At 43.3% G+C, this 57,671-nt stretch carries 36 protein-coding genes, 2 tRNA genes and 1 riboswitch (2 of these 39 cut by a window edge); of the genes, 8 read left to right on the top strand and 30 right to left on the bottom strand.

The window, feature by feature from the left end:
* The 6 genes from ABDD94_RS11450 to ABDD94_RS11425 all read left to right on the top strand — a co-directional run.
* On the top strand, nucleotides 1-66 hold the 3' portion of the coding sequence (locus ABDD94_RS11450; protein WP_345952354.1) for a PASTA domain-containing protein. 747 nt of this gene lie to the left of the window's left edge; only the last 66 of its 813 coding nucleotides appear in the window; the start codon falls outside the window, past its left edge; its stop codon occupies nucleotides 64-66.
* Complete coding sequence (locus ABDD94_RS11445) at nucleotides 26-367, top strand: rhodanese-like domain-containing protein (RefSeq protein ID WP_345952353.1); 342 nt, start codon at nucleotides 26-28, stop codon at nucleotides 365-367. The genes ABDD94_RS11450 and ABDD94_RS11445 overlap by 41 nt, the downstream gene beginning before the upstream one ends.
* 26 nt (nucleotides 368-393) lie before the next feature.
* A complete protein-coding gene (gene mltG / locus ABDD94_RS11440; protein WP_345952352.1) occupies nucleotides 394-1,449 on the top strand; it encodes an endolytic transglycosylase MltG in 1,056 nt (351 codons plus the stop codon).
* An 8-nt stretch (nucleotides 1,450-1,457) separates the two neighbouring features.
* The gene (locus tag ABDD94_RS11435) at nucleotides 1,458-1,865 is read left to right on the top strand and encodes a thioesterase family protein (protein ID WP_345952351.1); all 408 of its coding nucleotides are present in this window, start codon (nucleotides 1,458-1,460) and stop codon (nucleotides 1,863-1,865) included.
* A gap of 9 nt (nucleotides 1,866-1,874) precedes the next feature.
* Nucleotides 1,875-2,852: a YihY/virulence factor BrkB family protein gene (locus ABDD94_RS11430; protein ID WP_345951954.1), complete on the top strand. Its 978-nt coding sequence runs from the start codon at nucleotides 1,875-1,877 to the stop codon at nucleotides 2,850-2,852.
* Nucleotides 2,853-2,956: 104 nt separating this feature from the next.
* Nucleotides 2,957-3,041: transfer RNA gene (locus tag ABDD94_RS11425), tRNA-Ser, on the top strand.
* 692 nt (nucleotides 3,042-3,733) lie between these two features.
* Here the strand turns inward: ABDD94_RS11425 and ABDD94_RS11420 are convergent.
* The 17 genes from ABDD94_RS11420 to ABDD94_RS11340 form a co-directional block, all read right to left on the bottom strand.
* Nucleotides 3,734-5,995 (bottom strand): trehalase family glycosidase, encoded by a 2,262-nt coding sequence (locus ABDD94_RS11420; protein WP_345952350.1) that lies wholly within the window; start codon nucleotides 5,993-5,995, stop codon nucleotides 3,734-3,736.
* A gap of 13 nt (nucleotides 5,996-6,008) precedes the next feature.
* Nucleotides 6,009-7,199, bottom strand: a complete 1,191-nt coding sequence (locus ABDD94_RS11415) for a glycoside hydrolase family 88 protein (RefSeq protein ID WP_345952349.1) — start codon at nucleotides 7,197-7,199, stop codon at nucleotides 6,009-6,011.
* 29 nt (nucleotides 7,200-7,228) lie between these two features.
* Nucleotides 7,229-8,092 (bottom strand): glycoside hydrolase family 16 protein, encoded by an 864-nt coding sequence (locus ABDD94_RS11410; RefSeq protein WP_345952348.1) that lies wholly within the window; start codon nucleotides 8,090-8,092, stop codon nucleotides 7,229-7,231.
* A gap of 57 nt (nucleotides 8,093-8,149) precedes the next feature.
* Nucleotides 8,150-9,268, bottom strand: a complete 1,119-nt coding sequence (locus tag ABDD94_RS11405) for an alginate lyase family protein (RefSeq protein WP_352432867.1) — start codon at nucleotides 9,266-9,268, stop codon at nucleotides 8,150-8,152.
* Between the two features lie 101 nt (nucleotides 9,269-9,369).
* The gene (locus tag ABDD94_RS11400) at nucleotides 9,370-11,184 is read right to left on the bottom strand and encodes a RagB/SusD family nutrient uptake outer membrane protein (RefSeq protein ID WP_345952346.1); all 1,815 of its coding nucleotides are present in this window, start codon (nucleotides 11,182-11,184) and stop codon (nucleotides 9,370-9,372) included.
* 43 nt (nucleotides 11,185-11,227) lie between these two features.
* The gene (locus tag ABDD94_RS11395) at nucleotides 11,228-14,599 is read right to left on the bottom strand and encodes a TonB-dependent receptor (protein ID WP_345952345.1); all 3,372 of its coding nucleotides are present in this window, start codon (nucleotides 14,597-14,599) and stop codon (nucleotides 11,228-11,230) included.
* 567 nt (nucleotides 14,600-15,166) lie between these two features.
* Nucleotides 15,167-15,958, bottom strand: coding sequence for a GDSL-type esterase/lipase family protein (locus tag ABDD94_RS11390; protein WP_345952344.1), 792 nt, complete (start codon nucleotides 15,956-15,958; stop codon nucleotides 15,167-15,169).
* A 26-nt stretch (nucleotides 15,959-15,984) separates the two neighbouring features.
* Nucleotides 15,985-18,147, bottom strand: coding sequence for an alpha-galactosidase (locus ABDD94_RS11385; protein ID WP_345952343.1), 2,163 nt, complete (start codon nucleotides 18,145-18,147; stop codon nucleotides 15,985-15,987).
* Between the two features lie 9 nt (nucleotides 18,148-18,156).
* Nucleotides 18,157-20,514, bottom strand: coding sequence for a glycoside hydrolase family 2 TIM barrel-domain containing protein (locus ABDD94_RS11380; RefSeq protein ID WP_345952342.1), 2,358 nt, complete (start codon nucleotides 20,512-20,514; stop codon nucleotides 18,157-18,159).
* The gene (locus ABDD94_RS11375) at nucleotides 20,511-21,698 is read right to left on the bottom strand and encodes a prolyl oligopeptidase family serine peptidase (RefSeq protein ID WP_345952341.1); all 1,188 of its coding nucleotides are present in this window, start codon (nucleotides 21,696-21,698) and stop codon (nucleotides 20,511-20,513) included. The genes ABDD94_RS11380 and ABDD94_RS11375 overlap by 4 nt, the downstream gene beginning before the upstream one ends.
* Nucleotides 21,699-21,701: 3 nt before the next feature.
* Nucleotides 21,702-23,924, bottom strand: a complete 2,223-nt coding sequence (locus ABDD94_RS11370; RefSeq protein ID WP_345955973.1) for a glycoside hydrolase family 3 N-terminal domain-containing protein — start codon at nucleotides 23,922-23,924, stop codon at nucleotides 21,702-21,704.
* A 6-nt stretch (nucleotides 23,925-23,930) separates the two neighbouring features.
* Complete coding sequence (locus ABDD94_RS11365; protein ID WP_345955972.1) at nucleotides 23,931-25,703, bottom strand: glycoside hydrolase family 2 TIM barrel-domain containing protein; 1,773 nt, start codon at nucleotides 25,701-25,703, stop codon at nucleotides 23,931-23,933.
* A gap of 12 nt (nucleotides 25,704-25,715) precedes the next feature.
* Nucleotides 25,716-28,031, bottom strand: a complete 2,316-nt coding sequence (locus tag ABDD94_RS11360; protein ID WP_345955971.1) for a glycoside hydrolase family 3 C-terminal domain-containing protein — start codon at nucleotides 28,029-28,031, stop codon at nucleotides 25,716-25,718.
* Between the two features lie 139 nt (nucleotides 28,032-28,170).
* Nucleotides 28,171-29,622, bottom strand: a complete 1,452-nt coding sequence (locus tag ABDD94_RS11355) for a RagB/SusD family nutrient uptake outer membrane protein (protein WP_345955970.1) — start codon at nucleotides 29,620-29,622, stop codon at nucleotides 28,171-28,173.
* 11 nt (nucleotides 29,623-29,633) lie between these two features.
* Nucleotides 29,634-33,038, bottom strand: a complete 3,405-nt coding sequence (locus ABDD94_RS11350; protein ID WP_345955969.1) for a TonB-dependent receptor — start codon at nucleotides 33,036-33,038, stop codon at nucleotides 29,634-29,636.
* 231 nt (nucleotides 33,039-33,269) lie between these two features.
* Complete coding sequence (locus tag ABDD94_RS11345; RefSeq protein WP_345955968.1) at nucleotides 33,270-34,334, bottom strand: FecR family protein; 1,065 nt, start codon at nucleotides 34,332-34,334, stop codon at nucleotides 33,270-33,272.
* Nucleotides 34,335-34,436: 102 nt separating this feature from the next.
* Nucleotides 34,437-35,024 (bottom strand): sigma-70 family RNA polymerase sigma factor, encoded by a 588-nt coding sequence (locus ABDD94_RS11340; protein ID WP_345951975.1) that lies wholly within the window; start codon nucleotides 35,022-35,024, stop codon nucleotides 34,437-34,439.
* A 582-nt stretch (nucleotides 35,025-35,606) separates the two neighbouring features.
* On the opposite strand from ABDD94_RS11340, the gene ABDD94_RS11335 reads away from it, so the two are divergent.
* The gene (locus ABDD94_RS11335) at nucleotides 35,607-36,629 is read left to right on the top strand and encodes an LLM class flavin-dependent oxidoreductase (protein ID WP_345955967.1); all 1,023 of its coding nucleotides are present in this window, start codon (nucleotides 35,607-35,609) and stop codon (nucleotides 36,627-36,629) included.
* Nucleotides 36,630-37,123: 494 nt separating this feature from the next.
* On the opposite strand, the gene ABDD94_RS11330 is transcribed toward ABDD94_RS11335, so the two are convergent.
* The 10 genes from ABDD94_RS11330 to ABDD94_RS11285 all read right to left on the bottom strand — a co-directional run bounded on the left by ABDD94_RS11330 (nucleotide 37,124) and on the right by ABDD94_RS11285 (nucleotide 53,194).
* Nucleotides 37,124-38,605 carry a RagB/SusD family nutrient uptake outer membrane protein gene (locus ABDD94_RS11330; RefSeq protein WP_345955966.1) on the bottom strand — a complete coding sequence of 494 codons (1,482 nt, stop codon included), beginning with the start codon at nucleotides 38,603-38,605 and terminating at the stop codon, nucleotides 37,124-37,126.
* Between the two features lie 10 nt (nucleotides 38,606-38,615).
* On the bottom strand, nucleotides 38,616-41,747 hold the full coding sequence (locus tag ABDD94_RS11325) for a TonB-dependent receptor (protein ID WP_345955965.1): 3,132 nt from the start codon (nucleotides 41,745-41,747) through the stop codon (nucleotides 38,616-38,618).
* Between the two features lie 14 nt (nucleotides 41,748-41,761).
* A complete protein-coding gene (locus ABDD94_RS11320) occupies nucleotides 41,762-43,990 on the bottom strand; it encodes a transferrin receptor-like dimerization domain-containing protein (protein WP_345955964.1) in 2,229 nt (742 codons plus the stop codon).
* 262 nt (nucleotides 43,991-44,252) lie between these two features.
* Nucleotides 44,253-44,324, bottom strand: a tRNA-Cys gene (locus ABDD94_RS11315).
* 7 nt (nucleotides 44,325-44,331) lie between these two features.
* The gene (locus ABDD94_RS11310; RefSeq protein ID WP_345955963.1) at nucleotides 44,332-44,946 is read right to left on the bottom strand and encodes a TlpA family protein disulfide reductase; all 615 of its coding nucleotides are present in this window, start codon (nucleotides 44,944-44,946) and stop codon (nucleotides 44,332-44,334) included.
* Nucleotides 44,947-45,027: 81 nt separating this feature from the next.
* Nucleotides 45,028-45,140: riboswitch (SAM riboswitch) on the bottom strand.
* A 335-nt stretch (nucleotides 45,141-45,475) separates the two neighbouring features.
* The gene (locus tag ABDD94_RS11305) at nucleotides 45,476-46,747 is read right to left on the bottom strand and encodes an Hsp70 family protein (protein ID WP_345955962.1); all 1,272 of its coding nucleotides are present in this window, start codon (nucleotides 46,745-46,747) and stop codon (nucleotides 45,476-45,478) included.
* 573 nt (nucleotides 46,748-47,320) lie between these two features.
* Nucleotides 47,321-47,572: a hypothetical protein gene (locus tag ABDD94_RS11300; protein ID WP_345955961.1), complete on the bottom strand. Its 252-nt coding sequence runs from the start codon at nucleotides 47,570-47,572 to the stop codon at nucleotides 47,321-47,323.
* A gap of 142 nt (nucleotides 47,573-47,714) precedes the next feature.
* The gene (locus ABDD94_RS11295; RefSeq protein ID WP_345955960.1) at nucleotides 47,715-49,454 is read right to left on the bottom strand and encodes an alkaline phosphatase D family protein; all 1,740 of its coding nucleotides are present in this window, start codon (nucleotides 49,452-49,454) and stop codon (nucleotides 47,715-47,717) included.
* Nucleotides 49,455-49,929: 475 nt separating this feature from the next.
* Entirely contained in the window at nucleotides 49,930-51,582 is a 1,653-nt protein-coding gene (gene glgP, locus ABDD94_RS11290; RefSeq protein ID WP_345955959.1) for an alpha-glucan family phosphorylase, read from the bottom strand.
* Nucleotides 51,583-51,661: 79 nt separating this feature from the next.
* The gene (locus ABDD94_RS11285) at nucleotides 51,662-53,194 is read right to left on the bottom strand and encodes a DEAD/DEAH box helicase (RefSeq protein WP_345955958.1); all 1,533 of its coding nucleotides are present in this window, start codon (nucleotides 53,192-53,194) and stop codon (nucleotides 51,662-51,664) included.
* 493 nt (nucleotides 53,195-53,687) lie between these two features.
* Here ABDD94_RS11285 and ABDD94_RS11280 point away from each other — a divergent pair, with 493 nt between their 5' ends.
* A complete protein-coding gene (locus tag ABDD94_RS11280; RefSeq protein WP_345955957.1) occupies nucleotides 53,688-53,912 on the top strand; it encodes a hypothetical protein in 225 nt (74 codons plus the stop codon).
* 141 nt (nucleotides 53,913-54,053) lie between these two features.
* Here the strand turns inward: ABDD94_RS11280 and ABDD94_RS11275 are convergent, their stop codons facing one another.
* The 3 genes from ABDD94_RS11275 to ABDD94_RS11265 all read right to left on the bottom strand — a co-directional run.
* Complete coding sequence (locus tag ABDD94_RS11275; protein ID WP_345955956.1) at nucleotides 54,054-55,448, bottom strand: glycoside hydrolase family 28 protein; 1,395 nt, start codon at nucleotides 55,446-55,448, stop codon at nucleotides 54,054-54,056.
* A 101-nt stretch (nucleotides 55,449-55,549) separates the two neighbouring features.
* Nucleotides 55,550-57,106, bottom strand: coding sequence for a protein adenylyltransferase SelO (locus ABDD94_RS11270; protein ID WP_345955955.1), 1,557 nt, complete (start codon nucleotides 57,104-57,106; stop codon nucleotides 55,550-55,552).
* A 186-nt stretch (nucleotides 57,107-57,292) separates the two neighbouring features.
* Nucleotides 57,293-57,671: the end of an FUSC family membrane protein gene (locus tag ABDD94_RS11265; protein WP_345955954.1), read on the bottom strand. Its footprint extends 1,751 nt past the window's final position; 379 of the gene's 2,130 nt are visible here — the last part of the coding sequence; its start codon lies off the right edge, out of view; its stop codon occupies nucleotides 57,293-57,295.

The following is a 57,671-nucleotide window of genomic DNA, read 5'->3' as shown; positions in this document are numbered from 1 at the left end:
ACTGTTACACAAGCTAAAACAACCAATGAGCCACAGCAGCAGCAGCAGCAACAACAACAGCCCTAACCCGGATATTAAAGCCGGTGAACTGCTGGAACGCTTGCAACGCGGCGAGGTTTTGCATTTGCTTGATGTAAGGGAACCTATTGAATACCATACGCACAACATTGGGGGTACCAATATTCCTTTAGGGCAACTGCATAGCCAGCTCGATGAACTGGAGTGGAACACGGACGATGAAATTATTGTGATTTGCAAGGCGGGCGTACGCAGCCGAACAGCGCAATCAATTTTGCAACAAAACGGTTATGAGCATATACGCAATCTAACCGGCGGATTGCTGGCCATACAACGACTTAAACATTAATACCTATAAAAAACCATACATCTGTTATGTCTACCGAAAAAACGTCATCAGGCGGCACAACTAAAAAATTCTTCATTGCCCTGTTGGCTATTATCATACTGGGGCTAGGCATAACCGGCGTAGTATATTATTTGCGCTGGTTTGGACCCAATGTAACTGATAAGCAGGAATACCTTTATATCCATACCGAAGCCACTTTTGATGATGTTTACCAAACTATACGAGAAGAAGGTATTGTAAAGGATACCGCCACGTTTTTGTGGTCGGCTCACAATATGCACTATGTTGGCCGGGTAAAGCCAGGTAAGTACCGCCTTAAACAAGGCATGAGCAACCGTAAGCTTATTAATATGCTGGCATCTGGTACCCAGGAGCCGGTTGATTTGAAGTTTCGTGGTTTGAGATTAAAGCCGCAGTTTGCGGGTTACGTATCTAAGCAAATAGAGCCCGACTCCATTGCCATTATCAGTTTGCTAGACTCGGCAAAGTTTGTGGAAAAGTATGGTTTTACCACCGAAAACGTTTACACCATGTTTTTGCCCAATACTTACCAGATGTATTGGAACACCACCGCCGAAAAGTTTTTTGAGCGGATGCACGCGGAGTACACTAAATTTTGGACGGCTGATCGCAAGCAAAAAGCAGCTGAACTAAATCTTACCCCCATTCAGGTGTCTATATTGGCATCAATTGTTGATGCGGAGGCTTTACATGACGACGAGATGCCCACAATAGCCGGTTTGTACCTTAACCGTTTAAAACGCGGTATTAAGCTTGAGGCCGATCCTACCGTTATTTACGCTACCGGAGATTTTACTATTAAGCGTGTGTTGAACAAATATTTAAACACGCCATCGCCATATAACACTTACCGCGTTAGCGGTTTGCCCCCAGGTCCCATCATGATGCCCTCGGTAAATGCAGTTAAGGCAGTGTTAAATCACAAAGAGCACAATTATATTTACATGTGTGCCAAAGAAGATTTTTCGGGCTACCACAACTTTGCCACCAATGTGGCAGAACATATGGCCAATGCACGCCGCTTTCAGCAGGCTTTAAATGAACGTGGCATTAAACGCTAAACTGTCTCATGTTTGTTCACACCACTAAACTACGCGTACGCTACGGCGAAACCGACCAAATGGGCTACATGTACTATGGCAACTACGCGGAATTTTTTGAAGTAGGCCGTGTGGAGATGCTGCGCAGCCTGGGCTTAACCTACCGTTGGATGGAAGAGACCGGCGTTATGATGCCTGTGCTTGAAATGAAGTGCCGGTATTTTAAACCCGCCTTGTATGACGAAGAGATTAGCATACAGGTAAGCATGGAAAAGATGCCAGGAATAAAGATTCATTTTAAGTATGAATTATATAACGAGAAACAGGAACTGATACATGTGGGCGAAACGCTGCTGGCATTCATCAATATGAAGACGAATCGGCCGAGTTTACCGCCGCAAGAATTTTTAGATAAAGTGAAGCCCTATTTTGCGTAAATTTGGTTGATGGATTGGCTGCACCGATTACTGCTTAAAACGAGTTTATACAGGGGATTTTTAGAGTGGACTAAATCGGTGATATTGCCGGGTTTTAGGCCGCTGCCTTTATATACCATCGGTGTTTTCTTTTTCGGCGAGCTTAAGAAAAGCTCACTCATTAACCGCGCATCATCGTTAGCTTATAACTTTATGCTGGCTTTTTTTCCGGCCACCATATTTTTGTTTACGCTTATCCCCTTTGTACCTATTGATAGATTTCAGGAGACGTTACTTAACCAGATAACGGTTATTCTACCTCATGATGCGTCGAAAGCGTTTGAAAGCACCATGAAGGATATCATCAAAAATCAAAATGGAAAATTACTTTCGGTAGGTTTTGCATCAGCCCTATATTTTGCATCAAACGGCGTTTATAACCTAATGCAGGCCTTCAACAAGTCATCTCTTATCCTGGAGTCGCGCAGTTGGATTAAACGTCGGCTGGTATCTATTACATTAACTATAGTAATTAGCTTTTCATTGTTGCTCGCTGTATCTATATTAATAGCCGGCCAGGCCCTGCTTAAATTTTTACAATCGCATATGTTTACCAGCTGGCACTTTTGGCTGTGGCTTATATCACTTACGCGGTGGGTCATTGTAGTAATGATCTTCTTTGTAGTGGTATCGTTGTTGTACCGTTACGGCCCTGCACATAAGAACCGTTGGAAATTTTCGAGCCCAGGTTCTATACTGGCTACTACCCTTGCGGTACTCACCTCGCTTGGGTTCTCTTACTACATCAATAACTTTTCATCGTACAATAAAATTTACGGGTCTATAGGAACGCTTATCGTAATGATGATATGGTTGTACCTCAATTCCCTGATTATTTTAATCGGATTTGAGCTAAATGCAAGCGTTGATTTGTCAAAACGGAGCATCAAAATCGTAAAACCCAAGGTAAATACGTTCCGTACTAACAAAATAAAGCAGGTGTATTAAATTTAATTTACTGATAATAAATACGTTAAATAGCCGTTTAAAAATATCTAAAAAAAATGCATTTCAAATTTGCCAATTCGCTCCGGATTTGTACTTTTGTCCCCGGAGAGTTGGCAGAGTGGTCGATTGCGGCAGTCTTGAAAACTGTTGACTGTAACAGGTCCTGGGGTTCGAATCCCTAACTCTCCGCAGATTATAATTAAACAGCAAAAAGGCCGTAAAATTTAATTTTGCGGCCTTTTTGCTATTTTAGGTCCTGGCTTTTTTCCGAAAGCATTGGGCCATTACCGCGAATGGCGCAAGGGCTGCGAAGACATTATTGTTTTTACTGCCTCAACGGTAAAGACCATTATGTGATTGGCGATAAAAGAAACCAACATCCACCAGCCAGTAGACCATTATACCGGCATCAGACCTAATTATGGTAACCGTTTGCACCTTGCCGTTCCTTTGAGCTGCGCTTACTAAAAATGCACCAGCTGCACGCAGGGTGCTGAATTCAGCGTCTTTAGTCCAGTTTTGAAATAAGTGAATAATGCCCGAATAACCCTACATTAGGCACTCATTAAGAACGGCAGGCACAGCAAAACTTTCTTTCCTAATATTAATATGTAACAGGTTCTGCGCTTCTGACGCATTACGCGTTTTATTCCGGGCGGGCTAAATAATATTAACTTGTGTAGATCTCTGCAATGGAAATCTGTTTCCAGCCTTAACAGTTCGGTTACATCAGCAGCTGTGTATGCTCTTTAATTCGCCCAATCGTCAATCATCAATAGTTATACTGAAAGACACATTGTGCTCCTTTCAGCATAGCTAAGAAAAAAATATCAATAACATATTAAATAGACAACAAGAAAGTATTTAGAATTATCCCTTCATTATAACGCCGGTAAAAGACGGACATAATCGATCATAGCCTGATTCACATCAATGTTCATGTTGGTATTGGTACTCTTTAGCTGTATAGACAACTGGTTTATTCCTTTTCGTAGCTTTACTCTTAAGGAATTGCTAAACCCCCAGTTAGACCATTGACCTTTGCCCCGATGCGGCAAGACTACCACCCCCGCAAATTGCCCATTCAGTACGATGGTACGGATGGCACATGTATTACCGGTATTAATCGGGCCGTTACCGTTGGCGTAACGTACATCCATCGTATACCAGCCCGCAAGGGCTACATCTACATTCATTTTAATATTCGTATTTTCCTTTGTATCAGTATTCACAAAACCTTTTCCTGAATAGCCAACGTGAGGGAGCGAAGATTTTTCGGTATAATCCTCTACCTGTAAAATGGTGGCAGGCCGGGCTGCCGCAACCAGCACGGGCTCGCTTGTAAATGAGCCAATACTATTTTTATCAATGGCTATTATTTGATATTCGCTATTGCCAGCGGCAATGGCATAACTAGGTTTCACAACCTCTGCAACCGAACTGCCATTTTTAAATATTTGATAACGTTGGGCACCCAGGATTGGCTCCCATGACAGTGTATTGTTGTTATAACGAACCTGAGGGTTGGGAAGGCTTGTATAAGCAGGAAGCGTATTAATTTTAGATGGAGCAAAATAATTAGACAAGGTAATATTGATGCTATGCTTTCCTGATAATGAGGCAGGTATAGTGGCAGCAGGCAGCGGCTTCCCATCTAAAGTGACCTTGGCTATTGTATGTCCATATCCCGATATGGAGATGTCCAGTTCGGCGTCCCGATACTTAAATGCTTTAAGTAAATGTTTCCCGCTTAATGCTTTGGGTATAAAAGGCGTAAAGCTTAGGTTATCTGTATTGTAACTGATACCAAACAGCACTTTATAAATTATGGCAATGTTGCCAGACAGGCTCCAGAGCATATTGCTTGAGTTGACTTCTGTTCCACCAAAATCACCAGTGCTGGAAACAAAGTTTTCTTTGTTAGTCAGAAATAACCCGCCTGCCCGGTAAATAGCACTCAAACTTTTTAAAACTGAACTTTCGTTACCTGCTTTAGCTGCAGCCAGTGCCCAGTAACTTTCTACAAAAGGCCATACGGCGTTATTGTGATAAGGCGGAATTTCTGGTATCTGCGGATAAATGCAGGGCGTACCGTAAACACCTGTGGGTATATTTTCAATTATTTTACGTTGATTGGAAACAGGCGGAATATCAAAAAGAACAGCCAAGGCCTCACCTAAGGTTTCGGCACGCGGAGAAAGAGTTTTATGGACCCGTCCGTATAAATACTGACCGTAATACCCCTTTTTTTCCTGCCATAAATATTTGTTAATGCCTTTCTTAATAACGCTTGCATTTTTGTTATAAAAATTTGCCGATTTATCATCGCCAAATAAAGCTGCCATGTCTGCCAGTACTTTGTACATACGGTAATGCACAGCATTAGTGCTCAGGCATTCCGATTCATAAATATCTGCCGGCTGCATCCAGCGTGGGTAAGTTTGTTCCCGCCAATCCAAAAAGGACGATTCGCCTTTAACCAAGCCTGTTTTAGAATTATGCAAATTCACCTCGTCATTGACTGCCGATCTTTTGATAATGTCGTATGCGTTCTTCAACCAGCCTTTATCCCCCGTTACTTTGTATATCTCCCAGGCTGCAACTGCCCAAATCATTCGGTCGGATGATACGGGATATGCTCCGCCGGTACCGGTATCCTGAACAATAAATCCGTCCTTAACCTTCCGCATCAAGCTTTTCATGGCTACTTCTGGCTGCAATACAGCCATTGACAAAATGATGCTGTAACTAATGTCCCTTGTCCATACGCCCTTCCATGATTTGCCTGTTCTGAAGGTGCTGTCAGGTTCAACAGCATTTTGCATCTCCTCAAGAGACAGGTTATAGATGGCATCTACTATTGGGAAGTCAGAGTGGTAGTGAGGAAAGTTGGATATGTCTTTTGAAAGCTTCCAGGATGTAGCTAATGTCTCCTTGTATCTACCTGCTTTATCCCGACCCTTGTAATTGGAAGTTAATTGGGTTGATGACAACGCACGGCCTGTAAAGTTCGCCTGAACAACGCTGTCGCGGTATAGCGTGTAGGCTTCAGTTTGGTAAATAACCTTGTTTTGCGCCTGTAAATTTGCTTGCAGAATTAAACATGCCAAAATGCAGGTAACAATAGATTTGATTGATAACATTTGACAAAAATCGTTAGTAGTTTGGATGTCTTTCCATAAAATTGTATAACTGTACGCCGGACAGTAAAAAAGCTCCGACCCCATAGACCGCCGTACTATTAGCGTTTACTTGATCCGGGCTTGCGCCTATGGGTTGTACATAGCCTAACATTCCATCTTTAACCGCTGAATTTAGCGCAAGCCATGACCGCTTAACGACCGGAAGGTAGGTTTTTTCATCAAGCAGACCTTGATTAAGGCCCCAAGCCATTGCATAACAGAAAAAGCCTGTCCCGCTCATTTCTTTAATCGGATAACTATCCGGATCAAGTAATGAGGCATGCCAGCTTCCGTCCTGCTGTTGTAGTCTGGCTATTCTGCTTATCATATTCTTGAATAACTTCTCAAGTCTTGCTCTGTCGGGATGATTTTTTGGCGTATTCTCCAACACCCGGACTAAACCAGCAACTACCCAACCGTTTCCCCGCGACCAAAATACCTTTTCACCGTTCTTTTCCTTTTTGTTGAAAAAGGTTTCGTCTCTAAAATACAGCTTTTCTGCTGGGTCATATAAAAAGTCTGTCGTCTTCCACCAAAGTTTAATAGCTGTATTTAGGTATTTTTGATCACCTGTAGTAGTGCTCAGGTACGCCAGCGATGGCGGCGCCATAAAAAGCGCGTCACACCATGCCCATTCCCTCAACTGAATATTATTTCTCCAGTGTAGCGGCTCATCATGTGGGCTAGCCACAATGCTGTCGGCCTGAATAGTAAACGGTGTGATCATTTCTTTTCTTCGATATCTGCCGTATAACTGTGCATAGGTTTGGCCCACACAATAATCATCGGCATAAAAACGCAGGTGTCCAGTATTCCATTTTACGTCATTACCGATATCCAGTAACACTTTTAGGTATTTCTGGTTACCTTTTAGACTTCCGAAGGCAAATAAACCGGTGTAACATGCACCGTTGGTCCAGTCCACTTTTGAAGCCTTAAAGCCTTTGCTGTTCCAAGTATTAATCTGCCAGTCTGCCACACGTTGCATGGCGTTGAAGATCGCTTTGGTTTTAAAAACGGTATCCTCGAAAATCTGACCATATCTTGGCTTTACGTTAATTGCGTATTCGGCATTGGAAATATTAGCTTTAACAACCGACTGACTTTTGCTGTTTACGGTTATAAAGACCAGCATAAAAGCAGTAAGCTTCGTTACGTTTCTCATTGTGAAATTACTAACTGACATTTCGTTGCTTACTTCTGATATACTCTAACATAATCTACTTCAAATTTGGCAGGAAAAAGGGTTGCCTCGGGGTTGCCTCCTTGTTTTCCGCCTATGGCTAAGTTTAGCAGCATATAATGCGGCTGTTTAAATGGATTGATACCGGTGCCATCTCTATTCATGAGTTTATCCATCTCAACCCTATTTATTAATTGATCATCAACATACAGCGCGATACTGTTTTCATTCCAGTCCATCCGCCAGATATGAAATTTATCAGCCCAGGCCTTACCGCCAAGAGAATCGATATTTTTATTGACGGTAAACCATGCGTCTTTGTTATCGGCACCCATATAAGCAATATTTGCAAGCAGCTTTTTTCGGTAGTATTCCATAATATCTATCTCTCCGGTTGCCGGCCACTTCCCTTTAATCCCTAAAGTCCACCAAGCGGGCCAAATTCCGTCACGAATATCAATTTTCCCACGCATCACAAAACGCCCATAAAGCCAGCTGTGCAAACCCCGGGTCTTGATGCTGGAAGAGGTATAAGTTGCTTCTTTTCTATTTTTTTTCCAGTCGCTGCTGTTTGCCTGGAAATTGGGGTTAGCTACAGATTCCCTCCTCGCTTCAATGATCAGATGCCCGTGTTCGCACCTGGCATTGTTTTCCTGGTACCATTGTAATTCTTCGTTTCTTTCGAAGCCCTTTTCAAAGCTCCATGTAGATTGGTCAGGGGCCCCATTGTAGTTGAATTCTTCGGCCCAAACCAATTTGTAACCATCGCTTTGCAATTTAGGCGGCTTGGCAGCGGTATTACGCTGAGCGGCAGACGTAAGTGCGGCACAAAGCATGAGGCCAACATAAGAATATTTTAATAGGTGTGTTTTCATTATTTGATTCATAGTAAGTATCAAGCAGACATACCACTTTTCGTGATATGCAGCCTTTTATTTGTAAGCCGTTAAGCTAAGTGGCATTAAGGTTGGGAATGTCCAGGCATAATCATGCTTGGGGTACATAACTGGCCGGTATGGTAGTACAAAAGCATCAAAATCAGGGCCTTTATAAATTCCATTCATTGCCTCCAGTAAATTGGCTGGCCACGGACCAGTTTCTGTATAAGTTAAACTTGTTTCAGGGTTACTAGCATATTTCCATTCGGCGGGATGCTGGTCATAATATAACAAATAGGCAAGCGCTTTTTGGATAGATGAGCCGTTCTTTTCGGCTTTAAAGAGGTTCTCACCAGTTTGATTATAAATTACCCAACAAGAAGCCGTTAACGGCGCAAGCGAAAAATAGGTATACCATATACCTTTAACCTGACGCTTTACTTCTTCTACCATATGACCATCAGGCGAAATTTTATCAAATAAATCTGCTCTAACTAAATCTATATTCTTTTGAAGGTCTTCTTTATCTTCCAGATAGACATCGGCAAGTAATGAGGCTAACCTGGACCAATCGCCTGAATTGTTATGTCTGACCCGGATGCTATTAGCTGCATCACGAAATACGTGGACAGTCCAGTATCTGAATTGCTGCTGACTTGCTTGGCCCCAGCCGTTATAACCTTTTAACAGATCTGCAGCTATCATCATAGTGGTTCCGGAATACGACATAACTAACGATCCGTCTAACTGGGAATATCTTTGATTAATTCTTGACCAGGAGTTTAAGAAATACAAGGCCTTATCCGCATATTTTTTTTGATTGCTCAGCCTGTACGCTAAAGCACAGCTATATGCCGAAATACCATCTACCTGCAATGCCAGCGAATTCTTTTGATGTCCTGCTTTATCTGAATAATATCCGGGGATACTGAAATCTACAATCGCATGATTTTCTATTAAAAGTGCCGAATCAGCCTTTTTAATCAGCAAGTTATAAGCCGAAACGTAAGGTTCCTTTTTTAATCTAATTTGTTTTTTTACAAAGTCAATCTGCGCTTTAGGATGCATACCGCCGGAGGTATCAAACGCCAGGATTGGACTTATCTTTAAAAATATAAGGAATGCTAAACAACAGAATTTTTTTAAAGGGAAATTGGATTTGTAAATTGACATTTGACAGCTACTTAGCATACTGGTGTTTGTACTATTTCATTTTAAATAATGCTCCGCCCTTGCTTAGTGAAAGGGCGGATGCACTAACGGGACTACACAGTTTACCATCCGGGATTTTGCACCAGGATGTTGTTACGATCCATCTCCGATTGCGGCAATGGCCAAAGCATGTGTTTTTTATTAAAAACTCTTGTCTCTACTATGGTCCGCTTATAAAAATTAACATCCGTGAAGCTGGTACCGGCAGTAACATTAAGACCATAAATAGGTGTGGTTTCGGTCTTATCCGCTATTTTCCAACGTCTAACGTCCCAAAAGCGATGTTCTTCGAAGGCAAGTTCAATCTTGCGCTCATGCCTGATCCGTTCCCGCATTTGGTCCTGAGACAAACCGGTAATGAGTGCCGGCAGGCCGGCGCGTTCCCTTACCAGATTTACATATCTGGCGATATCGGAATTACCAGGGTCGGCTTCATTTAAGGCCTCTGCATAATTAAGATAAAACTCGCCGAGCCTGAAAAATATCCAGGCCTTAAGTACATGCTTGCCATTTTTTACATCACTTTCCGGATTTACCATCTTAGTAGTGGTATAGCCAGTGGTAGAGTGGTCATTGGATCCGTTATAACCGTCCCTGCCTGTTGCAAAAAGCTCAACACGGGTAATTGTTTTACCATCGGCTCCCTTATATAACCAATCCATACCATTGTAGCCGATTGATGCATAAAAGCGAGGTTCTCTTCCTACAAACATATTGAAGGTTCCGGCCTTTGCATATTTGGTTGCTGCGGTTGAAAACCCAGCTTCCAGATAGCCAGATGCCGGATTGATTACCGGGTTGGCCGTGGTACTGTTAGCAGTGAACGGAGCTATACCATTTTCCATTTCATACTCATCTACCAGTTGCTGGCTAGGGCCAAGGCCTATGTAGCCATTAAGCTGCCTTGGAGAAGCACATCGCTCATAACGGATCACGTCGCCGGTTTGCGGGCGCCCCCAAATAACTTCTGCATTCCAACGGTCTAAGAAAAGATACTGATAAGAAAGAAGCGGATCAAACTTGCCATCTATGCCATTCTTTTTATATAATCCGCCAGGCATTTTGTCTATAACCGCCTTTGCGGCCGCAGCAGCTTTTACCCACTTCTCTTTGTTGAAAACCTGGTTAATTAACTGTTTACCGTCCTTGTTTTTAAAATCCGCATAATCTGTATTGCCATTCCACTGTGGGCTTGCCGCATAAAGTAACACCCGAGATTTTAGTGCCCTTGCTACTCCTGCCGTAGTTCTGCCATAGTCAATCGTATTAAGTGGATTATCCGGCAACACCTTTTCTGCCTTATCAAGCTCGGATACAATAAAGTCTACACATTCGTCATAAGAGTTTCTCGGCATCTGAATTTCGTCGAGCGGCGCATCAATTGGTAGCGGCGTTTCGGGCAAAATAACAACCGGGCCGTATTGGCGCAATAACAAAAAGTAATAATAGGCCCTTAGCACCCTTGCCTGTTCCCTGTACTGCGCGGTAATTCCTGGGTTAAGCTGATCACATTCCGCACACTCTCCTACTCTGTTAATAAACGTACTTGCTGCGCGAATACCTTTATAATATTTAGCCCACAAGTCAAAAGGTGCCGAAACGGGTGACCAGTTCCCGGTGTTTATCTGCTGATGAGGCCAGTTGAAAACCCAGTCTGCCTCATCCGAAAGCGGGGTATAATTTGTTCCGTTACAAATCAGCGGGTCTGGGATGTAACTATACACGTTTGCCAGGTAACGCTCCGTTTCGAGCCGGATTGTAAACACCTGGTCGATGTTGAGCATATCGTTCGGCTGCTTATCAAGAAACTTTTTGCAGGATACTAACGCGATGCTTGAAAGTACCAGCAGAATATATTTTAGTTTATTTCTTATCATGGCTTTTGATTTAGCATTTATTTTACTTTGATTACGTTAAGCATTAAAGATTAAGGTTTACACCAAAGTTGAACGTTTTCTGAATCGGATAGGCCCCGCCATTGGCACTGCCCAATTCAGGATCCCAAAACTTAAACTTACTCCAGGTGTACAGGTTGAGCCCACTGGCGTAAACCCTGAGCGTATTTATTTTCAACCTTTTTGTGAGTGATTTAGGTAAGGTATAACCAAGTTCGGCTGTCTTAAGCCGGATATAAGCCGCATCACGCTGCCACCATGTGGAAGTTTGATAGTTGTTGGTATTGCTTCCGAAAGACAATCTTGGGAACAGCGCATCCTGCCGGGGATTATCAGGCGTCCAGCGGTCAAGACTGTTCACATTCAGGTTGCCGATAAGTCCGCCTCCCTGAAAAGGATACCAGCCCGTGCCGCCAAGTGTAAAGCTGGCTGAACCATTTCCCTGAAAGAAAACGGAAAAGTCAAATCCCTTTAAAGCGAGCGTTGTTCCAAACCCGTAAATTGATTGAGGCACCGCCGGATTACCTATGGCTACCTGGTCATAGGCATTGACCACACCGTCGTTATTGTAATCCATGTACTTGATATCGCCAGGTCTTACAGCACCAAACTGTTGCACCGGCGAGTTTGCTATATCTTGCTGATCCTGGAAAAGACCAAGTGCAATTAACCCAAAAGGTTGGTTATAGCGCTTTCCTACCCGGTTTTGGTAGTTATAAAGATAATCGGGCTGATCTGTATTGAGCAGCTTGTTTCTGGCATAAGTATAGTTGCCTCTAAAAGTGGCATCTAAGGCGCCTACCCGGGCTCTGTACTCCACGGTAGCCTCAAAACCCTTATTTTCCATTTCTCCGAGGTTGCCGTACGGGTTGTTTTGCAAACCCAGGGTTGCAGGTAACGAGGCGCGTTGCAGGAAAATACCTTTACGGTGGCGTTTAAATACATCGGCTTGAATGTTAAAGCCATTTAAAAACCTGGTCTCTAATCCCAAATCCACTTCACGCTCCTTTTCCCAGGTAAGATCTGCGCCCCATTGGTCCTCGCCTCTTCCACCAAAGCCATTATTAGCGTCGATACCGAAGGTATAGCTGCCATTGCCGCCCCCTACAGTTGTCAGGTAAGCAAACCTCCGGCCGCCAATCTGGTCGTTTCCTTTTATACCCCAAGAGCCGCGTAGCTTCAAATATTCAATCCAGGATATGTTGTTCTTGAAAAAGGATTCCTGAGAAACGATCCAACCCGCAGCAACTGCAGGGAACAAGCCATAACGGTGTCCCGGTGAAAAGTTCTCAGAGCCATTATAGCCGGCGCTCACTTCCAGAAAATAACGATTATTATAACCATACGAAAGCCTGGAAACCACCCCCTGAAGCCTGAAAGGGAGTGCACTTATAGCATCTGTGGCATCAGCGTCCTGGTAGTCCTGCTGATTGTATAGCAATAATGCTTTTACATCATGTTTTCCAAAACTACGGCTATAATCAATGTTGGCCTGAACATAGATTCGCCGGTTTCCGCCCGCAGCTTTTGAAAAGCCAAGGTCGGCCTTTCCGGTCACTAATCTGCTCAGGATTAAATTCCCGGCAGCATCACGACCCGATGCAAAATACTTATCAACCTGGTCGCTGTTAGCCAAGTATGATCGTATTTGATTAATATTATGATAGTTGTAACCGTCGAAAGCGAACTTTCCCTGGATAGTAAGTCCTTTCACAAACCTCGACAGATCATGCCTGAGAGTGAGATCAGTCTGGATGTTGTTTCTCCATTCAGTGATGAAGCCTGTGCCCGTAAGTTGTGCATACGGGTTAATAAGGCTGCTGATTCCACCGTAAAGAGATTTTCCAGGGTTTGCGGGGTCGGGGTAAGTTGGAGAATAACCGATGGGTGTGTTATTTTGTATCGTCGACCAGATATTTCCACTACTCGTTCCGGGATAATTTGATGTAACTAAGATACCGCCCAAACCAAGGCTAAGCTCTGTATACTTATTCAGGTTTACGTCAACGTTCGCTCTGAAATTGTATCGTTTTACTTTTGCATTGGTGTTGTATGCGTTGAGATTATCGCCTTTCCAAATCCCATCCTCCTGATAATAGCCGGCGGATATAAAATATTTTGACATATCGCTGCCACCGGTTACGTTTAAGTTTGCTCTTTGATTATTGGCATGGTCTTTCAGTATCAGGTCTAGCCAATCTACATTAGGATACAAGTATGGATCTTCGCCGCTGCGATATTTATCTATAATTGCGGGAGTATAAGGAGTAACAAAGCTTGGGTTAGTAGCTAACTGTGCCTCGTTGTACAACGTAAGCCATGTGGGACCATCTACATAATCCTGAAGCCTGGTAGGCCTATTGCTGCCTTGTTCCAGTTTAAAACTGATAGCTGGTTTCTGGGTGGACCCTCTGCGGGTTGTAACAAGGATTACTCCGTTAGCTCCTCTTACACCATATACCGAAGTGGCAGCAGCATCCTTGAGCACAGAAATGGTAGCAATTTCTTCAGGTTCTATATTTGATATGGGCCGCTCAACACCGTCAACCAATACTAGCGGACTGGCTCCGGCACCAAATGTACTGATACCTCTTATCCAGAACTGGGCATCATCATAACCCGGTTCGCCACTTCTTTGTACGGATATTAAACCTGAAACTTTGCCGGCAAGTGCATTAGTTAGCGAGCGGGGAGCCGCCTGTTTCACATCTCTTACATTTACCGTAGAAATAGATGCTACCAAACTTTCCTTTTTTTGTATGCCGTAAGCTACCACGGCCACTTCGTTGAGGCTGGTCACATCAGGCTCGAGCGATACATTAAGTTGTCTTCTGGTATCTAAAGAGATCTCCTGGGTTTTATACCCTACAAATTTAAATACCAAGGTTTCATTTCCGGTAAGAACCGTGAGCTGATACTTACCGTCCGGGTCTGACACCGTACCTTTAGTGCTCCCCTTGATATTAATAGTGACACCCGGAACAGGATCACCTTTTTCATCGGTTATTCTTCCTGAAACAGGTATCTCAGCAGGTGGTGATACCTCTTTTGGCAAAACGGGGTAATTGCCAGATGTTTTGGTGTTACGAATGACAATAACATCTCCCGAAACCTCAAAGTAGAGTTCCTTTTTATCAAGCAATTGCTTGAGCACCTCAGAAAGGGGCGTATCGCGAAATTTCAAGTCAATTTTATCGTCAACATTGATAAGCGCTGGGCTATAAACAAAATTGACTTTATATTTCTGTTCGAGTTCGGTTAGGATTTTTTTAAGTTCCAAACCCGTTCGGTTAATACTAACCCTCTTGTCCAGAATGGGTTGCGCACCGCTTCCCTCGGCGAGGCTGCTACCCAAAATGGTCAAAGCGAGTATTAATTGTAAAAAACTAAATCTCATGAACTTTACAAGTACAGGTTTACAATACATGGTTTTGGTTGTTAATCGTTATTTTTTGACACAAGAAAGCCCATGCGGCCGCCTGGCAGCTGCTCTTAAATGGCTGTGAATCATCTTTGGGCGGAATTAAGTGAGCGTGAGTATTGACGTACCTACGGTCAGCTTTTACGAAGGTCAGGTATAGGTTTTATTCATATTCTATTAGGTTTAATTGGTTTTATCTGGAATATTTATCTATTCTTTATCCTCCGGAAATGAACTTTATTCCCGACTTTATCTTACCCGTTCCCTACGTGCTACATAAAAGCATTTTTAAAAAAATATCTAAAGCTATTTGCTTCACATGGTATGCGCAAAGGGTTTACCGGGGCCACAAAATTTATTACATCAGAAAACCTCGAATCTAACTACTTCGCGGCTGTATCATTTGATGTTTATATTGGTTTAATACAGATAAGCATCGAGGTACCTAATAATACCCTCCAAAAATCATTTCTTTTAAAATTTTAATTTAAACCATTGGTTTACAGGTCGAAAAGTTTGCTCTTTATGAAAATCAACTTGGTACTAATTCAAAACCGTTCTGTAAATAGCTTTTGCCCAAAACTCACCTAATTTAACAGCACCCATTTTATTAGGATGCAAGAAAAACACTCCTTCCACTCCATCTTCATGTTGAAAAAAATCTTCGGCGTGATGCTTAAAGAATTTGAATGCTTTTTTATCGCCCAGAAAGACCTGATTCGGGTACGTTTTACGGTAACTTATAACGACCGCACGTATGACCGGAAAGTAGCTTTGCAGTCGCTCCAATCCCTCTGCATCATAAGTAGCACCCCGGTTATGCGTATTGGGGCTGTACCAGATAGGCTGTTGAAACACAAGTTTACACCCCGGGTATTGTTTCAGTAGTTGATTGGCGATGGCGTGCAGGTTTTTCTCATAGCTTTGAGGAGATACGGGTGCACCGTGCGGCCCTTTAACAGCACTATCATTAGTACCCAATATCAGCGAGAAAACAAGCTGTGCCTTGCTATCCTCAAAACTGGCTACGGCTCGCTCAACCTGATTGAAATCCCGGCCACTACCAGGCAAAAAATCCAGTGTGGTATGCCCGCTAAAGCCCATGTTTTTAAAACTAACGGTTCCAACTTTGGCTTGAGTGCGCAACCACCCAACAGCTGATACCGGAGGCGCTTCGGTTGCCGGACTTTTTAAGCCACCGCCATAAGTGATACTATTGCCAATAAAAACGATATTAACATTTTGACGCCCTGCGTCAATGCTTTGAGCCTTTGCCATCACATGGATGCACAAGCATATGGCGGCAATCAAAAATTTACGGTAAGATAAGTGCATGGTTTAATGACCTGGTTGATGTATGTCTATTGTAGGGTTATTTCTACTACTGAACTTGTTAATGCCTTCAAGTGCCAGTTATTCAGGTCGAGGCCAACTTTCATTAAGTAGTCGCCGGTAAAAGTCCGGCCGTTGTCGGTAAGAATTGCCTTTGTACCAGGCATCAAATTGGTTTCTTCTATTTTGTACTTGGCCTGTGGGTTAAGCCCCTGAAGACGTACACGGTTCACTTGTTCACGTTCGCGGATATTTAGATTATAATTGAATAGAACCGCCTTAGTTTTTGTACTGTCTACGTACATAAGCACTGCACGGTTGGCCTCATAGGGCGAGATGAGCCTGTAAATATCGCCGCGCCAAATTACATTGCTAAGGCGTTTGTAATTTTTGATGGCCTGTTGTGTAAAGACAAGTTCGTTGGGCGTCATTTTATTTACGTCGATGTCATAACCTAACTTACCCATCATGGCTACATCAGTTCTGAACTTTAGTGATTGTTTACCCCATGAAGTTACATGGCAGGCCACAGTATTTGCGGGGAAAAAATTGCTATAGCCCCACTGAATGTATACGCGCTCAACCGGATCTGTATCATCGCTTGCCCAAAACTCGGTGAAGTATTTTAGAGCTTCGTAATCTGTTCTGGCACCGCCTCCTGAGCATAACATTATAGGCAGCTGAGGGTGCTTAGCACGTAAACGCTTTAATATATTATAAAAGCTTTGAACATAGTAGACAAACAAGTTCGATTGCTTATCCTTGAGATGTGCTGACCATGTATTAGTCATCAGCCGATTGCAATCCCACTTAATGAACGCCAGTCCCTGATTTTTTTCAATTAGTTCATCCATCGTACGGAATACAAAATCAGCTACTTTTGGGTTAGTAAGATCTAGCACCAGTTGATTGCGATAATAGTTTTCGGCACGATTAGGCAGCTTCAATATCCAATCGGGGTGTTTCTCGTATAGTTCGCTTTTAGGATTTACCATCTCAGGTTCAATCCATATACCAAACTTAGTACCTTTTGCCTTGGCTTGCTTTATCAGATTACCGATCCCATTCGGAAGCTTATTTTGAGTGGGTTGCCAATCGCCCAATGCAGTCTTGTCGTCACTACGAGGATACTTATTTCCAAACCAGCCATCATCAAGCAGAAAAAGATCTGCGCCTATTTTAACGGTATTATCAAGCATCCCGTTGAGCTGCTGTTCATTAAAATCAAATTTGGTGGTTTCCCAATTGTTAAGCAATACCAGGCGAGACCCGTTGCCGTCCATTACATCATGGTTACGTGCCCAGGTATGTAAGTTTCGGCTTACCTGTCCGCGTCCATTTGCTGAATAGGTAAAAATGAAAGCCGGAGTAGTAAAGGTTTTGCCTGCGGTTAATTGATAAGCTGATGCATATGGATTAATACCTGATACAACACGCAGCGAGTTGTTTTGATCCTGCTCAAAGTGAAAGCGAAAGTTCCCTGTCCAGGCCAGTGTACCGGCTATAACCTCACCGGTATTTTCATCGCTTAATTTGTTCAACGACAGCAAAAACATTGGGCTTTGGTACATATTTGCCCGGGTACCGAGTTTACTATCGATCTCTTTAATTCCGCTGGTCAGTTTCGACTCCTGCATTTGCATTTCATAAGCCCAATCGCCATGAAACTGAGTAAGCCAATAGCTCTCAGCATCAAAATGCAGCATGGATGAGGCATAATCGTTCAGGGTGATCGTTCCTTTCTCGTTGTTGATGATCTCGGTCCAGGACTTGATCACATCCTCATGGGCGTATGCCTGATAGTGTAGCTTAACTATGACAGGATATTGAGGGTCTTTTAAAGTGACGACGGTTTCTGTACTCGCTGCATCAGGGTTGTTTACCTTCTGATCAACATAAACAAGATCTAGTGAGGGATTGCCATCGGCATGAGTGATACGGATGGCCGGCTGAAACTGATCGTCCATACCACCGGTGATATAGGCGTTTTTTCCTTGAGGCGCACTGTTGTTATCCTCGCGGTTTTGGAAGCGCTCGCCCAAATAAGACTGGTAAACGTGCCCATTCTTACCTACCGTTAATATAAGCGAGGTGCGATCAGTTTCAATAATGATACGTTTATTGTTTTGTGCATAGCCTGTTATAAAAGACAGCATCAATGCCAACAAAAAGAATAGCTTTATATTATTCATAATTTGAATTTATTTTACAGTTATATTCATAACGCCGCTACTTAGGCCTTTAGAGGTGGCCTTTACCTGTACCGGTCCGGATAGGCGGCTACTGCGCAAAACCAGCAGGCACCTGCCCTCAAATACCTGACGATGATTAGCTACAAAAAGTTCATCGCTCATACGATTGCCGTTGGCTACGCCTGCAATGGTAGCAGCTCCTTTAACATCAAACTTAATATCATTTGTTGCTTGCGGCACAATAATTCCGTTCTGGTCAACCACAGTTGCTGTAATGTAGGCAAGGTCAAGCCCATTTGCCTGCATAAGAGTTGAATCGGTTTTGAGCACTACGCGGCGCGCCTGACCGGCCGTTTTTATTTCGTCTGCCGCAATTTCTTTCCCATTTAACCGTGCCACTGCTCTGATGCTGCCCGGCTCATAATTTAGTTCCCATACTATTTTGTTCTTAGTAAAGTCACTCATCCGTTTTACTCCTACCGACTTGTTATTCAGAAACAGCTCCACTTCATCGCCTGTGGTGAATGTATAGAGGGTAAGCTTTTTACCAGCTTCCCAGTTCCAACTATCGGTCATCTTAAGCGTTTTCATAAACACATCATTCCAAACTCTGGCATCACTGCCTTTTGCGTCCAAAACGGCAATCTTAACCATTGGCTCTGGGGAGTACAGGCTTTTGATGTAAAAAGAGATGGGCTTCCAGAAATCGCACCAGTCAATAATACCATTCCACCCTTTAGATGGCCATCCAAACGACTCGCCTATATAATCGGTGCCACCCCAATAAAACTGTCCGCACGTATAGCTGTGATCGTAAGCGAAAAAGTTTTCCCCACCATTGTCAGTGGTCATCTCGCTTTCCAGAAAAATTAACTGCGGGAATTTTAAACGATCGCGTTTGTAAAAGCGGGCCATATAATTATCGCTCATTACGTCCATATGAAACGCCATCGGTGCCGGGGTATCTTCATCGCGTGACGGATACAATCCGCTGGTTACTTTACGCGACGGATCGAGCCGGCGAACTACTTCCACCATCTTGTCCAGTTGTATAACAAATGCGCTGTCTTTATATTCCTGCTTTACAGCCACCTCATTACCCACACTCCATATAAAAACGGATGGATGATTGCGATCTCGCTTGATGAACCACTCGAGATCAGGCTGCCAAAGCTGATGGAAGTCTTCACCCGGACCATAATATTCGCTGCTCCACTTATCAAAGCTTTCGTTAAAAATCAGGATTCCCAACTCATCCGCTAAGTCAAGTACAGCTTTCGAATAAGGATTATGTGCTAAACGTATGGCATTTACGCCCATTTGCTTAAGCCCTGATAAACGCCGGCGGTAGCCTTTTTCGAAAGAAGCTGCGCCGAGCGGCCCAAGGTCGTGATGAATATTTACACCATTAAGAAATACTTTACGGCCGTTAAGCAAAAAGCCTTGTTGTGAATTAAAATCAACTGTTCTTATACCGAAACGGCTCTGATAAGTATCTGTTAATTTGCTTCCAAGCCATACATAAGTTTTGGCTGTGTAAAGTTTAGGCGAACTGATGTCCCAGCGTTGGGGATTAGTTATTACAGTGTTTTGCTTGTAGGTGTATGTTTCGTGAGCGCGCAATGGAACATTGCTGACGATTTCCTTTATCTCTTTGCCATCGGGATCGATAATTACCGTTTTCAATGTAGTGAGAGCAGTACTATCATTTGAGTTAACCACTTGTGTTTGTACGGCTATATCAGCCCTCCTATCGCCAATAAAGGGCGTACTTATATAGGTGCCATTTTCGGCCACATGAACCGGCGATTGGATATGCAGCCATACATTCCGGTATATACCTTCGCCTGTATACCATCGTGAGCTCTGCTTAAACGTATTGTCGTACCGGACGGCTATGGTTGCCTGTTTGCCCGGCGCTACGAGTTTTGTGATGTCGTAGTTGAAACCTGTATAGCCGTTACGGTGCCTGCCTAGGTAAGTACCGTTTAACCAAACTTCGGCATCGCGGTACACGCCTTCAAATTCCAAGCTTACCAGCTTACCATTTGTGCCCGGCGGACGAGTGAAAACTTTACGATACCACCCGATATGCCGTGGACGGAAGCCGTTTTGCCGCGATCCGCTAACGGTGTCAAAAGCACCGGCTATACTGCCATCGTGCGGAAGATCTACAGACTGCCATTTTTTATCATCGAACACAATATGTTTGGCATCAGGATTGTCTCCGACCCGAAACTTCCAGCCAAAATTAAGCAAGCTGTCCTTTCGGACCATTTGCTGTGCAGAAGCTTGTTGGTTAAAGAACAGGGTTGCCCAAAAGACTAAACCTATATTTCGTATTGGTTTCCAGAAGTATTGTCTCATTGTTTTTGGTAGTAATTGTGAGCGAAGCGAATAAATTTATCCCAGTCATAAGCAGTAAGGTCGTGTATACCCTCGCGGAGATGATAGCCCAAAGGTGGCTGCAAAGCTGGCCTGTTGGGCGGTGGCAAACTAGCATACAAAGCAGATTTTATGCGGTATAGCTCATATACTGGTTCCGCTGCTTTTATAGCCATATAACTTCCACTTGGATCGGCCCACTTATCTTTTGTTGCATTAGTTGTATATACCGGCCGCGGGGCGCTAAGGGCAATCAGCATGTGCTGATCCACTGGCAAATCGTCTTCGTTATTGTTGTACTTTTTATAGTTATCACAAAACCAATACGGAAATGTGGCATTGATTTTTTCGATAGTCTCACCAAAGCGTCTGCGCGACAAGGCAGCGCCAGTATTGCCCGAACAACTAGCAAAACACATCGCAAAACGGCGGTCTTGGGCCATTAACCAGAGTGCGGCTTTACCACCCCTTGAATGACCCACGATGGCTACTTTTTTAGCATCGACGGACTTGTCGGTTTGCAGATAATCCATCACCCGGCTTGCACCCCAGGCCCAAGCTCCTATGGCTTTCATACCGTTCGGGGCTTTCAGTTGCTCCGGATAAAGTCTTAATACACCGTTGGCGTAACTATCCTTGCGGTCAGGTGCCAGATCGCTTACATGAAAGACTGCTGTTGCGTAGCCACTGTCAATTACCTGTTCGGCAGGCCAGAACTCCGTTTTGCTGATGCGTGCCGGGTCCATGTTGTTTTTACCTCGATTATTGATCAAGAGGAATAAAGGTGATGCCTGCCTGGCATGTAACGGTGTAAACATCACCAGGTGAATACCGACGCTTTGCTGTTGGCGAAAAACTTTGATATCTATTTCTTTCAGGACGGCTTTGCCTCCCATAGCCGAATTATCCAAATGAGTTATTTGGTACTTTATGCTATCAAAGTCCTGCGGCATTTGACCGTATACGTTGTCTTCGAAAAGCTTGAGCAATTCCAACCTGCGTGTATGTTCCCACACATCCTTACGTTTAACCTTTTTTCCGTTAAGGGTTGTGAGCATATCCGGCAGGGTGTATTTTGGCACCAGCTTTTCGTCGTAGTTTTGCGCAAAAGTAGCCGATGTGATCAGGATTAATGCCAGCCCAACCAATGCTTTAAATCTGTTCATTGGCTATTGCAGCTTAAAGTTACTTTGCAGCCGGATATCATCAGATGCACTGCCAATCATCAGCGTAAAATCTCCGGGCTCCGATACCCATTGTAACTGCTGGTTGTAAAAAGAAAGCTTCTCATTATTAATTTTGAAGGTGATCGTTTTGGACTCGCCTGGTTTCAAAGGTATATTCTGAAAATCTTTTAGTTTTTTTATGGGCTGCACTACGGATGCGACCGGGTCATTTATATAAAGCTGCACCACCTCCTCGCCCGCATATTTGCCGGTATTGCTAAGAGTAAAACTGGCGGTAATAATGCCTGTTCTTGCCATGCTGGTCTTATCAAGCTTCAGATCAGCATATTTAAAGTTAGTGTAGCTCAACCCGTAACCGAAGGCATAGCGTGGCGCATTAGGCACATCGATATAGCCGGTCTGGTATTGTGTGCTCGACGTAGTAAACGGGTGGCCGGTTTTGTAGCCGTCATAAGTAAGCGGAATCTGTCCAACCGAACGTGGAAAAGTTACCGGCAGTTTCCCCGAGGGGTTATAATCGCCAAAGAGTACATTGGCAATAGCTGGTCCACCTTCATCCCCAAGAAACCAGGCATATAAGATAGCATCGGCCTTGTCAGCAATTTCCTTGAATATCATGGGGCGGCCCGCCATAAGTACTACTACTACGGGTTTGCCGGTTGCTTTTACCGCATTGAACAATTCCATCTGCCGACCAGGCAATCCGATATCGGCACGCGAGCGCGATTCGCCGCTCATGTCACCTGCTTCGCCCAAAGCCATCACAACCATATCGGCACGCTTGGCCATTTGGACCGCTTCGCCCATACTTGTAGTATCATTACTTTTAATGGTACAACCGGCCGAATACGTAAAATGAACATCGTTGCCGCCCTTTTGGATGAGGCCGTCATACATACTGGTTATTCTGCCAAATTCTGCGGCACCAATCCAGTTACCCTGCAGGTCTCGTTTCGACTTAACCAGAGGCCCTAACAATGCAATGGTTTGTCCATGCTTTTGAAGTGGCAAAATATTGCTGGAATTTTTTAACAGCACAATAGATTTCTCGGCAGTGCGCAAGGCAGCCTCCTTGTGTGCCGGATTACTCCAGGCCTTTCGCTGACGCTCCTCGTTACAAAAGCGATAAGGATCATCAAACAATCCCAATTCAAACTTTTTGTATAATATCCGTTTTACAGCATCATTTATCAGCTTAATGCTTACCTGCTTTTCCGCCACCAGTTGCTTCAGATTGTTAATGTAACTGTCGCTCATCATGTCCATATCGCATCCGGAAATAAGGGCTTTCATAGCGCCGTCCTTCTTATCCTTAACGTATCCCCATTTTATCATTTGGTCTATCGACCCCCAATCACTTACTACAAAGCCTTTATAGTTCCACTTGCCTTTCAAAATATCGCGTTGCAGGTAATTACTGGCAGCTGTGGGAACGCCGTTTAGAGTATTAAAAGAACTCATAAAAGTTGCTACACCTGCATCTACTGATGCCTTAAATGGCGGCAGGAAAGTTTCCCATAGCTGATGTTCGCTCATCTCGACATCGTTATAATCCCGACCAGATGACACCGCGCCATAAGCGGCAAAGTGCTTGGCGCAAGCCATTAACGCGTCTAAACCACCCAGCTTTTCACCTTGAAAACCCAGCACCCGGGCTTTGGCTATCTCGCTTCCCAAATAGGTATCTTCGCCGGCGCCTTCCATAATGCGGCCCCAACGTGGATCACGTGCAATGTCAACCATAGGCGCAAAAGTCCAGTTAAGGCCGGCGGCCGCTGCTTCAACCGCAGCAATGTGGCTTGACTGCCTAATGGCAGCCAAATCCCACGAAGCTGACTCTGCTAAAGGTTCAGGAAAAATAGTTTTATATCCGTGAATGACATCCATACCAAACAACAGCGGTATCTTTAACCGCGACTGCATGGCCACTGCCTGTATTTGTCTTACATTATTAACACCTTGTACATTTAGCATTGACCCCACTTTTCCGTTTTTGATATCATCAAGAATACCTGAATTTCGGGCAGTTACAGGCCCGGTCGCTTCCCGGCCGGAATACTGGTTTAGTTGCCCTATCTTCTCGTCTAGTGTCATCAATCGCATAACAGAGTCCACACGCTGGTCAATAGTTTTATGCTGTGCTAAAGCAGAAAAATGCATGCTTGTAAACACAATGGCTATAATAGTTTCTCTAATCTTGTACATAAAGACTTACTGTTTTTGTTTTTGCAGATAGTACTTGTGCATTACATACCATGCCTTCTTTTTAAATCCTTTATCGGATAACAATCCCTTACGGTTCCATCCTTGCTGAAATTGCGCCTGCATACGAGAAGGGCTTCTGAAATCAGCCAGAATCCATGGGCAAACGCCGGCTAAAAAAGGCGTTTTGTTAAACATGTTAATATTGTCTTTATACAACTGTTCCTGGTATTCTTCCGTCCAGAGGCTGGCAGTGTCTGCCGGACCATGATTGCCATAAAGCGCCTCGGCACCAAACTCTGAAATGATGAGCGGCTTGTTAAAATTGCTTTTCCAAATTACATTGCCCGGCCCGGCAGGCCATTTGGCGTACCAGCCCATATACTTATTAGCGGCTAGTACATCCAGGCTTTCGCTCAGCGGATCGTCGATCAGTATCTGGTTGCCGTCGTATTTAAAATGGTCAAAGGCAGATGAAATAAGGCGACTGGGGTCAAGCAAACGGGCATCATTTGCCATTTGCGCCAGAACTTTATTGCGTTGGGGACTTGGAGCCGTTTCGTTTGATAAGCTCCAAATGACAATGCCGCAACGGTTTTTATCACGCTTTATCATTTCCTCGAGCATATTGCTGGCCTTGCTTAAAATTTGGGGATTTGTAAATTGAATACCTTGCCAAACAGGGATCTCCTCCCACATCATCAGGCCCATTTGTTCAGCCAGCTTTACAGTTTGCTCACTTTGTGGATAGTGCGCCAGTCGAATAAAATTACAACCTAATTCCTTTGCCCAGGTAAGCATCATATGTGAGTCGGCTTCAGAATATGCCCTGCCCGCCCGCTGTGGTATTTCTTCATGAAAACTGATGCCGCGTAAAAACACAGGTTTTTTATTAAGCAGAATTTGTGTTCCCTTAACTTCTATGGAACGAAAACCTATCTGGTCAGTCACTGTATCATTGGCCGTATGTATATTAACGGTGTAAAGTTTAGGTTGCCCAGGCGACCATAGCTTAAGTTTGGCAGGGAAGTTTATCTGCGCACGACCATTGCTGTCTGTAGTCAGTATTTTTTTAATGTGTGCCTCGGGGATTTCCAAGGTGGTTGTTTGTTGCTGCTGTTTAGCATTCAACTGAACCCAGCCGCATAGTTCATAAAGCGATCCTTTTTTAAGTTGAATGAAATAGTCGAGGATATGCTGATCGGGCACCTTAGATAATGTGATGCTACGGGTAATGCCCCCGTAGTTCCACCAGTCGAATTTGCGCGCCGGAATAGCATCTTCACGCCGCTCATTGTTGACTTTAAGTACCAGGATATTTTTGCCAGGTTTAATACTCTTGGTTATATCAAACGTAAACGGGGTAAAACTACCTTCATGCTCACCTAGTTTTGAGCCGTTTAAATAAACCTCGCAACGATAGCTAACGCCTGCAAATTGCAGGTAACTGCGTTTACCCGGCTCCGGTTGATGATCAAAGTTACGCTTATACCAAATTGTACCTTCGTAGTATTTCAGATCAATTCGCTGTGAATTCCAATCGCCGGGTACATCGAGTGTCTGGCTGTTATCGAAAGAAAATTCAACAAACTCATTTTTATCAGCTGGTTGTTTGTTACGGGCTATATCATCTGCGTTTCCGTTTCCATACCAATCCACAAGTATCTGCCATTTGCCGTCAAGGCTTTGGGAACTGCGTGCCGCGGTTTGTGCATTAGTATGTCCGGTGACTATAATCGCCGACAAAACGCCTACAGTTCTGTAAATTAGTTTTTTTAGCATTTTTGTACGGTGTTATTGGGCATTGTAAACAGCCACTTTTACCGGTGGATGCATTACACTGTGGACGCGCTCAGTAATTACTTGACTGCGAATTTTAAATGTACTTTGCTGCCTTATTTGCCTTGATGAAGTGCCTATTTTAAGTTGGTACAAGCCAGCATCTGCAATCCATGCATTCTTATCATTATGAAAAGACGCTAAACTGCTAACCGGAATGATAAATGTTATCGTTTGGGACTCGCCGGGTTGCAACAATCTGGTCTTTGCAAAATCTTTAAGTTCCTGGGCAGGCTTAGCAATTGATGGAACCGGCGCAGCTATGTAAACCTGCAATACTTCTTTACCTGCAACTTTACCGGTGTTAGTAACGGTAACTTGTGCAGTAAACACTTTTTCGACGGTGGATTGCGAAAGCTTTACCGGACTGATTTTAAAGTTGGTATAGGACATGCCATATCCAAATTCATATGCCGGTTTAATTTTAAATGTATCGTAATAACGATATCCCACATAAATACCTTCTTTGTAACTTATCTGCTCGGTGTTTTCAGTATTCATTCCAGGGAAATCACGGGCAGAGGGCACGTCTTCGTAGTTTTCTGCAAAGGTATCCACGAGTTTGCCGGATGGGTTTACCTTACCGGTCAGCACATCGGCCATGGCATCGCCGGCTTCCTGGCCGGGCTGCCAGGCTAATAAAATAGCATCTGCTTTATCCCGCCAGGTTTTGGTATCAATCGGCGCGCATATGTTTAATACGATAACCAGTTTTTTTCCAAGTTTGTGGAAAGCCGTGGCTGTACGATCAATTAGCGATAATTCTGTCGGTTTTAATTTATAGTTAGTGTCCAGGCTGCGGTCCTTGGTTTCGCCGCTGTTGCGGGCAATAGTAAGCAATGCAACATCACATTTTTCGGCCAGCGTGGCCAACTGTTCGTCAGTAAGGTCCAGCTCACGGTAACGCTTCCGCCAATCAGACACATACGTATTATAAGTAGCAACAAAGTTGGCTTCCGGTATAAAGCCAGCGTTAAACAGGCCTTGAGCCAGCGAAATGGTATGGGCTTTATTTACGTCGCCGCTACCTGTACCACCGGCAATTGTTGAGTAACTCATATTTCCCAATAGTGCGATGTTCTTTGCCGAAACGTTTAAGGGCAGTGTACCCTGATGATTTTTAAGTAATACAATCCCATCCGCTCCAGCCTCTCTCGAAACTAACGAATGAGCTTTTAGATCGGGCGCTCCAGAATAGCTGTATTTTTTAAACGTGGGCGAGTTCACAATAATGTTAAGCACATGTTTTACATTACGGTTGAGCACTTCCACACTCAGCGAGTCATGCTCAACTGCAGAGACAATCGTCCTTACCTGGCCCGCATTGCCTGGCATGATCACATCATTTCCGGCATTCATTTGGGCAATAATATCTTTGGCCATCCCTCCCCAGTCAGTCATAACATAGCCTTTAAAGCCCCATTCGTCGCGCAAGATGCTGGTAATTAAATCGCTACGTTCGGCCGTATGTACGCCATTTACCAAGTTATAGGACGACATCACCGTCCATGGTTGAGATTTTTTTATAGCTATTTCAAAAGGCTTCAGATAAATTTCGCGCAGAGCCCTTTCAGTAATCATCTCATTAATGATGGCACGGTTAGTCTCCTGATTATTGGCTACAAAATGCTTAATGGAAGTGCCTACGCCATTACTCTGGATGCCGTTAATAATGGCAGCGGAAATATTACCGGCAAGCACAGGATCTTCAGAATAGTATTCAAAGTTGCGCCCGCCAAGCGGGTTGCGGTGAATATTAACAGCCGGCGCCAAAATAATATCAGCGCCATATTCCAGCACTTCGTTCCCGAATGCTTTCCCTACCTTTTTCACCAGAGCGATGTCCCAGGTAGATGCCAGTGTAGTGGCCGATGGAAAGGCTGTAGCGTAATAAGATTTAGGATCGTTTTTACGCTTAACATCAATACGTACGCCGGCTGGGCCATCGGGTAACACAATAGCCGGTATGCCCAACCGCGGAATAGCATTGGAGCATCCTGCTGCCCCAGGGACACGAGATTCGGTACGGCCTATCATTGAACCATCGCCGAGGTCAATGCCGGTACCTGTCCGCCCACCTCCAATTACCATTAGCGCTTTTTCTTGCAGCGTCATTGCCGCAATAACTTCGTCAATAGGATTTTTTCCTAGTTGAGGCACCGGCTTTTGTGCAGAGGTGGTTTGCGCGCTTGCATCGATATTTGTGCATAGCGAACTTATGAAAGCCAATATTAGCCAGTACTGGCAAAGGCTGTTTTTTTGTTCAGACATGAAAAGAGGAATAAAATAATGGACACGGCCAATCAATACAGTGGCGTGCACCTTGTATACAAAGTGTGTTGTTTATCAAATGCTGTGATTTTTTTGATGCTATAAATCAGTCATTTAGAAAAAAAAGTATTAAAAATAGTTAGTACCCAGGATTTTGCTTTAGCTTGGTGTTATTTAGATCTCCGAGTGGGATTGGAAGAATTTCATTTTTTCCAGCTGTAAAGTTCTTAAAGGCCAGCACGGTTGGTGCTTGTCCGGTTCTAACCAGATCATACCAACGGTGCCCTTCCTGAGCCAGTTCAAGTCTTCGCTCGGTATAGATGTTAGTTAATGTGGCCGGAATCGACACCAGTTTTATACGGGCGCGAACGGCATCAAGCAGTGCCTGGGCACGTGTAGTGTTTGTACCGGCTTGTACCAGTGCTTCCGCCTCCATCAGGTAGGTGTCTGCCAACCGGATAATAATGTAATCATACCCCTCTCCATAACTGTTAAAAGTTGCTGCCATTGGCGCGTATTTACGGGTAAAGTAACCGGTGTTTTGATAGCCGGGAGAGTAACTGGTATTGGTAGCCTTTGCAATACTATCTGCGTTGATAACAGTGGCTGGGTACCGCGGATCGTTCTTTATTGCATTAACAAGGTTCAATGTCACCACCTCGAAACCATAGCCGCCACTAAAAATTACAGGAAGGCTGGATGAACGCGGACCAATATACCTGCTATACCAATTTGCCCAGCCCGAGATAGTATTGGACTGTTGTATTTCAAAGATAGACTCGCTGTTGAATTTATTGGTTTGATCGAAAAGACTGGCAAAGTTTGCTTGCAATTTATAACCGTAACTATTGCTGCCTCCGGGCGTTCCGTTAACCTGCGCCAGCATGTCTGCAGCCTGCGTCCACTTTTTTTCAAAAAGGAAAACTTTGCCTAAAAGCGCCTTGGCAGCTCCTTGCGTAACACGCCCATTTTGGGTTGCCGGGATTTTGACAGGCAAGTCGGCGATAGCAGCGTTGAGGTCGCTTTCTATTTGTGCGTAAACTGCTTCCGGAGCAGCCTGGGGCTGATCATATACTTCGGATGAGGTTAGTGGCTTGAGAATGAGCGGTACGTTTTTAAACGTCCTCACCAGATCAAAGTAATAATAAGCCCGCAGAAATTTAGACTCGGCCGTATAACGCTTAAGCGAATCAGCGGTCATCCCCGGGACGGTTGGCAGCTGCGAAAGGCTAACGTTGCAATTGTAGATACCTGCGTAAAGGGGGTTCCAAAAAGTGCTACCAATTGAATTAGCTGCATTCATCAGATTAAAATTACTGAAAGCCTGTGCAACCGGGTTGTCTGTAGAACTACCTCCCCCGGCATAGCAATCGTCTGACCCTGCGTTCAGCGCCAGTAATATACCGCCTTCACCGCTGTTGAGCGGACTGTAGCAGGCTACTAAACCAGCATATGCTTCGGATGGGTTCTTATAATAATTAACTGCAAGGTATTGGCCTACAGGCTTTGTATCTAAGTATTTTTTGCAAGACGTGATGGCCACTGTTACGCTAACCAGTGCTATAATGAGTTTTAAATTGCGAATTTTCATGATAATTACAATTAAAGGGTAATGTCTAAACCAACCATAAATGTGCGCGCCTGAGGATAAATCGAGGAATCTATGCCACCGGCAATCTCGGGGTCATAACCGGTATACTTGGTTATGGTAAACAGATTATTGCTGCTTACAAAAATCCGGCTGCGCTTCATATGTATCTTATTAAGCACATCCTGAGGCAACGAATAACCTAATTGCAAAGTCTTTAGACGGAAATAAGCGCCACTTTGAAGAAAAAAGTTAGAAGGATTCTTAAAGTTGTTATTAGGATCTACATCAGACAAGCGCGGATAATTGCTGTCGGGATTTGATACCGACCATGCGTTAAGCGCTTCTATACGATAGTTAGCGGTAGGGTAATCCGGGCGATGCGTATCCTGGAACAACTTATTTCCCCAAACGCCTTGCCCAAAAAGCCTGAAATCGAAGTGATTGTAAGCCGCGGTAAGGTTAACACCATAAGTATACGGCGCAATCGAATTACCCAGGTAAGTACGGTCGTTTGCATCTATTTTACCGTCGCCATTAATGTCGCTCCATTTAAAATCGCCGGGCTTGGCATTAGGCTGTATGAGCGTACCAGCCGCATTGTTGTAAGCATTTACATCTGCCTGCGAATGAAAAACGCCTTGCTCTACAAAACCGTAATATGACTGAAATGGCTGGCCCACGGAGGTGCGTTCCAATTCATAACTTGTGCCACGAAGATTACCATTGGTATAGTACTGCGTTGTGCCTAAATAGGTTACTACATTCTTATTGTAAGATATGTTGCCGCCTGCACTATAGCTGAACTTGCCTATTTTGTTAGCATAGCTCAGGCTCAATTCAATTCCCTTATTTTCGAGGTTACCAATATTGGCATAAGGGTTAGAAGAGGTGCCAATATAATTAGGGAGAACAATTTGTTGAAGCATACCTTCAGTTAGCTTGCGGTAAGCCTCTACCGATACGTTCAATGAGCCGAACATTACAGCATCCAGCCCAAGATTTGTAATTTTAACCTGCTCCCATTTCAGATCTGGGTTTGACAACCCGTTAGGGCGGTACCCGATATTAGCGACACTATTGCCAAATAGATAATTACTACCGCTACCAATCACTGATGTATACTGGAACAGACCCAACGATTGTTCATTACCCAATACTCCATAAGATGCACGCAGTTTAAGAAAATCGACAAAATTGTCTTTGGGAAAAAACGGTTCTTTTGAAATAATGTAACCTAAGCCGGCAGATGGAAAAACACCATACTGATTAGTTTGTCCAAACTTTGAAGATCCATCGCGGCGTAAGGTAACGTCTAACAGGTATTTTTCAGCGTAATTATAGCTGGCCCGGCCAAAAAAAGAAGCCAATTTATAAGGCTGGTTATCGCTGCCGTTAGCTACCTTGTTAGCTGCTGCAAGCGAAAAGTTGGGTGAGGCTTCGGCAAAGGTATTAACTGGTTCTCCAGTAAATGCACCGCTTAAGCCATGTCCGTTCTGGTTTTGCATGCTTGTACCTACAAGCAACGTAGCACTGTGCTGGCCAAACTTGCGGTTATAGGTTGCTGTATTGTCCCAGTTTAGTGTAGCGTTGCGACTGCTACTCAAATTTTGAACTGTTGCAGTGATATTATTAGAGCTTGACGAGAAAAAGTACATTGGCGTAAATGAGTTGCCGCCGTAGTAAGCTGCTTTTATACTAATTTGGGAACGAAGTGTAAGGCCCGTAATCGGTCTCAGTTCAACATATGTATTACCGATCAGGTTGGTAGCCCACGAGTAATTACCCTGGTTAACAGCCACATAGGCAGCTATGTTGGCAGCCTCATTCTGTATATAAGGGGATATGCCGTAAGGCTGGCCCTGATCATTGTAAACGATGTATTGCGCATTATTTTTATAAACGGTTGCATTAGGCTGCGCATTGATGTCGGTAACAACAACAGGTGTGATAGGATCTAATAATATAGCAGAACTGAGAGGGCCGTTAGCACCAATGGTGTTTGTACTTAAAGCCAACTGACTTTTGGAAGTAGCAATATTAAGGTTTTCGCCGATAGTTAGCCAACTTGCCACCTTATAACTGGTGTTAAGGGCTAAATTTAACCGCTGATAATTGGCGATGGAAGGTGCGGCCACTCCCCTGTTGCCGAGATAACCAAAAGATGTATAATAGCTCGCTTTGTCATTAGCGCCGCTTATGCTAAGATTATGATTCTGTATCGGCACATTTTTACCGAACAAAACATCTTGCCAGTCGGTGCCATTGCCTAAAGCAGCAGTATTAGTAAAAGCCGCTGCTTTGCCGTCATTGGTTAATGCCTGGTTGCGCAGATCGGCATATTGTGTGGCATTTGCCAGCTTAAGCCGCTTGATGGAGTTTTGAACGCCATAATAACCATTGTACGTAAGTTGCGGCACACCTAATTTGCCCTTTTTTGTGGTTACAATAACTACACCTGCAGAGGCGCGCGATCCGTATATTGCAGCGGATGCATCCTTAAGTACATCAATGGATTCAATGTCGGCAGGATTGATGTTATCCAGCCCGCCATTGTCTATCACTATTCCATCAATAACATATAGCGGGTTGCTGCTATTTATAGAAGTGGTTCCCCTTATCTTTACCGTAGGTGTTGAGCCGGGTGCTCCAGAGCTTTGAATAACATTTACACCGGCTACTTGGCCGCGAAGCGCATCGTCAAAGCGGGTGAACTGCTGATCCTGCAGGTCCTTAGCTTTAATGCTGCTGATAGCGCCCGTTACCTGACTCTTTTTTTCGGACGCATAGCCAATCACAACTACCTCATTAAGTTTGCTGTCTTTTTCCCGCAGTACAACATTAATAATAGCAGACTGCCCTACCAACTTTTCCTGTTCTTCATAACCAACAAAGCTAAACACAAGCGTTGCTGAAGGATCGTTTACTGTTACGTTGTAGATGCCGTTAACATTGGTAGTGGCCCCTGTGGTACTTCCCTTAACTTTAACTGTTACACCCGACAATGGCTGCCCTGTTTTCTCATCGACCACCTTACCGGTTACCGACTGTACAAGGCGGCTTGCTGTGGTTGATTGTGCCGAAACTGAAGCCTCTGATTTAAGCTTTCTGATTACAATCACGTCGCCCGATGCTTCAAATATGAGCGATAGGGGCTTTAATGTTTGCTCAAGCACTTCTTCTAAAGGACGCTGTTGTGCAAAAACGTTTACGCGCTTACTTACGTCTACAAGTTGAGTGCTGTAAACAAAGTTGATCTTATATTCTCTCTCCAGCTTTTTCAAAACGTCGTTTAACGTCACATTAGTTTCATTCAGCGAAGTTGTTTGCTTAAGTATCGCCTGAGCCCGTACCTCCCTCGCCATCGCACTGGCCAGCACAGACAAAAGGAGTGTAAGCTGTAAAAATGTTATTTTCATAATTTTTACAAGTACAGGTTTAAATTTCATAGTTTTGATTTGGGTTATTAATTCGTTATTAACTCGACACAAAATGCCCATGCGGTCGCTCTGCGGCTGCTCATTAAATGGCTGTGAATCATTTTAGGGCTTAATTACTGACCGGAGGTATTGACGTACTTCCGGTCAGCTTTTTTTAGAAATAGGTTATGGCTCTGTTCATAATTTGGATTAGCGTTTAATCTTGGTTAGTTATGGGTTGAGTATCTTTATTTGTCCCCCATCGAAGCTGCACTGTGCATTGATCGCCTTACAAATCAATTTTACCTTTTCATCAAGCGGCAAATCAGACAGCGATGCGGTTAGCGTTTGATTGCCCAATTTTTCATGATCATATACAATGTGAATAGCATATGCTTCGTTCAATCGGGCTATGATTTGGCTAAGCGGGGCATTATTAAAAGTAAACTTATCCGTTGCCACCTCTTTAGATAACAACAACGGGGTCTGTAATGTATCTTTTTTGAGCACTATTTGGTTATGGTCAAACGTTACTTCTTGATTTGGAAGCAACGTAACCGACTTTGCATTAATTTTATGAGCTTGCTGCTTGTCTGCATAAACCAACACTTTGCCGGTATTAACTATTACTTTGAAAGCGTTTTCATCTTTGAAGGCCCGCACTGTAAAACTTGTGCCCAACACCCGGGTAATCATGTTCTGGCTATGTACTAAAAACGGCTTCCGGGGATTTTTATGCACCTCAAAAAATGCTTCGCCACTGAGATAGACATTTCTCGAGCTACCATTAAAACGCGAGGGATAACGTAATACAGAAGCCGGATGCAATACCGCCAGGCTACCATCGTTCATCCGGACCAGCTTAGATTGATTAGATTGGTTGCTTACCTGTATAAATTCGTTGTTGGTTTGTGACAGCACCTGTTTTACATCTACCTGGCGATAGATCAGCAATGCAGCAGTAAAACATATTAAAATAACCGCAGCGGCCTGAAACCACCCGGTACGAAATAATATTTTGATAGTTGGTACGGGTTGCTCTGTTTTAAAACCGTTTAACCTTACATGGTCAATAATACTTCGCACTTCAGTATCTGCCAGTTCTCTTGCTACTGGTTTTACAGTGATACTGCTCACAATTGCGCGCGCCCTTTCCAAAACAGGTTGCCGGTCTGGGTTGTGCATTAGCCAACCCGACCAAAAAGCGTTGCTGTTTTCGCTAGGGTGCAATACCCATTCTATAAAAAATTCGTCCTGCATGAAGTCTTCGACTTCGTAATGCTCATATGGGGTCATGAAGTGAGGTTTGAACTGGTTTTTATGCAATAAGCAATAAGGAAATCTTAATTACCCTTCAGAATAGAGGAAAATTTAAGATTATCTATAAATCATTGAATATCAGTTATAAAAAATAACGGCTGCGGTAAGGAGAATGATAGCCCATTCCGCACGGAAGCTTTTATAAGCCTTTTGCAGTAAATTATGAACTGATTGACGGCTGATACCCATCAGTTCTGATATCTGTTCGAAATCTAAACCTTCGTAAAATCGTAGATATAAAATTTCTCGCTGCCGGGGTGGCAGGTTATTTAAAGCCGCTGTTATTTTTGAAGACTGCTCTTGCAGCCCTGAGGCCTCAATAAGCTGCGACTCAATGTTAAATTCAACCACAAAGTTATAACCATCTTCGAGTTCCTCGTTTCTTTGCCAACCGGGCTGGTCACGGAATATTCTTAGCCTCAACGATTTGAAAAGGTACCATTTGACTGATGGGGTTGAATTTATGCGAGTCCGTTTCTTCCACAATTCGAGGAAGACTTCCTGTACACAATCTTTGATTAAATCTGCGTCCTGACAAAACCGGTACCCATAATTATACATGAGGCGAGTATATTTATTCATCAGCTTTGTGTAAGCTAACTCGTCGCCCGATCTAAAAAGGTTCCACAGTTCTGTATCTGCAAAATTTATCTCATCAATTTCCATTTACACAAATGTATTTACCTGCATGTTGTGACAGCCTTGCAGGTGCCTTAGGTTTACTGAGCCGATGTTAAGATAAATAAATCTAAAAAAAAAATTTAGAAAAGCGGCTTTATGCACATTTTTAAACCACTACAAAAACTGATCATGTCGCTTGGAATGTCCTTCAGCGCAAATAGCTCAGTTCAAATTTCGGACATGAAAAGGAAACAGTAGATTATTTTTTGCATTTTTTCCTGAAAGCAGAAGGTACTTCTTTAATGCGATTAGCCATTATTCTCCCCTAATAACCGCTTAAAAGATTGGCAGCAAACTTACGATGATGTATAGCCATTGCTATAAACACTTATGTCCGGTTGTTTATGTTTCTTCACATTAGTCAGTATAGCCGGTTATCCTTCCACCAATCTCGTTACTTGTATGAACTGATTCATAAAAGAGGCGTTCCCAATACGAAGTAAGACGCATTTATCATACCATTTACAGATTGAGAAGCACTGCTTTTGAACTATACAACATAAGACAATAAACATTGACTTTCCGCTGATACCATTTGAGTTTGCTATTCAGTAGCTTTGTGATAGAATGAAGAAAATTGGATTTTTATCGTTTGGACATTGGTCTAACCATCCTGCTTACCAAACTCGGACAGCAGGTGACACGTTGCTTCAGTCCATCGACCTGGCTGTTGCGGCCGAGGAGCTTGGTTTAGATGGCGCCTATTTTCGCGTCCATCATTTTGCGGCTCAATTGGCATCACCATTTCCTTTGCTATCGGCTATTGGTGCCAAAACAAGTAAAATAGAGATTGGAACTGGCGTGATCGATATGCGCTATGAAAATCCTATGTATATGGTGGAAGACGCTGGTGCTGCAGACCTGATTTCGGGTGGCCGGTTGCAGTTAGGAATAAGCAGGGGATCACCGGAGCAGGTAATTGACGGCTGGCGTCATTTCGGTTACGAACCTGCCGATGGTGAAACCGATGCAGATATGGGGCGCAAAAAAGCGCTTGAGTTTTTAAATAAACTAGAAGGAGCCGGATTTGCCGAGCCTAACCCATACCCAATGTTTCCCAATCCGCCGGGATTGTTGCGTCTGGAGCCCTATGCTGAAGGATTGCGGGAACGCATTTGGTGGGGAGCTGCATCGAACGCAACTGCCATTTGGGCGGCCGAAAATGGCATGCACCTGCAAAGTTCAACCTTAAAGTTTGATGAAACTGGTAAGCCTTTTCATATCCAGCAGGCAGAACAAATCAGATTGTATAAAGAAGCTTGGAAAAAAGCAGGACATGAACGTGAACCACGTGTTTCGGTAAGTCGGTCTATTTTTGCGCTTGTAACTGACCAGGACCGATATTACTTTGGCCAGCAAGGTAAAGCGGCTGATAGTTTCGGCTACATAGAAAGTGACAAGCGGGCAATTTTTGGAAAAAGTTATGCGGCTGAACCGGATAAACTCATTGAAGAACTGGCTAAAGATGAAGCTATCCAAGAAGCAGATACGCTACTTTTAACAATTCCAAACACATTAGGTGTCGATTACAATGTGCATGTGCTGTCAGCGATTTTAAAGCATGTAGCTCCGGGATTGGGTTGGCGTTAACAAGCAAGCATTTTTTAGCGATATAGGTACAGAACCGTTCAGCTAACATTAATAAAAATCAATCACAAATTTAGACGTGCCGCTGACTGAGTGTGGGCGGTTTAACGGAATGCTACGTCACTAAATACCCTTTTTTGTTACAGACGACACTTTTCAAATAGTTAGCATGAAAACGGTTTTTATGGAAAACACCTCACGTGAACCTTGAATCGGGAAATAACCTGCATTACAGAAATAGGTGTGCTTTTTTAATTTGGATGTAAGGTATTTAACAGCTCAAAACCGGTTCAAAATAAATTCAATAACAGTATATCTAAACGCACCTCAAATAAAAAGGGTGACAATGTTCTACTTTCGTACTACATTGTCACCCCTGCGCAAATCACCTCAAATACTTTTTAATACACCATTTAAGGAAAAGCTTATTGATTTGCAAACTGCTTACTCAGCATAGAAACTTGCGAACAGTTTTCACGCTTGTAGTTGTATTGCACCTACAGATTTGGATTAGTGTTAATTTCATTTACCGGGATAGGAAAAAGGTAGTAAATACTGTTTGGTACCAGATTGCTGTTATCAGGTAATTTTAAAACGTAATGCCCTTTAATTGGCACGTCTGCCGCACCGATGCGTACCGTCTCTGTTGATTCCCTTCTTACAGGTGCACGCTGCAAGCGCAACAAATCATACAAGCGGAAACCCTCTCCCCATAACTCACGGCGACGTTCGGTCAATATCTCCTCTATTAAAGTTGTTTGATTGAAGTTGGCCGCCACAGCAACGGGTAGGTTACGCTTTACCCTAACTTCGTTAAGTGCTGCTATAGCTCCGGTAAGATCATTTAACCGGGCTTTGCTCTCAGCTTCAATTAGCGCCATTTCTGAAGAGCGCATTAATACGATATGGCCTGATTGATCAGCCTTATTTACAAACTTTTTATACTTGATCCAGCGGTACATAGGATCTGTTGATACGGTAACTGTCTCAAATAATGTTTTGCGAATGTCACCATCGGCAAATAATTGTCGGAAGTATGGATCAGGCATAATAGAACGGTAACCGGCAGCCGGAGTAACGTCGATGTAAGCAAAGTAAGAAGCTCCTCCTAAATTTTGATCGGCTTGTTGCGGATGCCCCCATATCCATTCAACATTGCTCACATCGTTAAAGCCCTGGGTATATTGAGTAGCTTCCATAATATTATACCCTGTACGAGCCTCACGTGCTTTAGCAGCAGCCAACGTCCAGTTTTCCTGAGTAAGGTAAGTACGGGCAAGCAAACCCTTAACCACGTTAGCATCTGGGCGGTTTTTTACTTTACGTACAAAGCCGTTAAGCAAAGTTTCGGCTTGCGTTAAGTCGCTTATTATCTGGCTATAAACCTGCTCAACTGTAGCCCGGGCTTTAGGTACTGATGATGGGCTGGTTGGCTCGGTGTAAATGGGAACAGCTTTGGCGTTCTTATCCTTCGCATACGTAAATTGGTATTGCCTTACTAAATTGAGGTAAACAAAGCCACGCAGTGCAAGAGCCTGTCCTTTAAGGTATTGGCGCTCTGCATCCGTACCGCTTGCTGCACCAACATTGGCCAATATGTTGTTGCAGTTATCAATTACCTTATACTGAAAACTCCAAAAGAAAAGCGCCCTCCTTGTGGTATTATCAAATGGATCGCGGTAAGGATATGAATCACGAAAACCATATACTCCATCACGCGCTATAGCGTCATCACCCATTACTTCATGTGTAAGGGTAATGGCCGATAGGCCCGGATTGTCTTGCGAGGTGCTGGTCTCCATCATATAGCGCAGCGTTCCGTTAAATAACGCATCAATATTTTTGGTTGATGCATAGGTTTCACTGCCGGTTAAATCGCCGGACGGGGAGGTTTCAAAAAAGTCGTCTTTGCAGGCTGATAAGGTTAATACAGCAGCCACAAAAAGCATCTTAATAATATTATTATAGCGTATTTTCATAACGAGCTAATTAAAATGAAAGGTCTAAACCAAAGGTGTAAGTTTTTTGAGCAGGGTAACGGTAAAAGGTAACTCCATCAACAGCTTGTTCAGGGTCCATCCCCTTATGATTGTACAAGGTGTATAAATTTTCGCCTCTTCCGTAAACCCTCACATTTTTAAGGCCAATGCGTGTTGCCCACTTTTCGGGCAGGTTGTAGGCAAGACTCACGTTTTTTAAACGGGCATAACTGGCGTCATGTAAAAAACGGGTTGATATACTATTCCAATTTGTTGCAGTAGTAGTTAAGCGTGGCACATCGGTAACAGTGTTTTGGGGTGTCCAACGGTTAAGTATCTCGGTGCTCCAGGTACGGCCTGTATTTTCGCCGGTATGCAAAATCATTACCTCATCTAAATCCAATATTTTACCGCCAATGTTGTAAGCAACTAAGGCATACAGCTCAAATTGTTTGTACCTGATAGTGGTATTCACACCGCCGTATAATTTCGGAAGCGCGCTTCCCGAAAAGTATTGATCAGCTTCGGCATACACACTGGTTGTAGTACGGCCACTTACGGTGCGGTTACCTGAGGCATCGGTTGTGTAAGTGTTTTTATACCAAAGCGGTTTTCCGTTTGCTGGGTTTACCCCGGCCCACTCACGGATATAAAAGTCATATACAGAGCTGCCTACCGTAAGCTTTTTAGTTGACCCTAATTGTCCAACATTACCAGATATGATTTCCTTTTGAGGAAGTTTGGTAATCTTGTTGTTATAGTGACCAAAATTAAAGCTAACGGTCCATTTAACATCCTTGCTAACTATAGGTACTAAATTAATTTGCCCCTCGTAGCCGTTGTTACGCAATGACCCAATATTGTCATCGATGGCAGTGTAGCCTAATGACGGTGCTAAAGGACGACTAAATAGTAAGTCTTTAGAACGACGCTGATATACCTCGAACGTACCGCTGATACGATTATTAAATACGGCAAAGTCTATACCGGCGTTAAAGTTCAAATTGGTTTCCCATTTCAAACCCGGCGTCGGCAATCTTGATGTAACCAGGCCCGCCTGCCCCAAGCTATTGTAAATGGAGTACAGGTCCTGGTAGGCATAGTATCTGCCAAGGTTGTCATTACCTTGTGCACCGTAACTGCTGCGCACCGTAAAAGTGTTCAACCATGACACATTTTTCAAAAAGTTTTCTGATTTGGCATTCCATGATGCACCCAATGACCAGAAATTACCCCACCTTGATTGCGGACTGAACCTTGACGAACCATCGCGGCGGAAACTGGCTGAAAAATAGTAGCGCTGATTGAAGTTATAGTCTAACTTACCTAAAAAGCTCGCCAGTTTGTATTCATCTGAAGTGCCGGTGAAGCTGTTTAACAGGGATGCTGCTGCAGGCTCTTGCTTATCGGCAAAACCAAAGTTACTACGGCTTCCCGATAGGGCTGATATGTTGAGCACATATACTTCCTGCCCTGCCAGCACATTAAAATGGTGTGCATTGGCTACGTTAAATGTATAATCGAGCAGATTATTTATAGTATAGCCTACTGTACGTGCAGCATTTTTACTTACCGATCCGCCACCGGTTATACCCGAACCATAAATGGGATTTGTGTACGATAGGCCGCTACGGTTGTTGTAATCGGTGTTAACGCTGCTTTTTAACTTTAACCCGTCGGTAATATTAAACTGTAAATTTCCGCGTAGTATTAATGCATCCTGTTTGCTGTTGTAGGTATTCAAATCGGCTATACCCAGCAAGTTGTTACCAGTGGCGGCAGCACTGGGTCGGTAGTTACCGAAGTCGTAAATGCGATTACCTGCCGCATCAAGCCTGTAAGAACCATCGGCATTACGCTCATAAACCGGGTAAATGTCTGCTACAAGGCGCCCGAAATTGGCAAAGTTACCCTGGTCACTATCGGTTTGCCGAGGAGAATCCTGATTGGTGCTTGACGCAGCCACATTCACGCCTGCTTCAAACCACTTATTTACTTTTGTATTGTAGTTTACACGGGCATTGTATCTTCTAAAATGTGAACCTACAATAAAGCCTTTATCATCCAGGTATCCACCCGAAACAAAGTAGCGAGAGTCTGCACTCCCACCGCTAATGCCTAAGTCAACCTGCTGCCTGATGCCGGTACGGCTTAATGATTTGCTCCAGTCATCATTCCACAGAGGTACTGCACCCGGTACAATTTTGCCATCTAACCCTACCGGTGTAGGAAATGCGGAGCCGTAAGGATTGATTTTAAGATTACTCACCAGCTCGGTACTGGCAAACTGAGCAGCTTGTTGAGCCGTCTTACCTTGATCGAGCTGATTATTACGTAGCGCTTCCCATTGCAACTCGAAATAATCGTTCGTATTTACAAAGTCGTAATCCTTAACTGCACGTGAGGCAAAGCCGGTATTAGCGTTTAAAGTTACGGTAGGCTTAGCATTGTACTTACCGCGTTTAGTAGTGATAATAATTACACCATTTGCACCGCGCGAGCCGTAAAGTGCACTTGCTGAGGCATCTTTCAGTACAGATATAGACTCAACATCGGCCGTGTTAATGGCGTTGATATTTCCTGAGTATGGAATACCATCAACCACGTATAGCGGATCGCTCGAGGCATTAACGGAACCTATACCGCGTAGCCGGATAGTTGCTTCGCTACCAGGCTGCCCGGCCGATGCCACAGACTGCACACCGGGTACAACACCCTGCAAAGTACGGCTGATGTTTGATACCTGCCGTTTTTCAAGATCGGCAGCGTTTACAACGGATGCCGAGCCAACGTAAGTTGCCTTGTTGGCCGTACCGTAAGCTACAACAACAACTTCGTTCAAATTATTGTTGGCCGCTTTGAGTTGTACAGATAATATATTACCGCTTACCGGTATCTCTTTTGTTTCAAAACCTACATAGGTAAACACCAGCGTATTTTCGCCGCTCTGCAGGTTAATGCTAAACTTACCATCAGGGTCGGTTTGTGTGTTCTTTTTTTGTCCTTTTACATTGACGTTTACACCGGGCAAGGGTTGTGTACTACCCTCCTGCGTTACCGTCCCGCTTATTTTGCGTTCCTGTGCTTGGGCAAAGGATACCCAGCTTACCAGGAAGATGAACAGTAAAATTTTATATTTCATATCTTATTAGGTTGTTATTGAACTTGAGTTATGTTTCCAAGTTTTGTGTTAAGCTGTTCGATAGCCTTGGTAGCTACGGCTATTTGTTGCCTGGCTTCTTCCCAGTTATTCTGTTCAATGGCCTCTCTTATGCCGGGGAGCGTTTTTACGCCATAACCGGTGTAAAAACCGGGCGCGTAAATACTGTGACGATACCATGGTCTCTTAGGAAGCCCTTCTGCAATAAGTAAACTTTTCTCGGCCTGGTAAACTGCGTTGTTGAATTTTGCAGCCAGTTTAGCGTCTTTTAATGCCTGGCCACTTACCCCATTTAGAGCAGTTGCCAATTGCTTGAGCTTTTGTAATGCGTTATCAAACGCTGCAAAATCAAAACTGGGTACCTCTGGCTTCGCAACGGGTAAAATGGATTTATCCTTAGGATCATTAGCCAATTGGTAACTGTTGCTTTTTATAAGCTGGTTTTCGGTACTGTATCTTTCACGTAGCTGTTCGGTAAGTTGTTTAACCTCACCTTCGTACTGGTTAATAACTTTACCCAGGGTTACAAAGTCAAACGGCAACACGTCTGCATTGGCCAGTCGCAACACGGCGCGGCCTGCTGTTTGGGCCAGGGCAACACCATATACAAAGCTGCTGTCTTTAAAACGCACATAATCATCATACGAGTCATAAATGGAATGATAATCACCTCCGCTGTCTTCGCCACCATAACCCAGGTTAAGTGTGGGGATGCCTAAATGCTGTAAAAACGCGGAATAATCAGAACCCGTACCCAATGCCGAAAGCGTGAGCGTATCTTGCTTAAGTATCGCTTTTTGCGCTTTGGCTGATACAGCATGCACAGCATCATTAGCCCGCTTACGTTCAAAAACGCTTACGCGGGTCTGTGGATCCATCACGTCTTTAGCAATTTCGCTGGTGAATACCTCAAGCGCATGCGAACCTCCGGCACCCAAAAAGCCACGGCTGTTGCCATCGGAATTGATATAAGCTACTGCCTTTTCTTTCAGCTCCACAGCATGATCCTCCACCCATTCTGTTGAGCCGAGCAACGATGGTTCTTCGCCATCCCAAGCGCAATAAACCAGTGTACGTTTTGGTTTGTAGCCTGCTTTTACTAAGAGGCCAATGGCCCTCGCTTCTTCCAACTGGGCAGCCAAACCACTTATGGGGTCATCAGCGCCGTTTACCCAGGCATCGTGGTGATTGCCCCGTATTACCCATTGCTCAGGGAATTGGCTACCCTTTATTTTGGCAATTACGTTGTAGGCGGGCACTAAATCCCAGTTATGCTCTATTTTTAAATGAACCTTTGCTTTGCCCGGGCCAACATGATAAGTAATGGGCAGTGCTCCGCGCCAATCTGCCGGTGCAACCGGGCCACCCAATGCAGCAAGCAACGGTTGTGCATCACCATAACTAATGGGTAACACCGGAATCTTTAAAATGGTCTGCGCCTCGCTTTTGTCTAATCTTTTGGCTTTTGCAGTTGCCCCAACATTCGGCGTTAAAGGATCGCCCGGGTAAATAACCATATCCATCACAGAGCCGCGCTGCACGGTCTGGTCATTTTTGAACGGACCTTTAGGATATACCTCGCCCTGGTAAAAACCATCGTCTTTAGGATCTGAATATATTATACAGCCAATGGCTCCATGCTCATAAGCTACTTTTGGTTTAATACCTCTCCACGAGCGGCCATATTTGGCAATTACTATTTTTCCTTTTACATCAATGCCCAGTTTGTTAAGCTGCTCGTAATCATCGGGCAAGCCGTAATTCACATATACCAATTCGCCGGTTACATCACCATCGGCTCCCCAGGCATTATAGGTGGGCAACTGCCCTTCCTGCCCTGATGTGGCATCCTCGGCAACAGCCGGTTCCTTAAGTTTTGCTGTATATCGAGTAGGATAAGTAAGCTCAAGCAATCGCGTTTTCGGCGTTGGAAACAACACTTGGTACGTTTCGATACGAGCATCCCATCCATACTCTTTAAACTTTTGTAAAACGGCTTGTGCTACGGCCTTTCCTCCGGGCGAGCCCAAATGGTGAGGACGTGCAGCCAATTCTTTAATATTATGGCCAATACGCACATTACTTATGTGCTTATCAAAGTCTTTTTCTGCCTGAAGTTGTTTAGTTGCAGCTGCCGCCGTGAAGCCCTTAATGTTTGTGTTTTGTGCGTATGATGTAGCATAACCGGCAAAGCATAACACTGCCAGCATCCTTATTTTTTTCATAAAGAAATTTATATTTAAATAAAAAGAGGGTGAGAACCTGGATCGGTAAGGTTACTCTATAAATAAGACGAGATCAACAGCAACCATTGCTTGTACAAGCAACATCATTCGAAGAGTGGATACAGGCTATTAGTTTAAAAAAGCCGGTTTTAGAGTAAAAATTAAAATTCATAAAATTGTAGATACATTTAAATTGCCTTAGCGCTTTGAAATAATGCCACCGGGTTGCCTACAGCGCCTAAAACTTAATAACCCGATGATGAGGTGTGAGGATGGATTCGAACCACCGTACAAGGTTTTGCAGACCCCTACCTAACCGCTCGGCCACTCCACCATTGCTTTTAAAGCGATGCCTTTAACAAAGGTTTGTTTGCTAAATCGTCTATCACTTTTACCATTTCCGTGAATTCGTTTACGTCGTAAAGCCTCGTCAAAAAAACTATCTTACCACTTTGATCGATAACTACATTACGTGTAACACCAGCTTTTTTATCAGCAAAGCGGCCAAATATATCGGCGCCTGGATCTAAAGCCAAAGGATAGGTTACCTGTATATCCTGGCGAAACTTCTGCACTTTCTCGAGTGGTTCGTCACGGTCTACACCAATAAGCACTACGTTTTTATTCTGGTAAGCCTTCCACACGTCTGTTTCCAAATGCGGCATTTCTCTGCGGCATACGCTGCACCAGCTAGCTGTAAATTGCAATACAACCACTTTGCCGCGTAACTGCTTCAGGGAGGTTTTCTTTCCGTTATCTAACACTAATTCAAAATTGTCGGGCGCCTGGTCTCCTACCTTAACCAGGTATCCTCTGTCTGCATTTGCGGCGGTTGCAACTGGAGATGATTGTTGCGCAGCGCTTTGCGTTTGCGCATTTGATTGAAATGCGGCCGCAACAATTACAGAAGCTGCAAACATTGCTTTGGAAAGAGATTGTAATAGGTAATTTTTCATAATCATATAAGTTGATTGCTCTCAATTTCAAATACTTATACCAGCGAGACTGTAAATGGGCGATGAACAAGCAAAACTTGTATCTTATCATTCTCTCTCATTTGAGGAGCAGGAATTAGCACCTTTTACCTTTTGAGGTGGTATAGGTTGCTAAGACTTCACAGGGCCTTTCCCTCAGTCTTTCTGGATAAGTAAATCAAAGTACGTTATTTAACACTGCAAATATAGCTATATATTTTACATAGTCTATAGATTTAGTAGATAATTTTCAAAATGAAATAAATGTGACACAAAGAAACGTACAAGTTAGTCAGATACAGGCGCAGTTATACCGAATTGTATATGCATAGGGAAGATTGGCCGGCAGTTTCTAAAGGTTCCAAATAAGCCTATTTTTGTGGTAAGTAACGGCTTTGTATTAGCAACTGGGTAATTATGGAACTTGTTGCAATGCGTGGTGACTTCCTTACTAATGCTTATCCTTTTATTACAATTAAGCGTGATGATACTGGATGCTATGATTCAATCATCATTCACCTTCAAATAGATATCCGCTATAAGCCAAACCTGTAGCCACACTTTTAAAATTGTCGCCCGAATTGAGGTTGACGTGAGGAAACTTTTCTTTGAATATGTTTTGAACACTCCCAACCATTGAAGTGCCACCAGTTAAAAAAATACTGTCGACATTGCTGGGTTCTATCTTGTTGTGCGATATAAATTCGTCGAGGTAGTTGGCAATTCGGGTTACGTCTTTGGCAATTATTTGTTCATAAACCGACAGTGGAACATCCTCTTCTATGTCAATATCCATTTCATGGTAAGCGAACCGAGCAGTGTCTGCATTAGAGAGTGTTATTTTGGTTTTCTCAATACACCTGAACACAGAGTAACCCAAGTTGTGTTCAATAAGCGTAATCAGGTTTTTGAATTGCCGGTCTTTCCCCGAAAAGTAATAATAGTCTTCAATATCCTTTTTAATTCGCTGGCCATTAAAAAAGTTCATTTGCTCCCACGAGCATATATTGGCAAAAAGTGATTTAGGCACAGTTAACCGCTTGCCCGGGGTAGCTTCATATTGTGTATGCTTGCCAAAATAGGGCGTACCTTTTTCCCACATAAATGCGGCATCAAAGCTGTCACCTCCTATGTAAATACCACCTGTGGCCATCATGTCGTTCTTCCTGTCTTTGCTCCCCGCTTTCTCTGGATCAAGAACCAAATAAGTAAAATCAGTAGTACCTCCACCTAAATCTGCAACCAGTACATTTTCCTTTTTTTGCAAAGTTCTTTCATAAGCAAAAGCAGCGCCGATTGGCTCAAATTGAAAGCGGACCTCCCTGAACCCTGCCAACTCTGCAGCCTTGCTAAGGCGGGTTTGTGCAAGGGTATCCTTTTGCACGTTATCATCATCAAAGAATACAGGCCTGCCTATAACAGCCTTACGGCAATCCTGGCCAATTAGTTTATCAGCCCGCGATTTTAATTCTTTCAGAATGATGGCCACCAAATCAGATGCGTTGTATCGTTTGTTGTGAATCCGCGTTTCGGTAAAACTGCTTCTGGATAAAATTTGCTTAACCGACTTTATAAAACGCCCGCTCATTTGCTCGTTTAAGTAAGCCGAAATTGCTTCCTGGCCTACTACGTAATCCGGAGCAATGCCCGAGCGCTGCTGTTCATAAAAATAAATAAGCGAGGGAATAATGATGGTATGTTGAATTTCTTTGGTTTCCTCATTGTAGATAGCCAGGGCAGAGTTGGTTGTACCAAAATCAATTCCGTATAAAAACTTATTCATATAAATGCCGCCTTACCAAAAAATTTAAAGGGCGGCGAAAGTATCAAAAAATAAAGTCAAAATGAAATTGCCAGTCTCAAGATTACGCCAAGCTAATCAGGGAGTGGCATGACGTCCATTTAAATTGAACGTAATTTAATTAAAATTGCTTCGATTAATTACATCATGTGCAACAAGTACAAAAATCCATGGCCGAGCACAAAGCCAGTGATCTGTTTAGTGGCAGCTTATAAATTGGCAAAATAGATTTCGAAGGCAACGCACCTGTAGAGGCAATTATATGAGATGCTAATAGGCTTGCCCGAGCTTACGGCAACAAGCTCGATTTACATTTAGGATGTAAAACAGAGAACGCTATAGTTGATACGATGCTTACAGACTATCGTACTTTAAAAAAACTTGTATTAATGTGCTTTTTAATAACCAGAGTTTAACGGCTTTCAACAAACAATGTCTGCCTTCGAGCTCATTAAACTCCGATTAATACTGTCTGCAATTAATAGCTTATCATTAAATTATCCGATTGAGATCTACAATTCACAATACAAGAACATCGCCGGGTTGGATAACGCGTTATTTTGCGTTGTCTTTATTAGGCTTGCTTTCGTCAGTAATACTTTCATTGGCGAAAAATGATTCGTCAATCTTAATTTCCTTGCTAAGCTTCTTGGCTAATCTTTTTGAACTTTTTTCAATGCTTTTTTTGAACTTTTTCGAACCAGGACCAAACTTAGCAGTAACGTTATTTAGTTCTTTAATCAGTACTGACTCAATTTCGTTTTTGGCAGTTTTTTTTGCGCTTTTTAAGGATGACTTGGTTGACATAAAAGTAGCTTCTTGATAAGCGTCAAATCTAAATTATCTGAATGTTACTTCAATATTATGTTTATGTTAACAAACACATGTTAATAAGCGCTTGTATAAAGGCAGATTAACGCCGCCTATTTATAAACATTAGTCATGTTTATTATACTACTACAACACTTTTACCGGTAGTGGTAGCACTATTAACATTATTGATTGTACTTACATACCGCCATTCGGATTTAGCTTCGTTGGCTGTGAAAGTGGCCATAATATATCCGCGTCTTGACGCGTCCAAGTATTCAAGTTCTTCGATAAGTAATGCGTTGGCTTGCTCGAAGCTGGCGACTGTTTGTGGATTACTACCAAATATGGCTTCAAAGCCTGGAGAAGTCACAGAGGCAGTGGCAAACTCAACGCCTGCTTTTTGCCCATTGTTAGCTGTTAAGATTGAATACCATGCATTATGCGTGTCGCCGGCTAATGAAACAAGCTTTTTACCAGCTGCTGAAGCATATACCATTTCACGTTCAGCAGGGTACCCGTCCCAAGCATCTAGATTGTACGGTAACGCATTTTGTACCCTGGCTTTTTCTGCCGCGGTTAAGGTAGGATCATTTTGCAGCATGCGTGATTTGATGGCTACCAGTTGGGTTACCAAGGTGTTGTATTGTGTAAGCAATGTAGCGTCAGTACTCCCGCCGGCTATTTGAGCAACAATCAGCAACAATTCGGCGGGCATAAACATTTTACCCATTAATACCTGGTTTCCCAGAACCTGCCATTTTGCAGAACTGCTATTTAGCTTAGCAGCCAACCAACTTTTTTGCTCAGCGCCCAGTATGCTGCGTTGCGGGTTTTGCCAATCGGTTAAAAACTTTGTTGTATTAAGTCCGGATGCGGTGAGGTAATCCACATAACTAAGTTGTTTATCCCGACCAACTATTCGGGTGTCCAGCATTATTAAGTTGACAAAGCCAGCAAAGTCAAAATTCCGGTAAATTTTGGCATTATCCTGAACGCGAGCCGGTAAATACTCATGCCATACCTGTATTGCACTTAGTTTACGCGTTGCAAAATCACCTTCATTGGCCTGATGATTCTCTGCCCCATCTTTATACGCATCATTTGCCACCTCATGGTCATCCCATACACAAATGAATGGTTTTAACTGATGCGCTTTCTGTAATTGCTCATCGCTACGGTACTGGCGGTACCTTTCGCGGTAGTCTGCCACTTTAAGTATTTCACCAACCGGTTTATGCGCCCGGTTTAAATTGGCCGTTGCTGTACTGGCTCCATACCCGCCGGCCGGGTACTCATAAATGTAATCGCCCAAGTGCACCACCACGTCGGCATCTGACTCGGCTACGGCACCGTAAACATTGAACAAGCCAGCTTGGAAATTAGCACATGATACAACGGCCATCTTCACTTCATTTGCCTGCCCAGCTGCCGGTAACGTTTTAGTTTCGCCAGTTACGGATACCGCCATTGTCTTCTCGTTGCGAAAACGATAGTAATACTTGGTATTTGCCGTTAAGTTACTTACATCTACGTGCACAGTATAATCGCTGGCTGTATCAACCATAACCGACTGACTTACTACTACGTTCTTAAAATCTTTATCTTTAGCTACATCCAGTAATATTGTAGGTTTGGTGACTTCTTGTGCTGCGGGTGTATAACGGGTCCACAAAATAATTTGTGTTTGGCTGGGATCAAAGCTGGCTACGCCTTCTTTAAAACCATGTCCTTCATAGGTCTCCTCGTCGTCGTCATCATTATCCTTTTTACAGCTGGTAATAGCCGATGGTAATAAGACCACACCAGCGCCTGCAATTGCTGCATTGCGTATGAAATTACGGCGGCTGAGTTTTTTGAGTATTTGTTCGTTATTCATTTAGCGAGATTATTTTCACCAATCTATCATTTTTAAATGTGTTCAGTATAAAGCCTTTATAATGCTTGCGTTAATTTGGTGAAAAAGATAGCCGCGCCTGTGTCGGGCATTTTTATAACAATACGTTATACAACCGCTGTAGCATCTTCACATTTGTCGATGTATACTCAAGCGCAGCTACTGATTACCTCCCCCCTATAGCCCTTTGGCAATCAACGCTTCCATTTTAACAAGGTATAGCGCATAGCTTAATACACGGCAAACCGCTACTATACGGCCCATTTTTTACGAACAATAAAATATTACGAAGTTTTTTCTCAGTAGGTGCAATTGTTGTTTCGAGTAGAATAGAGTACCTCATGACTTAAAATTAAAGCGGCCTGGGCAACTACTTGTCATAACCAATTTGATATATTGGTACGGTAAGAATATTAAAGGCTTTGTTGTTTGCCTTCAATACGTTATTGAGGTACTTTTACAATTGGTAAAGCACCCGGTAATATTCATCGGCCATTCGGCCCGATTCAAAAGTAGGCACTACATCTTTGGCAGCCTTCTTTTGTATTTGGAACCATTTGGGTTGGTTATCGTAGTATACCGGTAGCACCTTCTTCTCTAACACATGCATTAAGTTTTCATTTTCTAACCGGCCTTTCTCTTCGGCAGGCAAATGATCATCCGCTGGTTGAATAAGAAAACAGTTTTCCCCATCGGCAGCAAATTCCGGCACCCAGCCGTCGGGCAAGGAAAGATTGATGGCGCCATTCATTGCAGCTGTCATACCACTCGTTCCGGAGGCCTCTCTATACATTGTGGGGTTGTTTAACCATATGTCCGCACCTTTTTTTAGTAAGGCCGACAAGCCAAGTTCGTAACCTGTAAGCACAGCGCAGTTTTTAAATGTCTTAACCCTCGAAATAATATGATTAAACAGATTTATACTATCTGTGTCCCCTGGATAAGGCTTGCCTGCCCATATCAGTTGTATCGGATATTGAGCATTATTTACCAATTTCTCAAATCTTTCCCAATCCCGCATAATCAAATCGGCCCGCTTATAACCTGCAAAGCGCCTGGCCCAAACTACAGTAAGCACATTTTCATCAAACAGTTTACCACACTGGTTCGCTACCTCCTTGAATAAGGTCTTTTTCAGTTCCTTCTTCCGTAATGTGGCCATTGCATTATCTCCATTAGTAAATGCATCGGCAAGCAAAGCATCTACCCAATAATTTTCATTTTGCGCATTAGTTATAGCCGTAATTTCGCAAACACCTTCATTGTTCCCCCACATTTGGGTAGCCACTTCCCTATGTAATTTAGAAACACCGTTAGCCTTTCGCGCAAATTTAAGTGCCGCTAGTGTATAATTAAAGTCATCGCCTTGCATACCTAGAATGTATTTCACTTCATGCACCTGTAAATGATAGAACAACGACATTTCTTTGAGCAACTCATAATTATGTGACTCGTTACCTGCCATTTCAGGCGTATGTGTGGTAAACACTACCCGCTTCTTAACCTCTTCAAGGCTTTTAAACTTAGCATACAGATAAAAGTTGAGTGACACAGAATGGCCCTCGTTCATATGGTAAACCTCTGGTTCTATACCTAATGCATCAAGCAACATGGCTCCGCCAATACCTAAAATAATGGTTTGCGCAATACGGGTAGACTCATTACCATCATATAAACGGTGTGTTATGGACCTGGAAACATCATCGTTTTCTGGAATATCAGTGCTCAGTAAAAATAGTGGCGCTGAGCCAAACGTATCCGGCTTTAGAAGCCAAGCTTTTACGTGTACCGGTGCATCATGTACGGTTACCGTAAAAACTATACCTGTATCTTGCAAAAAAAAGTAGTCCTTTTGAATAAACTCCGACTTCATCAGCGCATTACCATCTCTAACCTGATCGTAGTAACCATATTTCCAAAGTAAACCTATACCCAGTAAATTCTGCTTAAGCTCGTAGGCACTGCGCAAATGCGACCCAGCAAGAAAGCCAAGTCCGCCGCTATAAATTTTCAGTGCCTGATCTATAGCAAACTCCATTGAAAAATAAGCAACCGACGTGTTGTATTTTGGGTCAATTTCGTAGCTGAAAATATCTTGTTTAGTAATCATAGGGGATTTGATGTAGCTGGGGTTTAATGCAAAGTCTTAAGGTATATGAATAGTTTCAGTATATGACTAAACGAGTTGATTAAACCGCCACCTTTTGCAAAACCTGCTGACTTTTCAACTCTTGAATAAGGGCTTTTAATTTGGTCATGTAATCTTCTTGCAGCCACTCTAAATAGTTCTTTGTAACCTTACCAAGGCATTTGCCATACTGTTTAACACGCCATTCAATCTCTTTTTTAAGCTCGTCTGCCAAAGCAATGGCCTCGCTTATGGTATCGCTATTGTCTGCACACATATGTGCGTGTTGGTTAACCGATTCTGTTATTACACTACCGGCCTTCTCTTGATTATCTATAGCCGCCTGGTAAGCTTTCTGAATGTCGAATGAAATTTCTAAGCTATTTGGAAACTTCGAACGCATTTCGGAAGGCATATGATGGGCTTCGTGGCTTGATTGCGCATGAACACTTTCACTATAAGCCTCCGGATTTTCAAAAACGTATTGCCAATCCACCTCTGCATTCCATGCACCAAAACGATCTGTGTTATTGCCCAGATCAATAATAGAAAAATTCTTCTTGTTGGGTAATCTTCGGGAACCACGGCCAATCATTTGATGATATAGGGTAAGAGAGGTTGTAGCCCGGTTAAGAATTACCGTTTGGATGGATGGCTCATCAAACCCGGTAGTTAAAATGGAAACCGACGTTAATATAGCCCCCTTTGTTACCTTAAGCCATTTCAATATCTCTGCACGTTCAGTAGCCGAAGTTTCGTTATCCAGGTGCCTTATGTCATAACCCGCATCGCTAAACATCTTGCAAACTGCCTTTGAAGTAAAGATGCCATTATTGAAAATTAGCGTCTTTTTGTTTTTAGAATGCTCTTGATAAGCATGCAACAATAAATCAAGCATAGCTGGAGACGAGTACAGATCGTCGGAAGTACTGGTGGTAAAATCACCATGTGCGCCGGTCTGCAGAGTATTCAACTCTACATCGTACCGCCATATAGCTGGTTTTGCTAAAAAGCCTTTCTCTATTAATGAGCTGATGCCTTCTCCAATAACGAGTTCGTTATAAGTACTGCGCATAGGCGAGTTGATATCAGAACTAAACGGGGTAGCAGTAACGCCTATAATTCTGGCGTTACTAAACTTGTCTAACAACTTTTGAAACGAATTATGATGTGCTTCATCTATGATGAGAAGACCTACCTCATCTGTGTCAACCAATCCATCAGCAATGCGATTATTAAGTGTTTCCACCATTGCCACGTAGCAACGGTATTTATCTTTACGGTTCAGCTGTTTTACGGCGCTATTGATAATTTTATTCTTTAGCCCAAAGCTTTTTAAGGTAGCCGAGGTTTGGTTACATAGTTCTTGCCGGTGAGTCAAAATCATCACTTTCTGATCATATTTGGAGATAAAGCGATTTGCAATTTCTGAAAAGATGACCGTTTTGCCACCACCGGTGGGCAATTGATACAGTAATTTATAATTACAGGACGCCTGCTCCATTTTATCGAACAGCGTTTGTATGTCTTTTTCCTGATAGTCGTAAAGTGTTCCGGATGTTGTATTCAACGCTGGGTATAATTTGTTGGGCATATTTCGGTTTTGTAGTTTAACACTCCGTTTAGTAAAAGAGTCTTTAAACCATTGCTATCAAGAATACAGCCAATCTTATCGTACAAATTATTCAACCCACCTCCCCAATCTCCAGCAATACTGTATATCAATCACATCAGGGTGATGGCCAACATTTAACTTTATCAACACACTTAAGAATTATCAAAACAAGCCGTAAGCACTAAACTTTTAATGCTTATGGCTTTAATGTCCTCAACACTTATCCAGGCTTACCTTATTAATTGCAGTACACGGCTAACCATTTAGCCTTTATAGGCTGCGCGTGCCTGTGTGAACTCTTTGCCAGTACCCTGTTCGATAGCATCCAGTGGTTCGTTAATATCCCAAATATTAAAACAATCAATTATGAAAAATCTCTTTTTATCGCAGTTTTTTTTTCTGTTTAACTTATCTGGTTTGCCGGTTAAGCCCAAGGTAGGGCTGAATGTATCTCATCTAACGGCTATTGGGTATGGTCGGCAATAAAAATGTGAAGAAAGTAACCACCGTCCAATTTTATAGCATAGAGAACCAACTGATCTATCAAGAAGAAGTCCGAAACCAAAAAATAAACGTAAACCGACTTAAAACGTTGCGCTGCCTTAAAAAAGGATTGGACCCTGCACTAATTGCATGGAACCTGGAAAAGCAAGCTATCTATAACAAAAACTGGATGGCTGTTAATCTTAAGCAATAATGTTAAAAGTACTAACCAAGCTTATAAACTAAAAAGGCTACCCCTAAGATTATAAGGCAGCCTTTTTAGTTTGAACGCCTAACGGTTGTAACGTGTAACAGCGCAGTTGTCTATTTACTTTTGTTCGATTCTATAGTGTCATTACTTTTCTGCCTTGGTAATTTTCACTTCATTAGTTTCAACTTTTGCACCGTTGATAGTTACATTATCAAGCTGAAGACCGACTAAATTGGCTATGCTGTACGGAACTTTAACGTTGTTGATAGAAACGTTGTTCAGGCGTAAGTTTTGTACCGGTTGTTTTTCATAGCCCTCTACCAGTATACCGGTAGTGCCACCATGTTTCACTTGCATATTGCTAACCTCGATATTTCGGATAAGCGGCATAAAAGCACCAGTATCTTCGTAAAACATAGTGATCAATATAGCTTCTTGCTTTACCTGCCCAACGGCAATGTTGCGTAAGTAAATGTTTTCGGTAGTACCACCCCTGGCCGAACTGGTTTTAATGCGCAGTGCCCTATCCAAAAGCGGGCTGTTCATGGTACAGTTTTGAGCAAATACGTTTTTGACTCCACCCGAAATTTCGCTGCCAATTACAATACCACCGTGCCCATTAACCATAGTACAGCCTTCAATAATTACGTTTTCGCACGGTATGTTAATACGCCGGCCATCGCGGTTACGGCCCGATTTGAGCGCTATGCAGTCGTCGCCCGTGTTAAAGTAGCAATCCTTAATCAGTACATTTCGGCAAGATTCAGGGTCGCAACCATCGGTGTTAGGGCCACTGCTTTCAACAGTTACCTTATTAATTGTAACGTTGGTACACAGCACCGGGTTCAGTATCCACATGGGCGAATTAATAATTTTGACGCCTTCTATCAGTATATCAGTACAAAGGTAAGGCTGTACAAACTGCGGACGCAAGTAAAAACCATTACCAAATTTACGATCGCGCTGCGGTACGTCTTTTTCGGCCATAGCAAATAACGCCGGACGGTTACCTTTATCCGTTTGGCTAGGAGTACCTGGCTTATAGCCATATTCTTCTTTTCCCTTCCAGGGCCACCAGTTTTGGTTAGTGGCCTGCCCATCTAACACGCCTTCGCCCGTTACGGCAATGTGATGTTCTTTGTAAGCATACACCAACGGCGAATAATTCATTAGCTCCACACCTTCCCAGCGGGTAGGTACAAGCGGCAGGTAATCATCGGGCCGGGTAGAAAAAAGCAGTACTGCACCTTTATTGAGATGAAGGTTAACATTGCTTTTCAGGTATACAGGACCGGTTAAATACTTACCCGCAGGCACTACCACCCTACCACCGCCAGCTTTATTACAAGCTGCAATGGCCGCTTTGATGGCTTTGCTACAGTCCACCTTGCCATTACCTGATGCGCCATAGCGGGTTACGTCAAAATCACGTTTTGGAAACGTGGGCGCTTTGATTTTCGCCAATATACCATCAAGCTGTGACCAGCCGCTATTTACAGGCGTTTGGGCAAGAGCTGAGCAGCCAATTAGACTCAACATCAAAACAAGTTGGCATTTATATAATTTTTTTATGAGTGCTGATCTTTTAATCATAAGCTAATATCCGGTTATTTTATGAATTATTCCTCACCTGCCTATTCTTAAGAACTGCAAGATAACATTGAACAACCAGCCATTTGTGTTGCCCATCCGGGCCTAATTTCATAAAACTCATCAAACCGTTTGGAATACGGATCTTTTATTGCCTCCTGTAGCTTTAAAAACAGTTCGTTGTTTCCTTTTTCCAGTTCTTCAATAGCCTGATGAAGCAGGTAATTTCTTAAAATAAACCTCGGATTGCTTTTCATCATACTTAACCTGGTATCCTCGTCAGAGCCAGCGTTAGTTTTTCTTCGAATAATATAATTTGTGATTACCGAGTAGAGCTGTTCACTGCCTGCTGCCGAAAGAGCATCATAAAAGCTATCTCTAAAGTGGTTTACGATAGTGTCTTTATCGCTTGTGTCGAGTGGCAGATCAATCAGTAACTGATAAAAGATAGTCATATCCGGCTGTATCGAAGTCAGCATTTCTTCAATATTCTGAAACAGAGTAACGTCTTCTTTCCGCACGCTATCCAAGCCAAGTTTACTGGCCATCATTGCGTAATACTTACTCCAGTAGATATCCTCATAGGTTTTCAGTTGCTCGGCTAATTGGTCCGTATCCGGAAACATTGGAACCAACGCATTGGCCAGGCAACTTAAATTCCAGTAGGCAATATTAGCCTGCTGACCAAAAGCATAACGCCTTCCTGGCAAATCGGTTGTGTTGGGTGTAAAATTCGGGTCGTAGTTGTCCAAAAAAGAAAATGGCCCATAATCGATCGTTAAACCTAATACGGACATATTGTCGGTGTTCATTACCCCATGCACAAAACCAACTCTTAGCCATTCCACAATCATGGTTGCCGTGCGCTCTATTACTTCACCAAACCATTTCAGTACTTTATCATCCCCTTCAATATGTGGATAATAACGCTCAATGGTCCAGTTTACCAGGTTTGTGAGGCTTTCTATCTCATTTCTTGCAGCAAGTATTTCAAAGTTACCAAACCGCAAAAAGCTCGGCGCAACGCGAGCTACAATTGCTCCAGGTTCATAAGCAGGCCTTCCGTCATAAAACATATCCCGCACAATCTGATCGCCCGTGCCTACAAGGCTCAATGCCCTCGTGGTAGGAACACCCAGATAATGCATAGCCTCGCTCATCAAATACTCCCTTAGCGACGAACGTAAGACCGCCCGGCCATCTCCCCTTCGCGAATAAGCCGTTCGACCGGCTCCTTTTAGCTGGATCTCCCATGCATCACCTGCCGGCGTTTCCCATTCACCTAAACAAATGGCACGCCCATCACCCAACTGCCCGGCCCAATTACCAAACTGATGCCCTGCGTAGCATAAAGCATAAGGTTGCATAGATGGTGTAACGAGGTTACCACCCAGCAAATTAATATCGCCTTCAGCAGGCATTGCTATACCCAGCTCGGCCGCTAATTCAGGAGACCAGGCCAAAAGCACAGGCTTATTTACCGGGGTGGGCATGGTTTTGCTATACAATACACCAGGTGTTTGACGAGGCTTTAAACTGCCGCTATCATCTCCCGGAAAAGTGCTTACAAAAGCATATTTAAAAACGTCAGAACTTAAATGTTGCATAATAATTTTCGATATACATTAATAGCCAATGTCATGCCACATCTCAAGTGTGCGGGCTAAAATCAACCTCTATTCAGCTTATATGACATTCAATTAGCTTATAAGCTTTGATGCAATAGTCAATATCAAATATTGATTTTTAAAGTAGTGATTCGATCAAATGCATCTCCTCAAGGCAATGAATATTCAACTACCGAGAAGGGTTTGACATAAGGTTTGAAGTTGCGCTACCGTGGACACTATACTGTTAAACTGACTATTAAGCGCAGTATCATTAGCAGATGTCTCTCCGTTTAACCCATTAACTTGTTCCTCTTTAATTTGCACTTTACTTGCTTCCTCATCATTAAGGCATTCCATGCACTTTCGCAGGCTATTTAAAGCTTGTGCAGTCATTATTCTGTGCAGGCTATTACCATTAAGGCTACCGCTGTTAAGATTTAAGGATGCTACGGCACCATACAACTGATGATTAAGTGCCTGAAAACGCTGTAAGTGATCCACGGCAATATCCATTCTTTTCGGTTCGAGCAGCAGGCGCTGAAAAGCTGCTGAAAAATCGGCC

Source organism: Mucilaginibacter sp. PAMB04168, assembly GCF_039634365.2.
Lineage (GTDB): Bacteria > Bacteroidota > Bacteroidia > Sphingobacteriales > Sphingobacteriaceae > Mucilaginibacter.
Note: the sequence above shows the minus strand (reverse complement) of the source record. Positions and strands in the feature narration are given on the sequence as shown.

Coding starts and splice junctions, on each gene's coding strand:
- ABDD94_RS11435 (WP_345952351.1), top strand. CDS start 1,458: ATGTTTGTTCACACCACTAAACTACGCGTACGCTACGGCGAAACCGAC.
- ABDD94_RS11420 (WP_345952350.1), bottom strand. CDS start 5,995: ATGTTATCAATCAAATCTATTGTTACCTGCATTTTGGCATGTTTAATT.
- ABDD94_RS11320 (WP_345955964.1), bottom strand. CDS start 43,990: ATGAAAAAAATAAGGATGCTGGCAGTGTTATGCTTTGCCGGTTATGCT.
- ABDD94_RS11430 (WP_345951954.1), top strand. CDS start 1,875: ATGGATTGGCTGCACCGATTACTGCTTAAAACGAGTTTATACAGGGGA.
- ABDD94_RS11385 (WP_345952343.1), bottom strand. CDS start 18,147: ATGAATAATATAAAGCTATTCTTTTTGTTGGCATTGATGCTGTCTTTT.
- ABDD94_RS11305 (WP_345955962.1), bottom strand. CDS start 46,747: ATGAATAAGTTTTTATACGGAATTGATTTTGGTACAACCAACTCTGCC.
- ABDD94_RS11400 (WP_345952346.1), bottom strand. CDS start 11,184: ATGATAAGAAATAAACTAAAATATATTCTGCTGGTACTTTCAAGCATC.
- ABDD94_RS11280 (WP_345955957.1), top strand. CDS start 53,688: ATGGTCGGCAATAAAAATGTGAAGAAAGTAACCACCGTCCAATTTTAT.
- ABDD94_RS11415 (WP_345952349.1), bottom strand. CDS start 7,199: ATGAGAAACGTAACGAAGCTTACTGCTTTTATGCTGGTCTTTATAACC.
- ABDD94_RS11355 (WP_345955970.1), bottom strand. CDS start 29,622: ATGAAAATTCGCAATTTAAAACTCATTATAGCACTGGTTAGCGTAACA.
- ABDD94_RS11285 (WP_345955958.1), bottom strand. CDS start 53,194: ATGCCCAACAAATTATACCCAGCGTTGAATACAACATCCGGAACACTT.
- ABDD94_RS11325 (WP_345955965.1), bottom strand. CDS start 41,747: ATGAAATATAAAATTTTACTGTTCATCTTCCTGGTAAGCTGGGTATCC.
- ABDD94_RS11390 (WP_345952344.1), bottom strand. CDS start 15,958: ATGCACTTATCTTACCGTAAATTTTTGATTGCCGCCATATGCTTGTGC.
- mltG (WP_345952352.1), top strand. CDS start 394: ATGTCTACCGAAAAAACGTCATCAGGCGGCACAACTAAAAAATTCTTC.
- ABDD94_RS11270 (WP_345955955.1), bottom strand. CDS start 57,106: ATGCAACATTTAAGTTCTGACGTTTTTAAATATGCTTTTGTAAGCACT.
- ABDD94_RS11375 (WP_345952341.1), bottom strand. CDS start 21,698: ATGAACAGATTTAAAGCATTGGTTGGGCTGGCATTAATCCTGATCACA.
- ABDD94_RS11360 (WP_345955971.1), bottom strand. CDS start 28,031: ATGTCTGAACAAAAAAACAGCCTTTGCCAGTACTGGCTAATATTGGCT.
- ABDD94_RS11410 (WP_345952348.1), bottom strand. CDS start 8,092: ATGAAAACACACCTATTAAAATATTCTTATGTTGGCCTCATGCTTTGT.
- ABDD94_RS11310 (WP_345955963.1), bottom strand. CDS start 44,946: ATGAAAAATTACCTATTACAATCTCTTTCCAAAGCAATGTTTGCAGCT.
- ABDD94_RS11405 (WP_352432867.1), bottom strand. CDS start 9,268: ATGTCAATTTACAAATCCAATTTCCCTTTAAAAAAATTCTGTTGTTTA.
- ABDD94_RS11300 (WP_345955961.1), bottom strand. CDS start 47,572: ATGTCAACCAAGTCATCCTTAAAAAGCGCAAAAAAAACTGCCAAAAAC.
- ABDD94_RS11295 (WP_345955960.1), bottom strand. CDS start 49,454: ATGAATAACGAACAAATACTCAAAAAACTCAGCCGCCGTAATTTCATA.
- ABDD94_RS11365 (WP_345955972.1), bottom strand. CDS start 25,703: ATGCTAAAAAAACTAATTTACAGAACTGTAGGCGTTTTGTCGGCGATT.
- glgP (WP_345955959.1), bottom strand. CDS start 51,582: ATGATTACTAAACAAGATATTTTCAGCTACGAAATTGACCCAAAATAC.
- ABDD94_RS11445 (WP_345952353.1), top strand. CDS start 26: ATGAGCCACAGCAGCAGCAGCAGCAACAACAACAGCCCTAACCCGGAT.
- ABDD94_RS11380 (WP_345952342.1), bottom strand. CDS start 20,514: ATGAGACAATACTTCTGGAAACCAATACGAAATATAGGTTTAGTCTTT.
- ABDD94_RS11275 (WP_345955956.1), bottom strand. CDS start 55,448: ATGTTGAGTCTAATTGGCTGCTCAGCTCTTGCCCAAACGCCTGTAAAT.
- ABDD94_RS11335 (WP_345955967.1), top strand. CDS start 35,607: ATGAAGAAAATTGGATTTTTATCGTTTGGACATTGGTCTAACCATCCT.
- ABDD94_RS11395 (WP_345952345.1), bottom strand. CDS start 14,599: ATGAGATTTAGTTTTTTACAATTAATACTCGCTTTGACCATTTTGGGT.
- ABDD94_RS11345 (WP_345955968.1), bottom strand. CDS start 34,334: ATGACCCCATATGAGCATTACGAAGTCGAAGACTTCATGCAGGACGAA.
- ABDD94_RS11350 (WP_345955969.1), bottom strand. CDS start 33,038: ATGAAAATAACATTTTTACAGCTTACACTCCTTTTGTCTGTGCTGGCC.
- ABDD94_RS11330 (WP_345955966.1), bottom strand. CDS start 38,605: ATGAAAATACGCTATAATAATATTATTAAGATGCTTTTTGTGGCTGCT.
- ABDD94_RS11370 (WP_345955973.1), bottom strand. CDS start 23,924: ATGTACAAGATTAGAGAAACTATTATAGCCATTGTGTTTACAAGCATG.
- ABDD94_RS11340 (WP_345951975.1), bottom strand. CDS start 35,024: ATGGAAATTGATGAGATAAATTTTGCAGATACAGAACTGTGGAACCTT.